The sequence below is a fragment of the Pedobacter sp. GR22-10 genome (assembly GCF_026239715.1).
Classification (GTDB): Bacteria; Bacteroidota; Bacteroidia; order Sphingobacteriales; family Sphingobacteriaceae; genus Pedobacter.
On sequence record NZ_JAPIVR010000002.1, the window covers coordinates 519045 to 576715 of the forward strand.

Annotated in this window: 52 protein-coding genes and 1 tRNA gene (2 of these 53 cut by a window edge); 20 read left to right on the top strand and 33 right to left on the bottom strand. The window is 40.3% G+C overall.

Translation table 11 applies throughout. The features are described 5' to 3' along the window. The 6 genes from OQX64_RS09610 to OQX64_RS09635 form a co-directional block, all read right to left on the bottom strand. Positions 1-1616, bottom strand: partial view of a hypothetical protein gene (locus tag OQX64_RS09610; protein ID WP_265818606.1) — the 5' end (the start) only. Its footprint begins 2023 nt before the window's first position; the window shows 1616 of its 3639 coding nt (coding positions 1-1616); the start codon lies at positions 1614-1616; its stop codon lies off the left edge, out of view. Between the two features lie 6 nt (positions 1617-1622). Then, the gene (locus OQX64_RS09615; protein ID WP_265818607.1) at positions 1623-3152 is read right to left on the bottom strand and encodes a tubulin-like doman-containing protein; all 1530 of its coding nucleotides are present in this window, start codon (positions 3150-3152) and stop codon (positions 1623-1625) included. 9 nt (positions 3153-3161) lie between these two features. Beyond that, positions 3162-3545 (bottom strand): hypothetical protein, encoded by a 384-nt coding sequence (locus OQX64_RS09620; protein ID WP_265818608.1) that lies wholly within the window; start codon positions 3543-3545, stop codon positions 3162-3164. Positions 3546-3550: 5 nt separating this feature from the next. Continuing rightward, entirely contained in the window at positions 3551-4900 is a 1350-nt protein-coding gene (locus OQX64_RS09625) for a hypothetical protein (protein WP_265818609.1), read from the bottom strand. Between the two features lie 199 nt (positions 4901-5099). Then, positions 5100-6164 carry a type I restriction endonuclease gene (locus tag OQX64_RS09630; RefSeq protein WP_088302117.1) on the bottom strand — a complete coding sequence of 355 codons (1065 nt, stop codon included), beginning with the start codon at positions 6162-6164 and terminating at the stop codon, positions 5100-5102. Positions 6165-6441: 277 nt separating this feature from the next. Further along, positions 6442-6717, bottom strand: coding sequence for a hypothetical protein (locus OQX64_RS09635; RefSeq protein ID WP_088302176.1), 276 nt, complete (start codon positions 6715-6717; stop codon positions 6442-6444). Positions 6718-6955: 238 nt separating this feature from the next. Between OQX64_RS09635 and OQX64_RS09640 the strand changes: the two genes are divergently transcribed. Further along, on the top strand, positions 6956-7312 hold the full coding sequence (locus OQX64_RS09640; protein WP_088302116.1) for a response regulator transcription factor: 357 nt from the start codon (positions 6956-6958) through the stop codon (positions 7310-7312). Between the two features lie 173 nt (positions 7313-7485). Continuing rightward, positions 7486-8595 (top strand): ATP-binding protein, encoded by a 1110-nt coding sequence (locus tag OQX64_RS09645; RefSeq protein WP_088302115.1) that lies wholly within the window; start codon positions 7486-7488, stop codon positions 8593-8595. 30 nt (positions 8596-8625) lie between these two features. Here the strand turns inward: OQX64_RS09645 and OQX64_RS09650 are convergent, their stop codons facing one another. Beyond that, complete coding sequence (locus OQX64_RS09650) at positions 8626-9810, bottom strand: GAF domain-containing sensor histidine kinase (RefSeq protein ID WP_265818610.1); 1185 nt, start codon at positions 9808-9810, stop codon at positions 8626-8628. 161 nt (positions 9811-9971) lie between these two features. On the opposite strand from OQX64_RS09650, the gene OQX64_RS09655 reads away from it, so the two are divergent. Beyond that, the gene (locus OQX64_RS09655; protein ID WP_265818611.1) at positions 9972-10559 is read left to right on the top strand and encodes a Crp/Fnr family transcriptional regulator; all 588 of its coding nucleotides are present in this window, start codon (positions 9972-9974) and stop codon (positions 10557-10559) included. Positions 10560-10613: 54 nt separating this feature from the next. After that, positions 10614-11072, top strand: coding sequence for a hypothetical protein (locus OQX64_RS09660; RefSeq protein ID WP_265818612.1), 459 nt, complete (start codon positions 10614-10616; stop codon positions 11070-11072). A gap of 142 nt (positions 11073-11214) precedes the next feature. Here the strand turns inward: OQX64_RS09660 and OQX64_RS09665 are convergent, their stop codons facing one another. The 6 genes from OQX64_RS09665 to OQX64_RS09690 all read right to left on the bottom strand — a co-directional run bounded on the left by OQX64_RS09665 (position 11215) and on the right by OQX64_RS09690 (position 19459). Then, entirely contained in the window at positions 11215-13683 is a 2469-nt protein-coding gene (locus OQX64_RS09665; RefSeq protein ID WP_265818613.1) for a PAS domain S-box protein, read from the bottom strand. Between the two features lie 131 nt (positions 13684-13814). Next, entirely contained in the window at positions 13815-15149 is a 1335-nt protein-coding gene (locus OQX64_RS09670; RefSeq protein WP_265818614.1) for a HAMP domain-containing sensor histidine kinase, read from the bottom strand. Further along, the gene (locus OQX64_RS09675) at positions 15146-15829 is read right to left on the bottom strand and encodes a response regulator transcription factor (protein ID WP_265818615.1); all 684 of its coding nucleotides are present in this window, start codon (positions 15827-15829) and stop codon (positions 15146-15148) included. The genes OQX64_RS09670 and OQX64_RS09675 overlap by 4 nt, the downstream gene beginning before the upstream one ends. Positions 15830-15888: 59 nt before the next feature. Beyond that, positions 15889-16638, bottom strand: a complete 750-nt coding sequence (locus tag OQX64_RS09680) for a hypothetical protein (RefSeq protein ID WP_265818616.1) — start codon at positions 16636-16638, stop codon at positions 15889-15891. Positions 16639-16881: 243 nt separating this feature from the next. Then, a complete protein-coding gene (locus tag OQX64_RS09685) occupies positions 16882-18126 on the bottom strand; it encodes an arsenic transporter (RefSeq protein WP_088302106.1) in 1245 nt (414 codons plus the stop codon). Between the two features lie 115 nt (positions 18127-18241). Continuing rightward, the gene (locus OQX64_RS09690) at positions 18242-19459 is read right to left on the bottom strand and encodes an MFS transporter (RefSeq protein ID WP_265818617.1); all 1218 of its coding nucleotides are present in this window, start codon (positions 19457-19459) and stop codon (positions 18242-18244) included. 345 nt (positions 19460-19804) lie between these two features. Here OQX64_RS09690 and OQX64_RS09695 point away from each other — a divergent pair, with 345 nt between their 5' ends. From OQX64_RS09695 to OQX64_RS09720, 6 genes are all read left to right on the top strand, one after another. Next, a complete protein-coding gene (locus OQX64_RS09695; protein WP_265818618.1) occupies positions 19805-20866 on the top strand; it encodes an efflux RND transporter periplasmic adaptor subunit in 1062 nt (353 codons plus the stop codon). A 4-nt stretch (positions 20867-20870) separates the two neighbouring features. Continuing rightward, positions 20871-23987 (top strand): efflux RND transporter permease subunit, encoded by a 3117-nt coding sequence (locus OQX64_RS09700; protein WP_265818619.1) that lies wholly within the window; start codon positions 20871-20873, stop codon positions 23985-23987. After that, positions 23980-25326, top strand: coding sequence for a TolC family protein (locus OQX64_RS09705; protein WP_265818620.1), 1347 nt, complete (start codon positions 23980-23982; stop codon positions 25324-25326). The genes OQX64_RS09700 and OQX64_RS09705 overlap by 8 nt, the downstream gene beginning before the upstream one ends. A 40-nt stretch (positions 25327-25366) precedes the next feature. Next, on the top strand, positions 25367-26407 hold the full coding sequence (locus tag OQX64_RS09710) for a sensor histidine kinase (RefSeq protein WP_265818621.1): 1041 nt from the start codon (positions 25367-25369) through the stop codon (positions 26405-26407). Between the two features lie 16 nt (positions 26408-26423). Next, complete coding sequence (locus OQX64_RS09715; RefSeq protein WP_088302102.1) at positions 26424-27197, top strand: LytR/AlgR family response regulator transcription factor; 774 nt, start codon at positions 26424-26426, stop codon at positions 27195-27197. Between the two features lie 425 nt (positions 27198-27622). Next, positions 27623-28261 (top strand): outer membrane beta-barrel protein, encoded by a 639-nt coding sequence (locus OQX64_RS09720; RefSeq protein WP_265818622.1) that lies wholly within the window; start codon positions 27623-27625, stop codon positions 28259-28261. A gap of 137 nt (positions 28262-28398) precedes the next feature. Here OQX64_RS09720 and OQX64_RS09725 read toward each other — a convergent pair whose 3' ends face one another. From OQX64_RS09725 to OQX64_RS09735, 3 genes are all read right to left on the bottom strand, one after another. After that, complete coding sequence (locus OQX64_RS09725) at positions 28399-30771, bottom strand: glycoside hydrolase family 3 N-terminal domain-containing protein (protein WP_265818623.1); 2373 nt, start codon at positions 30769-30771, stop codon at positions 28399-28401. 131 nt (positions 30772-30902) lie between these two features. Further along, positions 30903-31049 (bottom strand): hypothetical protein, encoded by a 147-nt coding sequence (locus tag OQX64_RS09730; RefSeq protein WP_265818624.1) that lies wholly within the window; start codon positions 31047-31049, stop codon positions 30903-30905. Positions 31050-31350: 301 nt separating this feature from the next. Continuing rightward, positions 31351-32700: a glycoside hydrolase family 43 protein gene (locus OQX64_RS09735; protein ID WP_265818625.1), complete on the bottom strand. Its 1350-nt coding sequence runs from the start codon at positions 32698-32700 to the stop codon at positions 31351-31353. 820 nt (positions 32701-33520) lie between these two features. Here OQX64_RS09735 and OQX64_RS09740 point away from each other — a divergent pair. After that, entirely contained in the window at positions 33521-34540 is a 1020-nt protein-coding gene (locus tag OQX64_RS09740) for a hypothetical protein (protein ID WP_265818626.1), read from the top strand. 274 nt (positions 34541-34814) lie between these two features. Here the strand turns inward: OQX64_RS09740 and OQX64_RS09745 are convergent, their stop codons facing one another. Further along, positions 34815-36113: an esterase-like activity of phytase family protein gene (locus tag OQX64_RS09745; RefSeq protein ID WP_265818627.1), complete on the bottom strand. Its 1299-nt coding sequence runs from the start codon at positions 36111-36113 to the stop codon at positions 34815-34817. A gap of 154 nt (positions 36114-36267) precedes the next feature. On the opposite strand from OQX64_RS09745, the gene OQX64_RS09750 reads away from it, so the two are divergent. From OQX64_RS09750 to OQX64_RS09765, 4 genes are all read left to right on the top strand, one after another. Further along, entirely contained in the window at positions 36268-36855 is a 588-nt protein-coding gene (locus tag OQX64_RS09750) for a GDSL-type esterase/lipase family protein (RefSeq protein WP_265818628.1), read from the top strand. Between the two features lie 60 nt (positions 36856-36915). Continuing rightward, a complete protein-coding gene (locus OQX64_RS09755) occupies positions 36916-37644 on the top strand; it encodes an esterase family protein (protein ID WP_265818629.1) in 729 nt (242 codons plus the stop codon). A gap of 132 nt (positions 37645-37776) precedes the next feature. Next, positions 37777-39195 carry an inorganic phosphate transporter gene (locus tag OQX64_RS09760; RefSeq protein ID WP_265818630.1) on the top strand — a complete coding sequence of 473 codons (1419 nt, stop codon included), beginning with the start codon at positions 37777-37779 and terminating at the stop codon, positions 39193-39195. Positions 39196-39219: 24 nt separating this feature from the next. After that, on the top strand, positions 39220-40041 hold the full coding sequence (locus OQX64_RS09765; protein ID WP_088302092.1) for a universal stress protein: 822 nt from the start codon (positions 39220-39222) through the stop codon (positions 40039-40041). Between the two features lie 72 nt (positions 40042-40113). On the opposite strand, the gene OQX64_RS09770 is transcribed toward OQX64_RS09765, so the two are convergent. Together OQX64_RS09770 and OQX64_RS09775 are read right to left on the bottom strand one after the other, a co-directional pair. Next, positions 40114-40851 (bottom strand): SDR family oxidoreductase, encoded by a 738-nt coding sequence (locus OQX64_RS09770; RefSeq protein ID WP_265818631.1) that lies wholly within the window; start codon positions 40849-40851, stop codon positions 40114-40116. Between the two features lie 77 nt (positions 40852-40928). Next, positions 40929-41498 (bottom strand): Crp/Fnr family transcriptional regulator, encoded by a 570-nt coding sequence (locus OQX64_RS09775; protein WP_088302090.1) that lies wholly within the window; start codon positions 41496-41498, stop codon positions 40929-40931. 169 nt (positions 41499-41667) lie between these two features. Here OQX64_RS09775 and OQX64_RS09780 point away from each other — a divergent pair, with 169 nt between their 5' ends. The 3 genes from OQX64_RS09780 (at position 41668) to OQX64_RS09790 (ending at position 44045) form a co-directional block, all read left to right on the top strand. After that, positions 41668-42270: a Crp/Fnr family transcriptional regulator gene (locus OQX64_RS09780; protein WP_088302089.1), complete on the top strand. Its 603-nt coding sequence runs from the start codon at positions 41668-41670 to the stop codon at positions 42268-42270. Positions 42271-42360: 90 nt separating this feature from the next. Continuing rightward, positions 42361-43167, top strand: coding sequence for a sterol desaturase family protein (locus tag OQX64_RS09785; RefSeq protein WP_265818632.1), 807 nt, complete (start codon positions 42361-42363; stop codon positions 43165-43167). Positions 43168-43454: 287 nt separating this feature from the next. Continuing rightward, a complete protein-coding gene (locus tag OQX64_RS09790) occupies positions 43455-44045 on the top strand; it encodes a phosphatase PAP2 family protein (RefSeq protein ID WP_265818633.1) in 591 nt (196 codons plus the stop codon). Positions 44046-44083: 38 nt separating this feature from the next. On the opposite strand, the gene OQX64_RS09795 is transcribed toward OQX64_RS09790, so the two are convergent. The 6 genes from OQX64_RS09795 to OQX64_RS09820 all read right to left on the bottom strand — a co-directional run bounded on the left by OQX64_RS09795 (position 44084) and on the right by OQX64_RS09820 (position 50687). Continuing rightward, positions 44084-44518: a VOC family protein gene (locus OQX64_RS09795; RefSeq protein ID WP_265818634.1), complete on the bottom strand. Its 435-nt coding sequence runs from the start codon at positions 44516-44518 to the stop codon at positions 44084-44086. Between the two features lie 242 nt (positions 44519-44760). Further along, a complete protein-coding gene (locus tag OQX64_RS09800) occupies positions 44761-47184 on the bottom strand; it encodes a TIM-barrel domain-containing protein (RefSeq protein ID WP_265818635.1) in 2424 nt (807 codons plus the stop codon). A 445-nt stretch (positions 47185-47629) separates the two neighbouring features. Further along, on the bottom strand, positions 47630-48091 hold the full coding sequence (locus OQX64_RS09805; RefSeq protein ID WP_265818636.1) for a hypothetical protein: 462 nt from the start codon (positions 48089-48091) through the stop codon (positions 47630-47632). Between the two features lie 717 nt (positions 48092-48808). Further along, a complete protein-coding gene (locus OQX64_RS09810) occupies positions 48809-49312 on the bottom strand; it encodes an endonuclease V (protein WP_265818637.1) in 504 nt (167 codons plus the stop codon). A 1-nt stretch (position 49313) separates the two neighbouring features. Next, on the bottom strand, positions 49314-49649 hold the full coding sequence (locus OQX64_RS09815) for a hypothetical protein (protein ID WP_265818638.1): 336 nt from the start codon (positions 49647-49649) through the stop codon (positions 49314-49316). 501 nt (positions 49650-50150) lie between these two features. After that, positions 50151-50687: a hypothetical protein gene (locus OQX64_RS09820; RefSeq protein WP_265818639.1), complete on the bottom strand. Its 537-nt coding sequence runs from the start codon at positions 50685-50687 to the stop codon at positions 50151-50153. Positions 50688-50923: 236 nt separating this feature from the next. Between OQX64_RS09820 and OQX64_RS09825 the strand changes: the two genes are divergently transcribed. Next, positions 50924-51331 (top strand): hypothetical protein, encoded by a 408-nt coding sequence (locus OQX64_RS09825; RefSeq protein WP_265818640.1) that lies wholly within the window; start codon positions 50924-50926, stop codon positions 51329-51331. 189 nt (positions 51332-51520) lie between these two features. Here OQX64_RS09825 and OQX64_RS09830 read toward each other — a convergent pair whose 3' ends face one another. The 4 genes from OQX64_RS09830 to OQX64_RS09845 form a co-directional block, all read right to left on the bottom strand. Continuing rightward, on the bottom strand, positions 51521-52069 hold the full coding sequence (locus OQX64_RS09830) for a 3'-5' exonuclease (RefSeq protein ID WP_265818641.1): 549 nt from the start codon (positions 52067-52069) through the stop codon (positions 51521-51523). 3 nt (positions 52070-52072) lie between these two features. Beyond that, complete coding sequence (locus OQX64_RS09835; RefSeq protein ID WP_265818642.1) at positions 52073-52756, bottom strand: hypothetical protein; 684 nt, start codon at positions 52754-52756, stop codon at positions 52073-52075. 254 nt (positions 52757-53010) lie between these two features. Continuing rightward, positions 53011-53337: a hypothetical protein gene (locus OQX64_RS09840; RefSeq protein WP_265818643.1), complete on the bottom strand. Its 327-nt coding sequence runs from the start codon at positions 53335-53337 to the stop codon at positions 53011-53013. A 363-nt stretch (positions 53338-53700) separates the two neighbouring features. After that, positions 53701-54147: a hypothetical protein gene (locus OQX64_RS09845; RefSeq protein ID WP_265818644.1), complete on the bottom strand. Its 447-nt coding sequence runs from the start codon at positions 54145-54147 to the stop codon at positions 53701-53703. Between the two features lie 557 nt (positions 54148-54704). Between OQX64_RS09845 and OQX64_RS09850 the strand changes: the two genes are divergently transcribed. Next, positions 54705-56036, top strand: coding sequence for a Gfo/Idh/MocA family protein (locus OQX64_RS09850; protein WP_265818645.1), 1332 nt, complete (start codon positions 54705-54707; stop codon positions 56034-56036). Positions 56037-56319: 283 nt separating this feature from the next. Here OQX64_RS09850 and OQX64_RS09855 read toward each other — a convergent pair. The 4 genes from OQX64_RS09855 to rseP form a co-directional block, all read right to left on the bottom strand. Beyond that, positions 56320-56399, bottom strand: a tRNA-Leu gene (locus OQX64_RS09855). Positions 56400-56479: 80 nt separating this feature from the next. Next, positions 56480-56854, bottom strand: coding sequence for a DUF3817 domain-containing protein (locus OQX64_RS09860; protein ID WP_265818646.1), 375 nt, complete (start codon positions 56852-56854; stop codon positions 56480-56482). Positions 56855-56910: 56 nt separating this feature from the next. Further along, on the bottom strand, positions 56911-57447 hold the full coding sequence (hscB, locus tag OQX64_RS09865) for a Fe-S protein assembly co-chaperone HscB (RefSeq protein ID WP_265818647.1): 537 nt from the start codon (positions 57445-57447) through the stop codon (positions 56911-56913). 75 nt (positions 57448-57522) lie between these two features. Next, positions 57523-57671: the 3' end of an RIP metalloprotease RseP gene (rseP, locus tag OQX64_RS09870; protein ID WP_088302081.1), read on the bottom strand. Its footprint extends 1240 nt past the window's final position; 149 of the gene's 1389 nt are visible here — the last part of the coding sequence; its start codon lies beyond the right edge, outside the window — the gene reads right to left on this strand; its stop codon occupies positions 57523-57525.

A 57671-nucleotide genomic window follows, 5' to 3' on the forward strand; every position in this document is an offset into this window, starting at 1 on the left:
GGCTGACTATTATCGGCATATACCAGATGATCATAGTTGTAGAAATTTAAGGATTCGAGTTGAAGTTCATCATTTTTTTCTGCCAGCAGTATGGTAAAGTCGTTCAGGTAGTGATAGGCCGGATCTTTTTCGCTGATCTTGTAAAAAGGAAAAATCCCGATATCAGCCTTGCACATTTTGATCTGATTTCCTGAATAGGTTTTGGTAAACGTAATTTCCCGTACACCTTTTTTATTTTTTATCGGCACTTTTAAGGTAACCACTACCTGGCCCGGGCTGGCATTGATCTCCAGGTTACGTTTCAAATCTTCAAAATCGAAGAAATTAAAATATTCCTTTTTAACCGGCAGCAGGAATTTAAAATCGCCCCCAACGCCAGTAAAAAACTTATTCCGGTTAATCTTAAAAGGCATTTCCATTAAATAATCCTCCAGAAAATCACCAGTGGTTAAGAATGGATAAGTCACCGTAAGTGAATCACCTTGTGGCAATCTGCGTTCAAATAGTGGGGTATGTTGCTGCAGGAAATAATTGATTCTGGTGGTTGCATCCCAGGCGGCACGCTCTTCCATGTAATCGCCAGGAAAGTTCATGCCTTCTACCAATACCAGTGGTGCTTCTACGCGGATCTGATTTCCATCTTTATCATGTTGCAGGGCATATTTCTGATTAGAAGCCTGGATCACGAAATCGCTTACATTTTTAATTTTTCTGCGTTTTACTTCCTCACTCTGGTGGTAGAAAAAAATCTCATTTACTTTGAGCAGTTTGGACCCGATTTCGGTTTTAAATGGAGAATATTCATCTCCCAGCTTTTTTGTTCCATTTGGTCCCCAATCTGCAAATTGATGTGTAAAATCAGGAAAATAACGTTCAACTGTTTTGTTAATGTATTGTCTGAGACCTGCACAATGAGCAAATCCTGCCGGATTGCTCAATAGTAATTGATAAAGGTATTCTACGAAAGAACGGTCGCGTTCAAAAAGTGCACGGTGTTTATCTCCAAAAAATGGAACGCCATCACTCCCCTTAGGAACATTGGCAATTTGTTTATCGGCGATGTAACGATCCCAGTTGGGTGAAGTAAAAAACAAGGTTAGCGGAGAAGTTCCACCCATTAGCCTGTTTTCGTAATAAATGAGGTAAATGCTTTCCATTCCTGAAAAGCCCGAAGAAGTAGCTTGCGCATCAAATATCAGTGAAAAGGCTTTACCCAATAGCTGGTGAGGATGATCTGCAGGTTTACTTTTTAGGCGGTTCAGGCTTTCCTGCACCCGCCATTCTTTAAACCATATTTTTTTGCCTGTGCCAATATCAGATGAATTGGTATTGAATAGCAATTGAATCATGTCCAAACAATCGGAAACCAATTGATGATACACAGAAGAGCCATCCAGCCCATTCCTTTGGCTATCTGATGAAACCATTTGAAAGGCCGTATCAAAAAGTTCCATCCTGGCCATGGGCGATGGAATTGAGGTTCCAATTTTGGATGCACAGCGTTTAGACTGTGTATCACTTATTTCGAAATTATCTACTCTGATCAATCCTGTTGGCGACCAGCATTTAATTTCGTTGGCATTATAGCCACTGTATTTTCTAAATGTATATGGCATATCCTTTTATTCAGTCATGGTTGGTAAGGCACCTAAAACGCTAAAGCATTCTGCTGCAATCTGGTTTAGTAATTGTAAAAATCTTCGTTCTTTTTCAGGGTCAGGGATGGTTTTTCTAAGCTCATCCTCCATTTTGCCCATTTTTTCGTTAATGAATGCCTGACTTAAGCCTGCATCACGCACAATACCCAAAATCTTTTTAATTGGAATGGGCTTCCCGGTTATAAATCCATTCAATGTTTCATCAAGTTGAACAGGTTGAAAACTGCGTTCGTTTAAGGCCATTTCTTTCAGCCATCCTTTAAAATGCGTACCAAAAAAGGAAGAAAGGGTTTGATAAAACAGGTTGGTATGAATATGATCTTTCAACAAATCTTTATAAAATACTTCACCTTGCAGTTGAGGAATACTATCCAGATAAATTTTCATGGCAAAAGCAAAATGCGCCAAAGGCTTCATGACCTGTTGGCCAGACCAATTGTAGAAATGCCTGAAATCAACAGTGGCACTATCCTGAATAATACCATAATCGAAATATTTGGTTACACCGTTCAGGGCAAGTGTTTCATCTGGTTTGTTAATAAAATCGATAATAGCCGTTGCCCCGATCATCTCTACCAAATGTGCCGGATCTAGCTGTTGATCTCCACCTGCGTGATATTCATATTGCTTGGTTGGCTTATCCCATACATGGTATAGTGCATTAAGTTGCCCGGCCATATGCTTGGCATAGTAACTTAAGGCAGCTTCTGTTTTGGCATCAAAGCTTTCTGAACTGATTTTTCCATCACCGCCTGCCTTTTTCTTCGCTTCTATTTTATAATAAGGCATTACGGTTAAGGCACCCAGTTTAATATTCCGAAGCCGGTCATCACCTTTAATGAGCTTGATCAGTTGAGGAAAACCAGAAGATCCAGTACCTCCAAAGATAGAGCTGACGATAAAAATACGATCCTGAGGATTGATGCTTTTCGCCACAAACTGATATTCTTTAAGTGAAGATAAACCATTGAAAACCACACATCCAATATTTGGATTTCCTTTAAAGCCTTCATCAAGGCGAAGGTTTAGTTCTGTATTTTCGTAACGTGGATGATCGGATGGGGTATCATCATAAAGTGCCCGCAGCATATCCATGGTCACATCACTCACCAGTTCTTCATGAGGATCAATGTATTTAATGAACGAAGTTTCCAGGTTATCAAATTTCAGCTGAAAGGAATCATCAATTTTTTCTGCCCCTTCGGTTTGTAATGAACTTAACGTGTTTAAATTGGTATTGAAAAAACCATTAGAAAGGTCTGATCCATCTGCACTGCGTTGTGGTGAATAAGCTGTTTTACGGATCAACTTATAAGCTTCCAGTGCTTTCAGCGTTCTGGTGGTATCTGCATTTTTAGCATCTACATCAATAATCACCGGGATGACCTTGTTCGTATTGTTGAGCTTGGAACCTGCTGCCAAAAGCATGGTGAGTGCCCGTACTACCCTTGCACCAGTACCACCTATTCCGAATATAAATGTGTTTCTTATCATATCTAAAAATTAAAAGGGTGTTCTTTTGGAAAAAACAGACATTGGCTTAATGACTATAGATAGCATGATGAATACAATTGCAGCAAGTACGGCGTTCATTAGGCAGAAGCGATACATGTAACTGTCTATTTCGCCTATAATATCTTTAGCAGAAATAAAGGCAATGGTAAATGCTGCACACATGGTTAGGATTAAGGTAAATATCCAGTGCCCGAGTTTGTGAAAAATAGGTTTCCATCTGCCTAAGCATAAATAAAAGATGAGCACCACGGCTGAAACGACTATCAAGGTAATCTGCCCAACGGTTTGGTACACCTCATCATCATATTCTGGAACTGCAGGATTGGCACCTGCAATGAGCTCATAAAGCCCTGAGAAAATAGTTAAAATCATCGCTATTATTGGTTAATTTGAAATTTTAGATCAACAAGGTTTTTACCTTCGTTATGATATGCCTCCATTACACCATTAACCAGGTGTTCGAAGGCAAATGTTTTTTTACCTAATTTTTTAACGCCCTTATCGTTCATGGTTGACCAGGCCTGGTACCAGGAATCATATGTTAAGGGTACACGGAGATTAAGCATTGCCTGATCCAGGCGAAGCTGTGTGATATTCACTTTTATCACATGAGTTGCCCTTTCATAGTAAGCAATTTGATTTTTGCTTTTTAAGGTAACAGAAGGCAAACGCTCTGAAAGATCAACATTGGTACTACAGCCACTGGCTTCAACAATTAAATGCTCACGGAGGTAACTTAACTTTTTAGCATATGGTGGCAGGGAACTTAGATCTACCACGGCAGAAAATTCGATGGATTGATTTTTTTCCACTTCTACGTTTTCTATTCCCGCGTCACTTACTTTTCCGGCCTTGATTAATTTATAATCACCCTTCATGCCCAGCTGCGTTAGGATATGATAGTTATAGATTTTTTGATCCAGCAATCCAAAATGAATTTCCTGCTCAGGTTTAAAATTTGGAATTTTGGCTAGTTTTGCATCAAACACTGGCAGAATGTTATTTTTAGCTATTACCCATACATAGAAAGGCCTTACTGTACCTTTGAGTGGAACTTTAACATTCTGATAGTCATAATATTTTCCAAAAAATGCGGAGCTAAAGGCATATAAACTAGCTGCTTGTTTTCTGCCTTTTAAATCAATGAATGTAGCATAAATATTATTTTTTAGTGTGCCAGACGCCGCTTGTCTATTGATTTCAGCATTCGCCTTTACCGCTGCATTTGGAAAGGACAAAATACAGTCAGAAACGAAGATGGAGATATCGCCATCTTTTGTCGCTTTTGCAACATCATTAAAAATATGGTGCAACTCTGAACTATTACTGAGTGCAATTTTAGTGGTTGCAATGTCGCTGCTAAATCTGGTGGCTTCATATGGATAATCCCTGATACTATCGGTGATGAAGTGGATCTTTACCGGAGAGATTTCCTTATCAATTTTTACTGCGAGATCAGAAACAATTTGCTTAAATTCTGCAGATCCGGCAAAATATCCACCCATACTGGCAGAGGTTTCGAGATAGAGGTTAACCTGGCCAATTTTAGCCGGCAACGGGCAACCTCCGGGCTTAGGGCCTTTTACCTCTTTACATTTGTCTTTTTGATCGGGCACGCCATCTCCATCCGAATCCTTATTGCTATTGCAGCCGGTAAAGAAAGTAAGGGATAACAAGGCTATGAGCAATGCTCCAATAGCCCAAAATTGAGAACCTTTTGTTTTCATTTTCTTAATAAATGTGTTCCATAGTTTAAAGAATATGTCGTTGTTAATTGATGATGCCTTTCACAGGTGATTTGATCATCTTATTGAAATAAATTTTATCGGATGCTATACGCCATTAGCGGTTTGGAAGTTGAAAACCATACGCAAAGCGAACAGATTCACCTTTATCCCCTGGATTCATTTTACCGGTTTTAAATCATTATTGATACTGATCCAGCGTTTGGTGCAGTTGCCCCCTGTACTGGTAAATTTCATCAGGAGAATCAATCAGAACTTTTTCTCCGGCATCTTTACCTTTGGCAAAGGTTTCCAGGTATTTGTTAGCTGTGTTAAAGTGAAACCTGCATATGGGCTTCCTGTTATTATCATCCAGCAATACGCCAAAGTAAGATTGGGTATCACGGGCGGCAATTCTTGAAGATGGAATGCGCTCACGAAGAATGGCTTTTACAATTTGAAATGCTTCTATCTCTTCTTCTGTGGTTATAATTTTGTTTTCAGATGGTTCATTAATTGGCACTACCTTGTTTTCTTCGGTTTTTTCTATTGTCTCATTAATGCTCAACGCAGATTTTAACCTGGAACTGATTGACTCATTGATGGAAAGTACAAGTGCTTTTTTGGCATACTCCTTAAAAGTGACCATTCTGTTGGCTGTGAGGGGCTTATCAAAGAATCTGTTGACCAATAATTTTACAAATTCATCAGAGGGATGTTCAATCTCGTTTTCAAATTCTTTACGAATGGATTTAATATATTTAAGACTTTCTGCTGAATCCAAAATACTTTCCAGGCTGTATTCCGTTTTGGTAAAACCTTCTAAAATTTTAATGGAACTGTCTTTCAGGTCTTCAATATCAATGGTAAAAAAAGGTTTCTCATCCATAATATTGGGTTTCTCCAGATCCATATAAAAATTATAGATGGTACCATTGGTTAACACGCCAAACCTGGCTTTAGAAACATGGTAGTAACGGTGGAGTTGTGAATTATGGGCATCGGCCTTTTCTTTCCAATGCTTGCATTCAAAAATGAGGATAGGCTCTCCGTTTTTCTTAATGACGTAATCAATTTTCTCACCTTTCTTGGTCCCGATATCACAGATGTGCTCTGGGATCACTTCAGTTGGATTGAAAATATCGTAACCCAAAATCTGAATAAAAGGCATGACAAACGCATTCTTGGTCGCTTCTTCAGTGTTGATCTGGTCTTTTAATCCATTCACACGCTGGTGTAATTGTTCGAGCTTTAATTTCAGTTCCATTCTATAGGATAAGTTTGTTTTAACTAATGGTGATTATCCAAAAGTAAACAGCTAACTCAGCCTTTTCTTACGGGAAACCGTAAAGCAACTGCAATGTTTAATTTACATTACAGGCCATGAAAACTATACAATCAATACGTCATTTCCTATAGAAATAAAAAAACCAAACCTTGTGGGTTTGGTCGATTTTAATAGCAACTAGATCTATATTTTACTGGTAGATTTAATAAGATGATGAGCTAAAATATTAGACAATTCATCTGCGGTTTACAAGCAGTTAATCGGATGGAGCATCATCATTAGCCGTGTTGGGCATATTACCTGCATGTCCCGGATTACCTTTTTCAGGATCTGCACGGGCTTCTTCTGATCCAAAATCACCCTCACCTACCTCACGACTTAAAAACTCCGCATCACTTTGTACTTCATTTACTTTACTATGCTCATTACTGCGGTGACGCGGCACCTGGTTATCAGGCATATTGGAACGATCTGCTGATTGATCTGACTTCGGGTCTTTTAAGTTTTCATTATTTCTTTCCTGGTTTTCCATATTCATAAGTATATAACCTTACAACATATTAATTTGCCGGAGGTTTTACTTAAATGCGTAGTCGTTAAGAAAGTAACCAGACACATGAAAAGAAAATTGAGGTTTTGGAAAGCCACGGCAGTTCAATTGGTTTACAGCGGCGCACCTATGCAGAAGCGTAATAAAATAATACTTGGAATAATTTATCATATTTCTAAACTAATCCTTATTATAGCTGTTATAATACTTTAATATACATATGGCTAAAATATTTGTCCTGGAAGATGACAGGGATATAAGGGAAGTAGTGGAGTGGATTTTAATGTCAGAGGACTATGAAGTCGTTTTATTTGAAAATGTGAATGATTTTATGGGGAGAGATCTGGAAGAATCACCTGATCTTTTTCTCCTTGATGTAATGTTGCCTGACGGATCAGGACTGGAAGTATGTAACCACCTGCGATCAGAAAGTTTACAGGGCAATGTCCCTATCATCATCATGAGTGCGCATGCCAGCCTGGAGCAGGTAAGTAGTGGCTGTAAGGCAGATGCATTTATACAAAAGCCTTTTGAACTTGATTTTTTCCTGAATAAAATCCGCTCATATATTCATTAACGGACCTATTCCAGCTGTATATTTTACTAACCGTCCTGCCATAAACCGTCAGTTTTAAATCTGCTGAACATTTTATCTTATGTAATAAATCAGATAGAATAGTATAGCCAAATGGATATAAAATACATTTTTTATTATCTTGTAGCTACCATATTTACTTTAATTCTCGCTCCATGCCCAGTAAAACCCAGCAAATTAATACACTCATTGAACTGAATGATGAATTGGAAAATTACTTTCGCAATACGATTATTCCACAGCTGTTTGTAGATGCCAATCTGATTTTACGAAAATTTACACCTCCTGCCATGAAACAATTTAAGCTTCATCAGGAGGATATCGGAGCATCTATTCATAACGTGAAGGATAATTTCCGTTTTCCAACCATCATCGAAAACATCGAACATGTCATCAGTACAGGATCACTCTTGGAAAAGGAGATTCAAACTACTGATATGCGCTGGTACCAGATGAATATATTGCCTTATCTGGTTCAGAAAGAAAATAAAAATAATGGTGTAATCATCACATTTGTAGATATCACTTTGAGGATCCGTGACCTTAAGGAACAGGAAAAACTGATCATGGAGCACGAACTTTTACTGGATACCATATCGCATGATATTAAAACACCATTAACCAGTTTAACCCTTACCATTGAAATGCTGAAAAAAGCCCCGGAAAAGAGCACGATTAAATTTCCGGTTTTGCTTGAAAAAATAGAAAACGGTCTTCTAAAAATAAAAGGTATTGTGATCGACCTGACAGATTCCAGAAGATCAGACCAGCAGTACAAAACTGCTGAGGAACTGCTGGATATAGAACAAATACTGGAAGATGTACGACTAACTTTGGCGCCGCAGATTTTAGAATCAAAAGCGACCATACATTGGGAAATAGCACAATCCGAAATTTTATTTGTCCGCCGGAAACTTAGAAGCATGCTCTACAACCTGATTAATAATTCAATCAATTACAGGGATAAGCAGCGTCTTCCCGAGATCTATATTAAAACCTTTTTAGAGGATAATTATTTTGTAATCTCAGTTGCGGATAATGGTGTGGGCATTAAAAAGGAGGATCAGGATAAAATATTTACAAAATATGAAAGACTTTCAAAAGATGTGGAAGGCACCGGGGTTGGCCTTCACCTGGTCAGGGAAATCGTAATGCTCTCCGGTGGAAAAACGGTAGTGGACAGTGAACCAGGAAAGGGAACTACTTTCAAAATTTACCTTAAGCAGCAACAGAACCATTCTGCTGATCAGTCACCAGCTTCATAAAATGCAACAAAAAACACTTATCCCCTTTTGTTAACTGGGTAGCGAAATGATAAAGGAAGTGGAATCTACATCAGATTCTACACGGATGCTGCCACCATGGGCCAATGCAATTTCCTTTGCAATATAAAGACCGAGGCCTAACCCCTCCTGTCCGGATTTTACCTTTCCCCTCGAAAATGGTTTAAAGAGATGAGGCAGGATATTCGCAGGGATTGGTGTACCTGAATTGGAAACAACCAATATTTTCTCGTGCTCAGATTCGCTCATCCTCACCCATATTGGTTTACCTGCTTCTCCGTGTGTAATGGCATTTCCCAATATATTTGAAAGTAATTGTGCAATTCGCTTATAGTCTGCCCTCGGTTCAGAAGATAAAGTAACATTTTTTATAATTTCTATTTCCGGCCATGCCATGCGCAGCTCTACAATTACCTGGTCAATGGTTTCATTCAGGCTTAACTGATTTTCATAATTGAGTTTAATGCCGCCACCCAGTCTGCCACTTGCAAAATCAAGAATATTATCGATCAGTCCTTTAGTTCGTGTGGTTGCATCATGAATAATGGCGGCCAAACGCTTATTGCGCTCGTCGAGTTCACTTCTCAGCTGCAACTGTACGGCATTGGAGATCGCATTTACCGGATTCCGGAGATCATGCCCAAGCATCGCAATAAACTGCTCACGGGTTTCCGCATTGCGCTTTTCAACTTTCAGTACACGCTTACTTTCCGCCAGTTCATCCTGCGAATCCAAATGAAACCCGATCAGTTCCGAGAAGAGACTGAAGGTCTTAATCACTTTAGAGTTATTTACCTCCTTTGGTGTACGGTCAATGGCGCAAAGGGTACCAAAAAAATCACCGTTTCTTAAAATAATAGGAACCGAGATATAACTTTGCAAGCCGTATACTTTAGGGGTATGGTGATCCTTATATGCCGGATCTTCATTAAAATCATCAACGGCAACCACCTGATGATGAGACATAATCTCATTACAAATGGTGGTTTCAAGGTCAAGGGATCCGCCTGCTTCCAAACCAAATCCAATCATATCCTTGGTGGCACAGGCCACCCAAAATTTTTCACTTACACGTGCAATAGCAGCAAAACCCATTCCGGTAATTTCACAGGCTACCTCCAATATGTTTGCTACAGAGGGGATGCGCGAAACCCGCTCTATATCTAATCCAATGCTTGATTTTTCTTTTTTACTCATTCACGATCTTTAAAAGGAGACTACTCTTTCTCCAAAAAAGTGTAGTAAAGTTAAAAAAATCCTATAAATTTTAAAGCATTTTACCAGATGCAGTTTACTGGCAGAAGAAGATTTACGTAAATTGCAATGCAAATCAGGACACTAAAAATTTAAATCATCCTGTGAAACATGAGCGCGAATTGATGGAACAAATCAGAAGATACTTTGAAAGAGATTTAAAAATGACTGATCAGGACTGGAAGGCCTTTTCTTCCAGACTAAAACGTGATGAATATTCCAAAAAGCATCTCCTGTTAAAAGCCGGGCAAATTGAAAAACACCTTTCTTTTGTAGAAAAAGGTATTATCCGTTTCTATGTTCCGAAAGCAGAAAATGACCTGACCTTTACTTTTGTTTTTGATGATGGTTTCGTGAGTGCCTATGATTCTTTTCTCACACAGCAGCCTTCCGGTTATAACATTCAAACCCTTGAGCCCACCATTCTTTGGCGAATCTCTTTTGATGACCTTCAAACCATTTACAGCGAAACAGAAGCAGGAAATATGATTGGCAGAAAAGCCAGTGAAGATTTATTTCTGAAAAAATCAAAACGGGAGCTTTCTTTGTTAAATGATACGCCTGAGCAGCGATACCTCAAATTATTTTCAGAACAGCCACAGCTTATTAAACAAATACCATTAAAATATATTGCCTCCTATATTGGCATTACCCCACAAGCACTTAGCAGAATCCGCAAACGGATTTCTTAACCTGGGTTCATTGTTTAAGGGGGTGAATACACCGACCTTTACATCAAAAAAACAATGAAACCTTTACTCGTTTTACTCAGTGTATTTCTGCTATCTGCAGGTATTAATAAGATCTTCCGTGGAAATGATGAACTTGCCTTTTCTGGCAAAATGGCCATGTCTGTAATGCTCTTGTTTACCGCATCGGCACACTTTGCCTTTAATGACGGGATGGCCATGATGCTGCCGGAATTTTTACCTTACAAACCCCAGGTGGTTTACCTTACCGGCATTATTGAAATTGTTGCAGCTATCGGCCTTTTTATTCCTGCTTTCAGTATTCTGACCGCCTGGCTGTTAATCGCCTTTTTTATCATCATTCTTCCTGCAAATGTATATGCTGCAATTAAGCACATTGACTATCAAAAAGCTACTTTTAACGGAAGCGGATTGAATTATTTATGGTTTAGGGTACCTTTACAAATGTTATTTATAGCCTGGGTCTATTTATCCGCAATCAAAAACTGGCATTGATCAATTTGCATCGATAGCAAGAAGCAGCATTTGCAAAGGCCTTTGCTGTTCGTTTAATAGCAAATGTTCTAACGGTTGGGAAGTTGGACTTCCTGACCGTTCTTTTTTATCATGACGATAGCTGATCGTGACTTACATTATATCAGTCCATCCAATCCGCAATCGGGGCATATGGAATACTGAAATAAAAGACTGAACCAATGCCGACCTCACTTTCCACCCATATTTTCCCGCCGTGCCTTTCTATGATTTCTGCTGAGAGGTATAAACCAATTCCGAAACCGGCAATGGTACTGGTTTTCTCATTTTGAACCCTGTAATACCTTTCAAACAGTTTGGGTATGTCTTGTGGCTGGATACCGTTACCGGTATCTTTCACACACAGTACCACCTGCTCATCAATCAACTTACAGCTAATATATATTTCAGAGTTAAAGGCAGAATATTTTACCGCATTACTAAGCAGATTATTAATGACATGGGCAATTTTATCTTCATCGGCAGCTACCCACATTCCACTTCCGGGGGTACAGATAAAACGATGTGTGGAAACGAAGGCGGCATATTCTTCTTCCAGGTTACTCACCAGAACAGAAAGGTCAAACCTTGATCGGTTCAGCTGAATCTTTCCCGATTCCAGTCGGGATATATTGAGGAAACCATTGATCATGGTGGTCATTTTTTTGAGTTGTGTCTGAATTTTATCAACAAACAGGTTAATATCAAACGCATCTCTATTACGGGCTTTTAACTGAAGCAGCTGCACATAACCATTCACCGAAGTCAGTGGTGTTTTAAGTTCATGGCTCACCATCGCAATAAAATCATTTTTGCGCTGCTCATCTTCTTTTTGTGCGGTAACATCCATCACAATGGCATAAATCCGCTCATTGGATCCATCAGCTCCCTGGTAAACTTTCCCAACTACGCGCATCCATTTTCGCACGCCAGTCACCAAATGACGGATCGCATAGGTGCTGTCTACCGGACTTCCGTATTTTGCGGCATTCTCGAGTACGGTTTTCACCTCGTCTAAAAATTCTGGTTCAACGGCCTCCAGCACCATTTCCCATGAAATTTCGCCCTTTAGCGGAAGTCCGAAATGATGCCGATACTGTTCAGACATTTCAGCTACATTGTTCCTGAGGTTCAGACTGCAGCTTCCTAGCTCACCCGCATTAAAAGCTGTGAGTAAATTTTCCTCACTTTCCAGCAGCCTGATATTGGTATCACGAAGTTGCTGATTAGACCGGATAAGGGCTTTATTGACGCTTTCGATTTCCTGCAATCTTTGTTTTTCACGGGTAATGTCAGATCCTGAACAAATGTACCCCACAAATAACTGATCGCTATTTAACCTTGGCATACCCTTAATTTTTAGCCAACGGTATTCGCCTTGCTTATTCAGCAGACGAAATTCATTGGAGAAAGGTTCATGGGCTTTCAAGCTGTTTTTTATATTTTCTTCTACCAATGCCAGGTCTGAAGGATGAATATATCCCTCCCAGTTAAAGTCATGGAGATTTTCCTGTTGCCAGCCTGTCAGGTTTACCCAGGCTGTATTCAAGTATTCCAGTTTTCCTTTCTCATTCATTAGTGAAATCAGTATTTCACTTCCTTCTGCCATCGTTCGGAAACGGGCTTCACTTTCTTTAATAGATTGCTGTGCTAAAATCTGTGGGGTTACTTCTATAGCAATGCCAAGTACGCCGGTAATTTTTCCATCATTATGCAATGCCCGGTAAAGGACATCATAATAACCAACTTCTTTTAATCCGTTGCGTTCTAAAATTACTTTTTCCGCATAAATTTCCAATGATTCTCCCGTACGGTATACCTTATAAAGGGCTTCTACAATGGGTTGACCAACAATTTCAGGTACACCTACAAATAAGGGTTTGCCGATAATGTCTGCCGTTTTACCTAGGAAACGCAGCATGGATGCATTGACAATTTCGAAAGTCATGTCTTCTCCCCTGAAAACTTGCATAGCTATCGGGCTGTATTCAATCAAATTGCGGTATTTACTTTCACTTTGCTGAAGTTCCCTGGTACGGTTCAGCACTTCATTTTCAAGCGAAATATTCAGGTTTCGCAAGTTATCATAAGCGGTAAACAAATCCTGGTGCAGCGCATCTACCTGCTTCAGGCTTTCGCGTCTTTCCTCCTGACTTTTTAAGGCCTCTTCTTTGCTTAAAAATTCACTGGTTACGTTTCTAACTGATTGTATGATGTAAGAAATTGATCCGTTCTGATCCAGAATGGGTGAATGTAAAGGCTCCCAATATCTGATAATGAATTTTCCGGGAGCTGATTTATCCGGAACATCATAACGCTGTACCGGCATGATATGCGCCTGCTTATTTTTGATCACAAACTGAAGCGAGGCCATAATGTTGTTCACGCCATCAGGATCAGGCAGGTTGGGATTATCCGGAAAGGCATCAAAAATGTACTTCCCTTTAATATCTTCCCGTAGAGATTCTGTTGCCTGCAGAAAAAGGTCGCTGGCGGTAAGAATATACAATTCGGGAGATAGTACCAGAAACATAGCTGGTGCAGTCTCAAGGGCACGGAGGGTATCAGCAGAGCATGAGTTTTGTAATAGCATCAAAAATTGGAATAATTTAATCCATTTTGGATAAAGATAAAGAGTTAATTCATATAAAATAATGTCTTCACAACCACAGATTGTAAGCTGACTATCCTTTTATTATTGACATCGTTTTTATCATATCTTTCCTACACTTCCAGATCTAATTTCAGCCATACTGTAGCCTTAAAAATATAATCACCACTTTCCAGTTTAAGTATTCCACCATGGGCTTCCACAATTTCTTTACAAAGCCAAAGCCCCAAACCTGAACCTGAGGTGATGGTTCTGCCCTTGGTAAATGGCGTACCTAATGCCGATACATTTACCTTTTCCTGAACCGTCTTGTTTTGAAAACTCACCATTAAATTTTGATTGTCCTGCGCTATTGAACACAACAGTGCACCCGGTGACATATATTTCAGGGCATTTTGCAACAGGTTTTGCCACACCATTTCTATTTTTTCAGCATCTGCACTGATCTCGAAAGATTTGATGTCCTCGCTGAACCGTATATCATATTGTATATTGCGCATCCGGGCCTGATGGTTGTTCCGGGCAAAAACCCTGAAGAGCTGATCGGAGATGTCGGTTTTACTTTTTCTCAGCAACAAGCCGTTCTGGCTGAACTCGCTGATCAGCAGGAACTGCTCCACTATTGACTGCAAACGGCTGATCTCTGAAAGCTGACTACCCAACAGGTCCAAATCGGTTTTTAACTTTCTGGTTCCCAGTTCAAGTTCGGTTTGTGCACGAAGGTTGGCCAGCGGTGTACGCAGTTCATGTGAGGCGGCAGCAAAGAAGTTATTCCGGGTTTGTTGTTCATGCTCTATCCGCCCGATCATTTCATTAATGGTTTTGGCCAGTTGTTCCAGTTCATCGTGGGTTTCTGTAATGCGGATGCGCTGCCCCAAACGTTCGGTATTGATTTCTGATGCCTGCATGGCAATGGACCGGATGGGCCTGATTAACCATCCTGAAGCAAAATAGGCAGAAACCGCACTGGCCAGTAAACTGATTCCGGTGAGTGCAATCATTAATAAAGTAAACTGATTGATTTTATGCTTTAAAGAATAATCTGAAACGGTGAGCAAAAGTTCAACGGGCCGCCCATCGTAATTTTCCTTTTTCAGGTAAACCCCATATTGACCAAGACTATCAATCAAAACAGCCTGACCAGGTACCCGCAAGCGGGAAATGATTCCGGGAGACTGGAATACGAGAACTGGCTGATGCGCATTATTGTGGTAAAAAATCCGGATAGATTCGCCTGAATCAGGCAGCGCAATGACATCAGGGTTAATTTCAGTTTTGTCCAGTATGGTCTGTGCACGGGTATAAAGGTATTTATTGTAATTTTCTACATAACCATTTTTAAAATACTGAAAAATAAACCTGCTGAATACCAGATTGATCACAATAAAAACAATGCTGAACAGCAGGGTCATCCTGAAGCGGAGTCCACGGTAAAAATAGCGCTTCATTCTGCTGATTTTGAAGTTTTTAGGATATATCCCCTGTTAATTACCGTTTGAATATGCTGATGTTCAAAGCCCTCATTAATTTTTTTTCTTACCTGATACAGGTGAACTTCAATCACGTTACTGCCGGGATCAAAGCTCATATTCCAGACCTTATCCAAGATCTGTGCTTTGGTTATAATTTTGTCCGGATTGACCATCAGCATTTCGAGCAATAGAAATTCACGGTTGCTTAAAGCAATCGTTTTTTCACCGCGTTTAACCACTCTGCTCAGCAAATCAATTTCCAGATCTTCTACTTTTAATTTTGATAAACTCTTTGGCGTATGTTGACGCTGCAATACACGTACCCTGGCCAGTAATTCTTCCATTTCAAAAGGCTTTTTAAGGTAATCATTTGCACCGGCATCAAGCCCTTTAATCACCTGCTCGGTAGTACCCAGGGCACTGATGATGATCACGGGAACATAATTATCAAAACTGCGCAGGTTAGACAGGATATCAAAGCCATTCTGTGAAGGAAGCATGAGGTCCAGCAGGATCAGGTCATATTGATTCACCATGGCAGTTTGAAGGCCGATTGTGCCATCCGGTTCATGATCAACTACATAACCGGCCTGCTCAAGTGCCATTTTGATATAGCCTGCAAGCTTAATTTCATCTTCTATCAGCAATATCTTCATTGTAAATCTTTATTTAAAAACAGATGCCACAAATAATTATTAAATGTGGCATCATCTCATTATCTCACCAGGAAGGTTTGTCCATTAATATTTAATGTCCTGGCCCTCACCAGCGTTGTTTTTTGGCTGTACAATACGCCCGGGCGCTTAGGTTCTACAAAACCGGTTACCACGACTTTCTCACCTGATTTTAACTGACCGGAAAGCTGCTGTGCAATATGTGGCGCAATACTTACCCTTTCTCCTGAAGTTAGGGTAAATCCATTCACGTTTTTTTCCAATCCATAGTTTAGCTGCTTAATACTGGCATTAAAACTTCTTTCATCCTGACTTTCGTTGAGCAATGGTGCAACCGGAGGTGTATCACTAATCAGTTTGCCATTCACTTCTATGCTATTTAAACGAAATATCTTAAGCCCTTCCGGATTAGTATCTTCATTACCGGTTATGGTTACACTGGCACCTTTTTTTGCAGCTGAGATTATTTTTTCTCCCAAATGTGGGGGAAACATTACATTAACATTTCCATTGCTGGTTTTGACCACAAGGCCATTGTATTCAAATTCCTCATTGGCTACCCGATTAACAACAGTACCTTTAATGGTGGTAAGTGTAATAAGCGGCATGTCTTCCAATGGTCTTGGGGGTTCAGCCGGTGCACCTATTGGCGGACGAGGCAGGCCATTGGCCATTGGATTGGGCGAGCCCACCGGAGGTTGAGGTGGTTTTGGAAGTTCCTGTGCCTGTAGGGCAAATGTTCCGGCTAACAACACGGCTGTTAACCAGATTCTGCTATTGTTTTTTTTCATGTCTTTAATAATTTATACTCCAAAAGTATAATTGACAAATATGCCTGGAATGAACATGAAATTAATTTTTCTTCATCTTTGAGCATGCTGATAACAGTTAAATGCCTGTTTGGTTTTTGCTGCCTACCGCAATAAAACTGCTTTAGATCTTTTTCTTTGCTTTTTCGCTCTATACCACTGAGCATCAAAATTTTGAGGCATCAAGTAAATAAGGTTATTTTTTAGAAAGACATCCTGCAGCTCTTAAATCCATAAGGAAGCTAACGTTGCGATCAATGCCAAAGTCATGACCAGGGCACCAAGCTTTAAAAATTTCCAGGCGCTTACTTCCAGCCCTTCCCGGCGCAGTGCCACCAGCCATAAAATAGTGGCTAACGATCCGGTAATGGATAAATTAGGTCCCAGATCAATCCCAATCAGCACGGCACTTTTAACCATTTCAGGAGCATGTCCGTGGTTCATTACATCACCTGCAATCAATCCCGCAGGGAGGTTATTCATCAGGTTACAGGCAAATGCCGTAAATATTCCACTCAACCACACTGCTCCTGCTGCCGATTCAGCGATACTGCTGTTAAGGAGTTCCGTGAGACTATGGATGATTCCTGTTTTATTCAAGGCCTCTACAATGACAAATAAGCCGGCCACCAGTGGAAGTACCGACCATGAAACACCTTTTATAACAGCTAACGGACTTTTTTTAATATTGATCATCACCACTAATGTGGTCATGATTCCGGTTACCGCCGTGGGTAAACCCAGGTCCATGTTCAATCCTGAAGCTAACAATAATACAATGGCGGTGATGCCAATTCCAAAAAGTGCGGTACGGCCACCTCTGGATAATTCAGGCAATTGGATATCGGTTCTGATTTGATGACTGAAAGCACGGCGCTGGGTAAAATACAACACCAGGTAAGTAACCGTAATCGCACAAACAGATGGAATGAGATAAGTAGAGAGCCATTGATACAGCGGGGGCATATGGCTACCATAAATCACCAGGTTAGCCGGATTGGAGATGGGCAACACAAAAGAGGCGGCATTGGCAATAAATGCACAGATAAATAGATATGGAAGTGGTTTTTCTACCCTGGCCGCACTTACCGCGGCGGCTACTGCAGGTGTTAATACTACAGCTGTGGCATCGTTAGACAGGAAAGTGGTAACAGCAATGCCCACCAGGTAAATCAGCAAAAACAACCGTGACGGAGAACCCTTAGCCATCAGTGTGGCATGTGCGGCAAGCCACTCAAACAGTTTTTCTGCACGTGCGGTTTCTGCCAGGAGCATCATTCCCGTTAGAAACAGGTAAACGTCTATCCCTTTAGCCATACCGGCTACTGCCTCATGGTAATTGATCTGACGAAGAAGCAATAATAAAATTGCACCGGTTACAGCATATACAGCTTCGGTAACTTTAAAAGGCCGGATAATTACACCTGCAATGGCCAGAAATGAAATGATCCAGGTTGAAAGATAAATCATGTGATACTGCTATAGTTAACCGGGTTTGGCATACGGACTAAACACCAGCGTGTTCAAAAATAATGTTTTTGTATGAGGTAAATATGAAGTTGTAATATTACTGGTGAATTCACTCTTAATTAACCGATTTAATTGTCCTGGCAAAAATTAACCATAGCAGGATCGAACCCGCAGCGAAGCTACCCAGAATTATAAATGCCGGATTATACCCCATTCCCTCTGCTATCCAACCCCCAATGGCCGGACTTAAAGAAGCACCCAGCCCCTGAACAGTCATCACTGCGCCCTGACCAATATTCACGCGCCCTGTGCCATTTAGTATATGTGCCACCAAACCTGGAACAGCTACACTTTGTAAACCCGCACCAATTCCATCCAATACCTGTACCGGGTAAATACCGATGTGGCTATGGAGATAAGCCGCAATAAAACCACGTATAGGCAGAGAAATAAAGGAAATTAACAACACCAGCCAAAAACCACTTTTTTCAGCCATTCGCATGGCGATTAATGAGGTTCCAATCATGACAAGTTGCGCAATGATAATGGTCATCGCCACAAACATAGAAGCATTTTCCTGATCTTTTGAAGCGGCGGCAAGCCCATAGAGCGGTAACATGGCACCATTGCCCAAATGAAATAAAGCCAGGGCAGCGGCAAGAATTAATAAAGGCTTGCATTTAAAGAGCACCTTAAATCCACTAGCCTGCTCATCTGAATTCCCCTCTTTCATCCCCCTCGCGGCATTGTCGTCAATGGCCTTTGCCGGAATCATTAGCACTGCTATTACTGATAGTATACCAAAAAGTGCTGCCAGTAAAAAAATGGCAGGCATACCGAATTTATAACCCAGATAGCCGGAAAGTGCAGAACCCACTACATTACCCGCATGGTTAAAAGCCTGGTTATGTCCATTCTGCCTGTTAAATCCTTTTTGCTTCGCAATCCCCAGGGTAATGGCAATAATAGCCGGAGCAATAACAGAACCTGCAATAGCCGTAGCCACCTGTGAGATACTCACCAACCAGAATTCTTGCGTAAATAATACGATGCAGGAAGCCAGGATGGTGAAAACTGCAGAGAGCACAACGTAAAACCGTTTTCTTTTAGTGGCATCAATTAAGGCACCTGCAGGTATCGTCATAATCATGCCCGCCACCCCGCCAATAGTCATCACAGAACCAATGAGTCCGCTTTTCCAGCCATGCGCCAGGAGAAAGATACCCAGGAACGGCCCTACACCTGCTTGTAGGTCTGCCATAAAAAAATTGAGGGATTGTAGCGGCCAGATAATCTTTTTATCTACCGGGGCAGTGGTTTGTAGTTCGCTCATACGGCATGATGAACAGATTACCAGGTTAAATTGTTCATCAATGTTTTTTACCAAACACAACAAACAACTGAAATTCAGTTACTTAATATTATTTATCAAGCATTAATTTTTCTTCATATGGAATTGAATTGCATTTATACAACCTGAAGTGCTAAAAGGCATTTCAGAAATGTAAAAAACCATTGTTAAAATGGCAGGCAGATTTCATCAATGCCTGGCTAAGCAAAGCGATATAAACAGGTAAGGCACAGATCGTGCAACTTCAGTTATCATTTTTGTCAGTTCAGTCAGTATAGCGCCTAAATCAAATGGCTGTCTATCATCTTTGTGATAAATACAGGCAAAATGAAACTTATTAGCAACATAAAAAAGGCTGGAAGAAATGTGCTGACCATTTCTATGATCTCCCTTCTTCTGGTGGCATGTGGTAATCAGGAGGAAAAATCTAAGCACTTATCCGAACAAGCGACCAGGGTTAAAACCGAAAAACTGGTAAACACTAAAACAGAGCAGAATCTTGTACTTAGCGGAAATATTGAAGGAAACGCTACCGTTAAACTCGGATTCATGGTACCAGGTAAAATCAATCAGATCAACTTTTTACCCGGGCAAGCCGTTTCAAAGGGAAGTTTGATCGCCAGCCTCGAATCAACCAACTATATACTGAACAAGCAAATGGCTGATGTGGAATTAAGTGAAGCTCAGGATCAGTTTAACCGTTTAAAAATCATGCATGCTAAATCCAGCACCAGTGAACTTGACTTTACCAAAGGACACTTTGCTTTGCAAAAAGCCGGCACACAGCAAAAAATAGCGGTTAAGAACCTTCAGGATACCCGGCTTTATGCATCGATTTCCGGCATTTTACTGCGCAAGGATGCAGAAGCAGGGGAAATTATCACTGCCGGTACACCATTGTTTGTATTGGCAGACATTAAAAAAGTAAAGGTATCTGCCTCAGTGCCTGAAGGAGAATTGAAAGGCTTGAAAAAAGGCCAGTCGGCAGATGTAGAGATTGAAGCATTGAGCAGGCACTTTAAAGGAACAATAGTAGAAGTTGGTGCACTGGCTGATGCGACTACAAGGGCTTTTACTTTGAAAATTGAAATCAATAATCAAGATCTCGCCATCAGGCCTGGCATGATTGCCCAAACCAGAATCTCTTCCGGACATTTTAAAAACGGCATTAACATCGTTCCGGAATGTATTGTAAATGAACCAAGCAATCAAAGCTATGTGTATGTGGCAGACCTCAAAAGCCACCGGGCCTTTAAACGAAAAATAAGCCTCGGAAAAATGTCTGCAAATCGCGTAGAAATCCTTTCCGGTTTATCAGCAGGTGAAACCATAGTGATTTCAGGGCAAACTGCTTTAAATGATGGTTCCCCTATTAAAACAGATCAGTAATCATATGAATTTTATAGAAGCTGCACTTAAATATAAGCACCTCACGCTGGCGGTTTTGCTTGCGCTATTTGCTGTAGGCATCAACTCGTTGGTTAATATGCCCCGCCGGGAAGATCCAAAAATTACCATCCGGCAGGGACTTGTTCTGGCCGGATTTCCCGGAGCTTCATCTGCACAGGTGGAGGAGCAACTAACCAAGAAACTGGAACAGCAACTTTTCCAATATGATGAAGTAGATAAAACAAAAACATATTCCACCTCTAAAGATGGCATGGTCGTGATTAATGTTGAACTTACGGAATCAGTAAAACAGCCTGACATTTTTTGGAGCAAACTCCGCCACCAGTTGCTGGTGATCAAAGCTTCAGAACTGCCGCAAGGTATTCAGGGCCCGATCGTTGATTCTGATTTTGGCGATACGGAAGCAGTGGTGATTGCTTTGGAAAGCAACCAGGCAACTTATAAAGAATTAAGTGGATATGCCCAAAAGGTAGAAGACCTGATTCGTACACTAAAGCAAACTTCAAAAGTGAAGCGCATTGGAGATCAGAAAGAGGAAATAGTGGTTTCTTCCACCTCCGGTAAACTGGCGCAGTATGGTCTCAACTTCAGGCAGGTAGAACAGGTATTACGATCACAGAATACCATTGCGGCCACCGGAGAAATAAAAACTTTAGCCAGCAAGACTCCGCTTTATACCAATGGCTATTTCCATACGGAAACAGACCTGGCCAACCAGGTTTTAGGGCTTTCTCCTGCCGGTATCCCGGTAAAACTGGGCGACATTGCAAGTTTGAAAAGAACAGATGCCGAGCCTGAAAGTATCATCAGTGTAAATGGAAATAAAGCCATACTGTTATCCATTCAAATGCATGAGGGTAACAATATCGTCGCCTTCGGAAAATTAGCAGACAGTATGATTGCCTTGGCGAAGCAACGTATACCAAGCAATATAAAGGTGACCACATTAATCTCTCAACCTGCTTTGGTAGACGATCATATCTCCCATTTTATAAAAGAGTTTTTTCTGGCCATACTTTCGGTAATTGTGGTGGTTATTCTGCTGTTACCTTTCCGGATTGCATCCGTTGCTGCTTTGGCTATTCCAATGACGGTGGCGCTGACATTCGCCATTCTGAATGCATTGGGAATTGAACTGCACCAGGTATCACTTGCCGGATTGATACTGGTTCTGGGCATGGTGGTAGATGATGCAATTGTGATCGCAGACAATTATGTTGAACTTTTAGATGAAGGTATTGACCGCTGGACAGCAGCCTGGCGCAGCGCACACGATTTGCTGATCCCGGTTCTGGCAGCCACTATCACCATCATCGCTTCCTTTTTACCCATGGTGCTGATTAAGGGTTCTACCGGAGAATTTATTTTTACCCTCCCCATTACAGTGGCTGTGGCACTAATTGCCTCCTATTTTGTAGCACTGTTCCTCACTCCTTTGCTGTGTTATACCTTTATTAAGAAAGGATTAAACCATTCTTCTGTGCCTGATGAACAGCAAGACGACCAGAAAATAAAGGTTTCGGTGCTCATGAGGATGCAAAATACCTATAATAAAGCGCTTGATTGGTGTATCAAACATCCCAAACTGACCATATTAACCAGTATTATTTTTGTACTGCTCACCGGAATCGTAATGAAGCTTGGTGTGCGTGAGTTATTCTTTCCGCCTGCAGAACGCAACCAGTTTATAGTAGAACTCTGGATGCCTACGGGTACTAAACTTGAGAAAACACATGCGGCAATAAATCAGGCAGCAAACCTGATTAAAAAAGATAAACGCGTTATTTCCTATGCGGCATTTTCCGGAACATCGGCACCCAGGTTTTATTACAACTTTGCTCCTGAAGTTCCGACAAGCAATTACGGGTTAATATTGATTACCACAACCAATAATGAAACCACGGAACAAATGGCTGAAGAACTTACCACAAAAGTGAAAGCCCTTATACCTGACGGAACTTTTTACGTGAAACAGATGCAGCAGGGTAACGACCTAAAAGCACCTGTAGAAGTAAGGATTATTGGAGACGACATCAATACCTTAAAGGAATACGGTACACAGGTGGCAAATATCATCAAAAAGGCCAAGGGCAGCAGGCTGGTGCGTAATGATTTTGCATCAGACTATTATGGCATACAGATTACACCTCATGAGGATGCCGGACAACTCGGCTTTACCACAGGTGATATCGCCAGTGCAGTTTTTACAGGTTTTAGCGGTGCCCCCATCTCTACCATTTATGAAGGAAACAACCCGGTGGATATCCGGTTGCGGTTAGATCAGCGGGTGCGAAGAAATACAGATGACCTGGAAAACACCTACCTCTCTTCCCCTCTAAATAATGCACAAATACCACTCAGGCAAATTGCAACCTTAACACCACAGTGGCAAAGCGGAAACATCATGCACCGAAATGGCATCCGTACGCTTACGGTTCAAAGCGAAACGGAGGCACATATACTGCCAGCCGAACTGCTTGAACAGATCAAACCGGCAATAAACACACTAAAGCTTCCGGCAGGATACCATATTGAATACGGCGGTGAAGAAGGTGGAAAGGAAGAAGTGGAAGCAGATATGTACACTGCGCTTGGAACCAGTCTGGTACTCATTTTTTTCATCCTGATGTTCCAGTTTAAAAATTTTAAAGAGGTGCTGATCATTATGGCAACCATCCCGTTAAGTCTTTTCGGTGCCATACTGGGGCTGGCCATTACGGGAAATAATTTCAGTTTTACCGCATTTATCGGCTTAATTGCCCTTTCAGGGATTGTGGTTCGCAATGCCATCATTCTGGTTGATTATACCAATATCCTGATTCAGCATGGTATGGATATCCGAACCGCGGCGATTGAGTCTGCCAAAAGGAGACTACGCCCGATTTTCCTCACGGCCATGGCGGCAGCGGTCGGTGTACTGCCGATGATCATATCAGGTTCGCCCATGTGGGCACCCCTTGCGAGTGTACTTGCTTTCGGCGTCATCTGGAGCATGATGATGGCCTTACTTACCGTACCAGTGATGTACATCGGCTGGATAAACCTTGGCGACAAACAAGAAATCCGTAGTCAACATCAAAATACAATTCAACATGATTAATAAAATCAAAAACAGTTGGCGGGTGATACTATTGTGCTTCATCTGTTACTATAGCAAGGCACAAACGGCATATTCAGTTGATCAGCTGATCCATGCGGCAAAAAAAAACAGCCATCAGCTTAACATCAGGCAATACCAGATTTTAGAAAAAACCAGCAAACTGCATGAAGATGGAATTAAAAGATATCCTTCCCTTACAATAGATGGAAGCTATCAATATAATTTCAAGTTGCCAGACATTTCTATTCCGGCCGGCACGATAGGTATGATTAATACCGGAAACGGTGCGGCACAACTTTTACCTGCACAGGATACAAGGTTTAAAATCGGCGAAAAAGGCAATTATAATGTGGGCTTTAACCTTTATCAACCCATCACGCAACAAGCCAAACTGGCTACCGCAATGGCCATTGATCAGACTGACATTCAGATTGGCAGGCAGGAAAGTGTACAAACGGCGCTGCAACTGACACTACAGGTAGAACAACTTTTTTATAGTGCCTTAATTTTGCGTAAAACATCCGAATCAGGAAAGCTCCGCATTGAACTGGCAAAAGCAAAACTTACTGACGGCGAAACATCCCGCATGGCAGGTACCGTTACCGCTGCCAGCCTGGCCGGGCTTCGGGCTGATATCGCCAATGAGGAACAGGCTTTGGTGAAAACCGACCTGCAGCTTCAGGACTATCTTGCTGAGATGAGTAGTCTGACAGGCATTGATCTGAAAAAACTAAACCTACAGGAACCAGTATGGAATGAAAAAGATATAGTAATCAGTGATTACCGCAGCAATGCCATGCTTAATCCCGATTTGGAAATAGCCAGATTGAATAAGGAAAAGGCCATATTAGGGATAAAAGCAATTAAACAGGGCAACCTGCCTGATTTCGGCATTGTGGCTGGATATTACAGGCAACAAGGAAGCCCAATACTACCGGTAAGCAGTCCATATGTTGGCATCAGCCTGAAATGGAATCTTCAGGATCTTTTTGCAAACCATGAATTAAAAAATCAGCGGCAGGCACAGTTAAAACAAGCGGAAGAAAATGTGGCCTACACCCAGCAGCAAATCGGTTTAACGGTTAACCGGTTATCCAGGAAAGTGGTGCAATGCAATGCCTTAATTACCGCAGCAGGCAAAGCGGTATCCTTTCGTCAGGATGAATTAAAAGAACAGCAGGACCGTTTAACTGCCGGATTTGAAATCAAGACTGCGCTATTGGAAACAAAAGTGAAGCTTGCACAAGCAGAGGCTGACCTGTACACGGCAAAACTGCAACAGGCCATAGCCATTGCTGAGCTGGAAAACATATCCGGAAAGAACAAATTTGAGAATTGACTCATTTTCTGATAAAAGAGATTTAACTTTACTGTAAAAGATGTACAAACAGAATTATAACATATTCCGGCGCTATGGTTACCCAGGATTCGGGATGCTGTTGTATCTGGTCATTTTTTTAATTAATCCATATGAACCAGATCACTCCGGTCTGCAATATTTCTTCAGTATGGATTTTGTACTGGAGCTTGTACTGGCCATAGCTTATGCTGCTGCATTATTTGAAACCGGGATTCAGCTTACCAGTTTTATCAATCGATTTTATAGCTGGGAAGGGCATATTGCCATGAGGTTTCTGATCCAGTTCCTGCTGCACATCGGTGTGATCTACCTCATTTTGAATTTGTTTTTTATCATCAGGCTACCGGTTCGCTTTATTTATGATGAACTGATGTTCAGGCAGGCACTCATCGTAGGTACCATTTTTTCTCTGCTTACCACTGTTGTATTTGCCGCAGCCTATTTTTTTCATCGATGGAATGATGCCAGTTTAAAATCACTTGAGCTACAGCAACATACCACACAGGCACAGCTAGAAGCACTAAAGCTTCAGCTTGATCCTCATTTTCTTTTTAATAACCTGAGTATTGTTACTGCACTTATTGAGGATGAACCACAAACCGCAACAGCTTATCTGGCCAATCTTTCTTCCATCTACCGGTATATGCTGGCAAACAGGTTAAAAGACCTTATTTCCTTAAGAGAAGAACTGGAATTTATAGCGGCCTACCTGTATCTTTATCAAATCCGTTATGGTGATGGGATCATTGTTGAAATCGCCGGACACGAAGATATTGATACACTTGGTTTACCCCCTCTTACACTCCAGTTGCTGATAGAAAATGCCATTAAACACAACGTTTTTAGTACCAGGTTACCCTTAAAAATAAACATCTATTTCACTGCAGATCGCCATATCATCGTCGAAAACAATAAAATGCTCAAAAATAAGAATACCTACAGCAGCGAGATCGGTTTAAAGAATATTAATGAGCGATACCGCCTGATGGAACAAGAACAACTATTGGTGACCGAAACCCAGGAAACCTTCACCGTTTCTATACCATTGATTACGTTATAACCCTAATCACCATTGTATGCCAAGTGTTTTGATCATTGAAGATGAGTTGCCAAATGTGTTGAGGCTCGAAAAAATGCTCCGTCAGCTGGATAGCAGCATGATGGTGGTAGATCGCTTACAAACTGTTCAGGACAGTATCATTTGGTTTCAGGGCCACGCACAACCAGACCTTATTTTTATGGATATCAGGCTTACAGATGGGTTAAGCTTTGAAATATTTAATCATGTTGAAATTACCGCACCAGTGGTTTTCATTACCGCTTATGATGAATATGCCTTAAAAGCATTCGAGGTAAATGGAATTGATTACCTGTTAAAACCTCTTGATGCAGATAAACTTGCTAAAAGTTTAAAAAAGGCGGCACCAAAAGACCGGCATACCAATGATTTATTGTTGCAAACCTTAAGGGAGCTGCAAACCAGAGAAATATCTTACCGCAACAGGTTTCTGGTTTTTTATCGGGATACCTATGTACTGGTGATGACCAGTGAAATTGCCTATTTTTCATCTGAAAATAAAACTACTTTTCTGCATACTTTCGACAATAAGCGCTATGTGATCGAGCAAACGTTAGAAAACCTGGAAAAGGAGCTTGATCCCGATGTATTTTTCAGGGCAAGCAGACAATATATCGTCTCATTAAAATCGATACACAAAATACACCTTTTCTTTAACAGTCAGCTCAAGATTGAGTTATCGCCAGCTGAGGGCGAAGCAATTACCCTTAGCAGGGAAAAATCTTCCCAGTTAAAAAAATGGCTGAACCAGTTCCCCTCAAATAAGCTTTAGCCTTACATATATCGTTGCGAGGCACGAAGCAATCTACCTTGTGAAATCTATAAAGGAGATTGCTTCAGCAAATGAAGAATTTGCTTCGCAATGACGGATTTTCAAGGGAACTTCTCCACCCAAAAGTCATGCTGACCTGTAGCGCAGCGGAAAGCTACGAAGTAAATTTAGCTCAGCACCTTTCTTGATAACCTCCTGAATCAAGTTCAGGAGGACGGTCCCTTAAGCAGTATCGTCATAGGAGGAGGTACAAAAGCCTGTCCCGAACTTTTGGGAAAGCAATCTATTATGTAGAATTTTCAACAGTGTGCTCAGACTATTCGTTCTGTAAGGTGGGTGCCGGATTTTGTCACTTCAGTAACTATCATCAAAACACATCACCTATTGTGTCACATCTTTGACATACAGCAGTAATATAAAACACGATGAATTTCAGCATTTTTAAAAAAGTAACACTTATCGCTCTGGTTTTTTCGGGCATTTATTATACGGTAAAAGCGCAGGTTTCAGATCCGGCAAAAGAACGCAAATGGCGGATAGATTTTGGCGGGGCAATTGGTTTGTTTGCCCCATTTGATCAGGTTGCCGGTGAACCCATGCTCCTGGGTACTACTTCTCAAACCACCGTCCAGTTCAATTACAAGAAACAATTTTTCGGGCGGGTACAATTGGGTGAAACCAGTGTGGGCTACAAAAGTAACACGGCATCAAATGGAATAAATTCTATGATAGATGCCAATTCCAATAGCATCAACCTGGGTCTGGGCTTTGGTTATCACAGGGGCCTGGGTAATTGGGTACCTTTTATTGTAGCAGGCTTAGGTCCGTCTTTGGTTCGCCACCCACAAGCTGATATTGATGCGACAAGCAACACCGTTAATTATTCTAATGATTCCAAATTATACCTGTATGGTAATGTCGGATTGGGCGTAAACTACAATTTATCAAAATCCATTATGCTTTTACTTGAATGCCAAGCCACTAAAATAGCCAACCTCCCCAAAACACCGAGCACCCATCTGAGTGGAATCAGCGCATTGATTAATGTGAAGTTTGCTTTATAAAATTGCATTTTTTCTACAAGTTGGTGCCTCACCGATCAGCCATGAAATGAAGAAGTAAATAGTAACGATTGATTAACCGTCCCGTCTTGCAGCCCCCCGGTGGAGGGGAATGGCAAAACGCCAAAAACTTCGAAAAACTACTTTTCTATTTTAAACTTTCCTTCCAACCTCACCTGATCTGAAGAGGAGGAAACCATTACCGAGTATTCTCCAGCATCAACCGCCCATTTCATTTGGGCATTATAAATTTCCAGGTTATCCTTATTCAATACAAAAGTTAAATGCTTTTGTTCGCCAGCTTTTAAGGCAATTCTTTTAAACTGCTTTAACTGTTTAGCTGGTAACACGACAGAAGCCGTTTTCATTTTCAAATACAGTTGAACCACCTCTTCCCCATCTACACTTCCGGTATTTTTTAAATCAAAATTGACTGTAGCCGATCCGTGCTCATATTTAACTTTAAGGTTTTGATAATCGAAAGTGGTATAACTTAAGCCATAACCGAAACTGTACAAGGGTTTTGCATCCATTTCAATATAATCGTGTTTCTCCGGGTAGCGGGCATTGTAGTAAACAGGTAACTGTCCGACAGATTTAGGAACAGAAATTGGCAAACGTCCGGCAGGATTATAATCACCAAAAAGCACATCAGCAATGGCATTCCCCCCTTCCTGACCAGGATACCAGGCATCCAGAATAGCAGGAACGTGCTCGGCAGCCCAGTTTAAATTTAAAGGCCGGCCTTTAATCAGCACCAGCACCACTGGTTTGCCCGTGTTAACGACAGCTTTTAATAGCTTAAGCTGGTCGCCGAGTAAATCTAAAGTAGCCCTGTCGTAACCTTCTCCACTTTCCATGTCGCTAAGCTGATTGCCGCCTGCCTGGATTTTTGCGGCTCCGGTTTCAATGTATTCCGTTTTAAAGTCCCTGGCACTGGATCCACCCAAAACAATGATCACCGCATCAGCTTTTTTTGCAGCACTTACCGCTTCTTCAATATTGCTGGAAGAAGTATCACGGATGGCGCAACCTTTCACAGCAGTAATTTTAGTATTGTTGCCCAGTTTATTTTTGATTCCCTGCAAAACCGTCACTACATTGCCTTCGCTTTGTGGCGCAGAATAATCACCAATCTGGTTATAAAGCTGATCAGCATTCGGGCCAATTACAGCAATGCTTTGAAGTGATTTACTTAGTGGAAGCAGCTTATCCTGATTTTTTAACAGAATGATGGATTCACGCGCAACCTGCCTGGCCAAAGCTACCTTTTCTGTACTTCTTACCTGCTGTTTTGCCCGCTCAGGTTTAACATAAGGGTTTTCAAAAAGTCCCATATTAAATTTGATACGCAATACCCGGCTTACGGCAGTATCTAAAACCTCGGAAGTAACTTTTCCGGATTTAATAGCGGCCAGCAAAGCTTTACCATAGCCAAAGCCACTCAAATCGGCATCCAGGCCAGCATTAATAGACATTTCAGCGGCTTCAGCCGCATTTTCAGCAATGTGGTGATTGGCTTTTAATCCGGAAATGCTGTTTAAATCAGAAACCACAAATCCTTTAAAGCCCCAGTCTTTTCTTAATATATCCTTCAGCAGCATTTCATTGGAAGAACACGGAATGCCGTCAATAGAATTGTAGGCCGTCATTACAGACAACGCACCTGCTTTTACAGCTGCTTTAAAAGGTGGCAAATAAAACTGATGTAAACTGCGCAAGCCCACATTAATGCTGCTCCCGTTATGGCCACCTTCGGGTGCACCATAAGCAGCAAAATGTTTTAAAGTAGCGACAACATTTACACCACTGCTGATATTGTTTCCCTGGAAACCTTTCACCATGGCCTCACCCATCCGGCTATTAAGTACCTGATCTTCGCCATAAGTTTCTTCCACTCTTGACCACCGCGGTTCACGGGCTAAATCCAATACCGGACCATATCCCACATGGCCACCCTGTAAGCGGGTTTCTTCGGCAATTGCAGCAGCCATTTTCTGAATCAGTTCCGGATCAAAGGTACTGCCCTGCCCGATTGATGTTGGAAAAACCGTTGTACCAATCGCCATATGGCCATGCGGTGCTTCTTCGGAAAGCAAAACCGGAATACCTAACCGGGTATTTTCTATTGCATATTTTTGAATGGCATTGGTGGCTTTGGCAGCCAGCTCAGGATTTAAACCATTGACTAATGTCTTTTTTGTCCAGGGATCAGCGCGAAGGGTTGCCCAAAGCATACCTGTATATTCTTCTTTCAATGATTTTTTGAAGGCTTCACTTACTTCCACCTCATTGCCTTTTTTGATGTACATGGGCCAGCCCAGTGGCATGGAAATCTGCCCGACTTTTTCTTCAACAGTCATCCTGGAAAGTAAATCATTAATCCTGCGTTCTACAGGTACTTTTGCATTTTTATACAAGGGAAGCTTTGCTGCGTTTTGCGCAAAAGCAGTACTATTCATCATGACAAAACCCAGGATAAGGCTCCGGGTCCATCGTGTATCTATCTTCATATCCATTAAATTATGCCCATACTTTCTTCAGGAAATGCAACCAGTTGCCATGCATCAGGTTCCGGGCATCAGTATCATTAATCATCTCTTTTATTCAGGAACTTTTTATAATCGGCAATGATTTCCAGATTCTACGGAAATTGCTTTCTTCCAAAATCACGATCCAGATCAGAACCAATACATACCACATCTTTGATTTGATCCATTCTCAGAAAAGTTGATCGCCATAGCTGTTCCACGATTTTAAATTGTACTATAAATGCGACGAAAAGCTTCATGGCTCCCACTTTAAAGGGATTCCATTCGATATAACAGGATTTATCAAGAAGGCTTTTCTAGCACGCATAGCAATATTTCGTTCTACTAACATAATAAAAATATGCTAGTAAAACGTATTACCAAATCATTTTAATCAATCAGCCCCCTAAAAAATTAAACAGGTAAATGTTAACACATTATAATAGTAGGAAAAGACATTGAGGATCATGTTATTGAAATCTATTCAGCAGATTTACCCAGGCAACATGCTGGTAAATCAGAAATACATTAATAAAACGCAACATTTAGAAGATATATTTTTTAATTTGCTTTCATCTTCCACCAATCCAGGTTGAAGCGACCTCCTTTAAAAACCAGATAAAGATCGTGCTTGCCTTTGATGGTTTTGATACTGCTGGAAACAGTTTCCCATTTTGGAGATTTAACATTCAGCGTACCCAATAAAGTGCCTGCCTTGTCGTCAATTCTAATTTCAAGACTTCCGGCAGTTATAGCGGCCACACAGGCTTCAATTTTTCTAGCGCCTTTTCCAAAATCAACACCCCGTACCTTGATATATGCTCCGGTATTTTTATTACACACAAAAAATTGGCCGGTTTTAATATCTTTTGCCGTAGTCATACCTTCTGCCCAATTGATCGTTTCAGCTGCTGTACGTTTAAAAGGATTAAGATTTCCGATCTGCTCAACCCCGGTTTCAGACCACCAGGACAGCTCCGGAATGGTACCATCCGGGTTATATTTAAATTCTTCCACACAAACCGAACGCCGTTCATGGTGTTGCTCCGTAAGCATAAAATTCAACCTGTAATTAAAACCAAATACATACGACTTCCCCTTATAATCAATAATTCCGGGATGGTTACCGGATGATTTTGCGTTTGGCTTCATAATATAGCCCTTATATTCCCAGGGCCCGGTGGCACTATTGCTCATGGCATACCCAATCCCCTCCGGACAACAGGTAGAGGCATAAGCCATATAATAATAACCATTGCGCTTGTATGCCCAGGGTCCTTCCTGATAGTGATAGGTATCTTCCGTAGTCTGTCCCTTCTCTTTACCTACATTTGGTATTTTCGTGACCTCGCCAGCATGTGAAATCATATCTTCATTCAGCTTAACATACCAAAGGCTTGGATTGCCCCAATACAAATAAGCTTGTCCGTTATCATCAATAAATACTGAAGGATCTATATCATTCCATTTGTGGTCAGTATCCACCAGGCTTTTACCAATAGGATCTTTAAATGGCCCGTAAGGACTGTCTGCTACCAGTACACCAATTCCGCTTCCCTGTACAGCACAATAGAGGTAAAACTTTCCGTTTCGTTCAATGCACTGGTGTGCCCATGCACCGTTATCCTGCCTTCCCCATATAAAATCTTTTAATGATGCCACCACACCATGATCTGTCCAGTTCACCATGTCAGTTGAGGTATAAAGCAACCATTCTTTCATCAGGAATTTCCCCATGCCCGGACCTGCAGTATTCTCATCGTGAGTGGTGTATAAATATACGGTATCTTTATAAACCAGCGGCGCCGGATCAGCGGTGAACCGGGTTTGAATAACTGGATTTTGAGCAATGGATCTCAAAGCGATCACGCCCACAAAAAAGAGAATAAGTACGCTAAATTTCTTTATCATTTTTATCAATATGTTAACCTTATGATATCTTTTTGCATCTACTCAATCAGGAGATAATTTTACAACATGTGCCTGCAGCCTGGTAAAAGTACATTCAGGTGTTTTACATTATTTGGTTTGGGCAATTCAAAAAAACAGGTATTAAAACCGGGTCGCAATGTATTAAAAAACAAGTTTCTATCCTGCTGATTAAACATATGTGCCAGCATTACATCAAAAATTATAAATCCTGATGATGCTTTGTATCTCAGCCTGCCAATTAAATTGCAAACCATCTCCTGCTTCTCCAAAATTATTTGGCTTTTCCCTCGTAGCTATATAATTTGATCATGTTATCATTAAAAGAAAACATCATTTTTATTTCAGCTGCTCAATAAAAATTTACCATACGCCAGGGATTTTTGCGCTAAAAAATGGTCTGGATTTCAATATACCTGAGATCTAAAACCTGCTAAAACTTCCGTTTACAACCCTAAGAACATCAACAATAATAAATATATACACTTACATACCAACAGCTTACACCATAAAACCCATCTTTTAAAGCTTTATGCATACGTTAATTTTCAGAAACTGGTTTTTTAAAAAGACAAAACCAAAGGTTGTAACATTTACGATACAAAAAACAAACATTTTATTGACGTTCCCGTTCTCTATCGAAACAAAAATAATCAGTATGAAAATAAAAATTACAAAATCAAACAGGGATGAATGCATGGATTCATCATTCAAAAGCATCAGTTTTGAAACATTGTTTTTGTAGGTAATAAAAATAGTACGGCTTATTAAAAATCAATTTTATCAACCTAAAAAAACAAAAATGTCACAAACAATTCACACAGTAAGGGATAAATCTGCTATTGGATTTATCAGCCGCTTATCATGGAGCGCAATTATTTCAGGTGTTTTTATCGCCATCGCCATTCAACTTTTACTCAGTTTACTGGGATTAAGCATTGGTATGGGCAGCATAGATCCCCTTGAAGAAGCAAAACCCTTTAGTGGTCTTGGAACCGGAGCATTAATCTGGTGGATAGTAACCATGCTGATATCTTTATTTACAGGTGGCTGGGTAGCAGGCTGGTTTTCCAATCATGTTCAAAAAACAGATTTGGTACTACATGGCTTATTGACATGGTGTTTATTAACCTTTTTAAACCTATACCTGATCACTTCATCAGTGGGTAAAGTGGTAGGCGGCGTTGGTTCTGTTATTACAAAAGGCTTTTCTATGGCTGGAGAAGGCATTAAGGCTGCCGCTCCTGAAGCCGGAAATATGATTAAAGATCAGCTAGGCGTAGATGAAAACACTTTTGGTAAAATGAAACAGGAGGCTGAGCTGTTGTTAAAACAATCTGGTAAAAAAGAATTACAACCAGGCGCCTTAAAAGAAAAAGCCAATGAGGCTACCGGAGCAGGTGAATCAACAGGAAAAGATATTTTGGAAAATCCCCAGGATGCACAGCAAAAACTGGATGCACTTTTTTCTAAATTGTTTTCAGCGAGCGACTCTACCTTTAATGCGGTAGATCAGGAAGCCCTGGTTAATATTGTTCAGAAAAGAACCGGCAAAAGCCGTGTAGAATCTCAACAGATTGTAGAGAACTGGGTAAGCACCTTAAATACGGCTAAAGTAAAATTAAAAGAAGTGAAGGCAGAAGCAGAACAGAAAGCCAGAAAAGTTGGTGATGAAATGGCCTCGGCAATTTCTAAATTCGCTATTTTCTCCTTCATCGGAATGATTTTAGGTGCCTTTAGTGCCAGTATGGGAGCCATTTTTGCCTCACGCAAAAGGGTCACCGTTGTAGCCCATGCTGCAGTTGTGGAAGATACTTTGTAAAAGTTAACATTCATTTCAGGCAAGATTAAAATGCCAATACAATAAAGCGGGGAAATTTTAAAATCTTGGTTAATTAATTATTTGCTGTTTTACACCCTGCCCTTCTACCACCCTCCGATACATCGGAGGGTGCCCAAAGGGCGAGATGGTTAAAAATAAAATACGCTATATTTAACCAAACTCAAGTTTAAAATATTTCCTCGCTTTAATATTTACATCCTGTGCAAAATACTTACATCAGCCTGATACGATAACATACAGGTAGTAGCACGGATTAAAGTTTAACCTTTACAAAGTATAAACGGTTCCGATCTACGGTTTTAGTTAAGGGTAAAATCTTTTGGGCAAAGCCGCTGGCTCCATTATCTACCACACCAAAATCGTCATCATTAGAAATCACAAGGATGTTTCCGGGCAAAAGCGCAAGTCCTTCTGCCTTATCATGCGGGTAAATCGATGGCAAATCTTTTAACAGATCCAAGACCAGCGTTTTTGATACTGGCGTAATCCCCGCAGCAGTAAGCCCTGCCTGATTATTTAGTTCTTCTATTGTTTTTCCACCGTAAAGTTTTCCTGTTGAGCCATCAGCTGGATCAGAAATATCTGTAGCATTGCTGATATCAATCTTAAATACCTTCTTAAAGGCGGCAGGATTAGTGGTATCACCACCAAAAAGGCCATCTCTTTCTATGGTTAAAAAGGTAGTCGCATTTACAGCTACAATATCGCTCACACCGGTAAGCGTGGTATTACCCATTAAATAAGCGTATTGTTTGGTTGCGCCAGTTGCAATATCAAAGGTTAATATCCGCAGTACTGTTGAATTGGCTACCGCATTTTTTGAAGGGTTGTACATTGGTGACTGCATCATACCCACCAGCGTTTTGCCATCAGGTGTAATGGCTAATCCTTCCATCCCACGGTTTGCCCTTCTTTTGGTAAAAACCGCCGGAATTTTTCGGCCTCCGGTTCCGGTACCAAATGGATTAATGCGTTCAATGGTTTTTCCATTGGCATCAAAATGAGCCAGGTGTGGCCCGTATTCATCGCTGATCCAAAAAGTTCCATCTGCTGCCCTCACCAATCCCTCTGAATCAATACCATCGGCACTCGGCGCAATCACCTGCCCGTTTAAATCATATGCTGTCTCTCCTGAAGCGCCCATACCTGCTGGATTTGGAATCCCGTTTAACTTTCCACCCGCTGCATTTTTCAGCTCAATGGTTTGCTCCAATATCAGTTTTCCATCCTTCAACCTAAACTTTCCAATTTGTGGGTCGAAATCAGGTTTTCCAATAATAATGGAATTGGCCAGCTGCCCGGCCACATTTGCACCTCTATCCGTTAACATATAAAATACGGCTGCATCATTTGGATCTGCTGCAACGGCCGAACCAAAACCACCATTGTAAACCTTAACACCACTTGCCGTGGTAAATAAGATGGCCGGATCAGCAACTTCTGCCATATCAGGATAGGTAATAACATGTGGTTCATCGTTGCCTGGAGTCTTTTTACAAGATACCATCCCCAAAAATACCATCAGCCCTAATAAAATTAATTCTTTCTTCATTTCTTAATTTGAATAGTTATCCCGCAAATCAACTACCCGCATATGAATTTCATGTTAATCCAGTAACAAGTAATTTCCCTGATTTTTATTGATGGATTAAAATTTAACATTCTGATCATACAAAATCGCTGATATATCTTTTATATTCACAGGCATGTATTGGTATGAAGATGAAGTGAAGCGCTTAGAACAGGTTTCTCCGGAGAAAAGAAAAAATTATTCCACCATATTTTATGGAAGTTCATCCATTCGTCTCTGGCAGCGTCTCGAAGATGATTTTCCTGCAAAAAGAGTTATCAATCTTGGGTTTGGAGGTTCAACACTAGCGGCATGTGCCTGGTTCTTTGATCGGATTATGACTGGCTATCAGCCAGATGAGCTTATCTTTTATGCGGGCGACAATGATCTGGGTGATGGCCGAAACCCCGAAGAGATATTCTTATTTTTTCTTCAGCTGATGGCAAAGGCCGATGAAAACTTTGGTGCTATCCCTTGTTATTTCATCTCGCTAAAACCAAGCCTTTCCAGGTGGCATATGGCCGATCAGTTTAAGTATACCAATAACCTGATTGAGCGTGAGCTAATTAAAAGGAATGGAAACTGGCAATTCATAGATGTTTTTAAACGAATGCTGGATAAGGATGGAAATCCAAATCCGGGTTATTATGATCATGACGGACTTCATTTAAGCAAAGAAGGATATGATTTGTGGAAAATGATTATTCATGAAAAATTAGGATAATATGATCATTTGTTAATGTTGAAATAATACCGCTGATGTAATTTCCACAAACAATCAGACATGCATAGGGAATATCATAAATGGTACAGTAAACACCTGGAACGCAACATGGAACTTTTGGTTTTTGGGCATGCGGGAAGGGCAGTATTAATGTTCCCAACCAGAATGGCCAGATTTTACGATTACGAAAACTGGGGAATTGTACACGCCTTATCCGGCAAGATTGAAAAAGGTGAATTACAGCTTTTTTGTGTGGATAGTGTAGATGCAGAAAGTTTTTATAATCAGTCGGTTTTCCCATCGGTACGTATGGCGAGGCACCTGCAATATGAAAGATACCTGCTGGATGAAGTAATTCCATTAATGTACCAAAAGGGCACCCCTAACGGAATTGAAACTGTTGGCTTTAGCATGGGGGCCTATCATGCCATCAACCTTTCCTTAAAATATCCGCAGCTTTTTAAAAAGACCGTTGGCATTAGTGGCAGGTATGATCTTACCCAGGCACTCAATCCTTTTATCGATCTGATGGGTGGCTTTCGTGATGAACTTGTTTACTTTAATATGCCAGAGCAATACCTGTCAAACCTTCAGGATAGCAATCTCATCGCCAGTTTAAAATCTATGGAAATCATCCTGGCCGTTGGAGAAACCGATCCCTTTTATGAGAGCAATAACAGGCTAAGCCAGCTGCTTTGGGAAAGGGACATTACCCATCAGTTATATACCTGGGACAATGATGCGCACCGCCCGCATTACTGGCGGCGGATGGCACCACTTTATATCTAATTACTTACATGGTAGCCGCTTAACGCTAAACATAGCGCAATACGACAATTATTTAACATAGAAGATATATACACATCACTTCTATTGTGGTACTTTGATGGCGTTGCCTACCCTTAATCTTTACTTTATTCTATGTCTTCTTTAAGCGTTATACTTCCCTTTGTGGGCGATACCCATTTAAGCACTCCCCTTTTATTGATATTCCTGTTATGCCTGCTGGCGGTTGTGGCCTTTGAATTTGTTAACGGATTTCACGATACCGCCAATGCAGTGGCTACCGTAATTTATACCAAAGCATTAAAACCGGTTGTTGCCATCCCATGGTCTGGATTCTGGAATTTTATGGGCGTTTTTACCGGAGGGATTGCGGTTGCCATGGGGATTCTCAAACTCGTTCCGCTTGATGCACTCATGAACTTGCCCATTGGTGTGGGTGCCTGTATGGTGCTGTCTGTACTCCTGGCCTCTATTGCCTGGAATTTAGGTACCTGGTATCTGGGCATTCCCTGTTCCAGTTCGCATACTATGATTGGTGCCATGATTGGTGCCGGATTAGGTTTTACCTGGTATTATGGCGGAGCAGGCGTAAACTGGGGAAAAGCAGAGGAGATTGGTTTATCACTGATCTTATCACCCGTTATCGGTTTTGGTCTGGCCATATTGCTCATGTATTTTCTTAAACATGTGATTAAGTACCATGCACTCTTTCATATCCCTCAGGGTGAAAATGACAGACCGCCGCTGTTAATAAGGGGTTTGCTGATTATGACCTGCACCCTAGTGAGTTTCTTTCACGGCAGCAATGATGGCCAAAAAGGAGTTGGCCTTTTAATGCTGATCCTCATTGCCTTTTTACCTGCTAAATTTGCAGTGAACCATCATATTGCCAAAGAAAAAGTACTTACCGAACTCAACGGCAGTGAAGTATTGCTGAAAAAGATCGCTGTATTAAACCACAACGAAGGAATCAATATGGCGGAATTTATCATGCGAACCCGTCAAACCAAAATTCACCTGGCTAAAAAAAATGAAACTGATAAGGAAAACACCTATCAGTTCAGGAAGCAGATTGAAGGCATCATTGCAATGATGGGTAAGGTGGAAGCCGATCAGCATTTACAGATAAGCGTTTCAGACAAGCAACAACTCTCAGAATTAAAGCACGAACTTTCCAAACTGGTTGACTTTGCGCCGCTTTGGGTAATTTTAACCATCTCCATTTCCTTAGGACTCGGAACCATGATTGGCTGGAAACGGATTGTAGTGACTATAGGTGAGAAAATTGGCAATGAACACCTTAACTATGCACAAGGTGCTACATCTGAAATTGTTGCCGCCTCCACTATTGGTTTAAGCACTGCATTTGGCCTTCCGGTAAGCACCACTCATGTATTATCCAGCGGCATTGCCGGTGCCATGGTGGCTTCAGGCGGTAAGGATAACTTAAATAATAATACATTAAAGAGCATTGGTTTGGCCTGGGTACTGACCTTGCCGGTGTCGATCATTCTGGCGATATTGCTTTTTATGCTGTTCCACTTATTCGTATAGCCTCAAACTTTAAATTACCTCAACATGAAACAGATACTGGTTGCCACAGATTTTTCAAAAAGTGCTGCAAATGCATTTGCTTATGCATTGGCAATGGCAAAGGTTTTGCAAATGGAAGTAGCCGCAATTCACGCCATTCACCCTACAGAAGGGATTAACAACAGCACCTATAATGCCATTTTCATTGAATCTTATTATCAGAATAAAAAAACGGCACTTGAGCAATGGGCAAATCACATTCGTGAAGAGCAAAAGTTGGAAAACATCAAGATTTCCACAGTCTGTGATGTTGGTTTCTTAAGGACAGTCATTAACAAATATACCAAGACCCATCCAATTGAACTGTTGATTATGGGCATTACCGGGGCAACCGGAATAAGCGGCATTGTGGGTAGCAATGCGAGCATGGTGGTTACCAAGATGCGGATTCCAACTTTAATTGTTCCGCTGGAGAGTAATTTTCCTGCAAGTCCGATTATTACGCTGGCTACAGATTATGAAACCAAACTTTCTCAAAAAGATGTATTGGCATTGGTAGAGATGCTGAAGGCTTCTGGCTCACAAAAAATGCAGGTATTATATGTGGCAGAAAACTCAGACCAACAGCATATTGAAACTGGTGAAAAAAGCATCAGGGAACTTTTACCCGGTACACAAATCGAATTTAATTATATTAAACACAATAGCGCACCGAACGGGATCATGGATTTTATTGAACAAAACCATACCGATATTCTGTGCCTGGTTAAACATCACCATAACATTATTTACCGCCTGTTTACCAGCAGTACCGTGAATCAGGTGATTAATAAAACAGTAAAGGCTATTTTGGTGCTCCATGAATAAATTGGTAGCCGGATAAATATAGTCTTAAAACAATATTCATCCGGCACCTAGAAATTTATTGCTCACAGATCATTACCACGGACTAATGCCTGTTTCATCTTCGATATCATGACTATAGAACTGTCCTGAAGGCGCATCGTCATCAGTTAAGGTATGTTTAATGATAAACGAGGCTGCACTTTCTACCGTACCCGGGCCACTGTGCTGGTTAAAGTCAGTTGCGGTATAACCCGGATCAATCACATTCACTTTAAAAGGAAGATCTTTCAATTCATAGGCCAGTACAATGGTATATGCGTTTAGCGCAGCTTTTGATGTTCCATACGCAGCCGTTTTAACCTGGTAATATTTCCATGATGGATCACTGTGAAGTGTTAAGGATCCAAGTCCGGATGTGATGTTGCTGATTCTGGGACGATCAGATCTTTTAAGCAAATCAAGAAAGGCCTGTGTTACACTGATCACCCCGAAAAAATTGGTATCAAACACTTCCTGAATCTGAGGTACAGGCGTATCAACAGCCATTTGCGGACTATCACCAAGAATACCGGCATTATTAATCAGGATATCAAGTTTCCCTTGCTCCCTTTCGATGCGATCTTTAGCTGCAGATATCGATTCGGGATGCGTTACATCAATTTCAATCGCTATAATATGCTCAAACCCCTGTTTCAAAAGCTCAGCCACAACGGCTTCTCCTTTTTCCAGGTTACGGCTTCCTAAATATACGAACAATCCTTTTTCAGACAGCTGTTTTGCAACTTCCAGGCCAATGCTTCTGTTGGCTCCTGTTATGAGTACTGATTTCATTTTCTTTTGGTTTTAATTGATGTTGTAAAGTTGCATCAACAGATCGGTGAATCATTTGCCATTTGGCAAAAAGCATTTTACCTGATATTTTTTCTGATCCTGCTTAATGAAGATTGTGTAACACCCAAATAGGAAGCAATATAAGACAGTGGAATCCGGTTGACCACCGTAGGGTAAATTTCCAGAAATTTCAGGTATCGGGTAGTAGCATCTTCTGTTACCAGCGGACTTCTTCGCGCTACTTTTTGCATCAGTGCCCTTGAAATGATTTTATGCACCATGGTTTCAAAGCCAACAATAGTTTGTAACAGCTCCTGCCAGTCTTTTTTAGAGAATACAATTAAGGTACAATCGGTAACGGCTTGCACATAGGCACTTGAGCAGATTTCCAGATCGAAGCTTTCCAGGTCGACCACCAGATTATTTTCTTCAATAAAATATTTGGTAATTTCTTCGCCTTTATTGCTGTAATAGCATACCCGCACGATTCCTTCTACCACGAAACCCACCTGCCGGGCAATTTTTCCGGCTTCTGAAAAGTATGCCAGGTGAGGAAGCTGCATTTTAACAGCTTTGCCGGATATGAAATCCATCTGCTGCTGATTGAGGTTCCCAAACCTCAGCATAAATTCGAATAATTCTTTCATAAGTGCAAGTTAGGCAAAGTAAGCCTGAGCACATTTGCCATTTGGCAAAAATTATCGTCCCAAAAAGCATATACTTACTGCATTAATATTTATGGCAGACCATAATTTTGCAGGCTTGCCAGGATATTCCTAATTTAGCAATTGCTCATGGGCAGTTTTTCTTTTTAATATGGCAACTTCAATAGATACCTTACAGGAATTATTGTTTGATTTAGCGGGCGTACTGCCTGCCGATACCACACCATTATTTGCCATGACGACCCCGGTATTGCTGGAAACCAATGAAACCTACATCCGTGAAGGAGAAAACAGCCGTCGACTGGCTTTTATTGAACAAGGCGTTATCCGGGCATATACCATTAAGGAAAATGGAGATGAAGCGACATTGCTCCTCCGCTGGGAGGGCCAATTTATTGCCTCACACGATACCATTATTAACCGCCAACCTTCCCGGTTTATTTACCGTGCGCTTGAACCGGTAAAGTTGCTGCAGATCGATTATGATGTGCTGGAGGAGATCCTGAAGACCCACCCGGAGTATGAACCACTCCGTAACTTTTTCCTGATGAAAATGCTGGCGGAATCTTTAAAAATGCTGGAATCTTTTGTCACGCAATCACCTGAAGAGCGTTATCGCGAACTCCTGTCCGAACGTTTCGACCTGGTAAACCGTGTGCCTGACAAATACATTGCTTCCATGCTTGGTATAACCCCCGTATCCCTGAGCAGAATCCGCAAAAGGATGCATACAAAAGGAAAAACAGCAACATAAATTATCCTTTGTTAAGCTGCTAAATTATCTTTTGTTAACGAGGCAAAATCTATCTGCTTTATACTTTTGGTATATAAAAATGAGATAGATATGGAAAAGATAATAGAAGCCACCATTCGTATTTTTAGTGTTTCGGCTATCCGGTATTTTTTACTTGCCGGAATTCCTTTTACACTGTTTTATCTGCTGATACCTGCTAAGCTGGGTAAATTCAAGATTCAGCAAAAACTAGCCACCAGAAAAGACTTCATCCGTGAAGTATGGCATTCCATGCAGAGTACACTGGTCTTTTCAATCATCGCAGTTGGATTGGTTTTCACGCCTCTGCGTCAATACGCCCGAATTTATGAAAACGTTCATGATTTCCCGATATGGTATATGGGTGTTGCGCTGGTACTCAGCCTGATTATACATGATACCTATTTTTATTGGATGCACCGGTTATTACACCATAAAAAATTGTTCAAACTTACCCACCTGGTTCACCATAAAAGTACCAATCCCTCGCCCTGGACATCCTATAGTTTTCATATACTGGAAGCCATCACCGAAGGACTTGTTTTAGTGCCCATTGTACTGCTGCTGCCGATGCATCCCTTAACGATATTACTCTTTACCGTAACGGGCTTCATCATCAATGTGTACGGACACCTGGGCTATGAAATTATGCCTAAATGGTTCCGCTTTACCTGGGCATTTGAAATCCTGAATACTTCGGTACACCATAACCTGCACCATAGCAAATTCAAGGGAAATTACGGCTTGTATTTCAGAATCTGGGACCGGGTAATGGGCACGGAACATCCGGATTATGTAAAGGAATATGACCGCTTGCAAGATCAGCGTTTTAATCAAATCGCTCCGGAAGAAAAAAATCAAGAGGTACAGGCCGTATAAAAATACGATCATTACCCCTTCTTGAAAAAAGAAGGGGGCCTGCTCTGCTGGGCAGTGGTGGTTAATACCAGTTCACAATTATTTATTAATCAAAAAACATAAAAACAGTCACAGGTCTGTTACAGAAAGCATGACCTAAGCTTAACGTTCAGGTTATTTCAGGTTGATAATTTCGGCAAGAAATTTCCAGACACATGATCAAACGACTACAAAAATTACCCTGTTATTTTCTTACCCTTTTCATTCTGCTAATCGCAACAGTAATTTTTGTTAGCCTGTTTCCGAAAATGCAAGGATTTTTATGGCTAAATCAATATCATACCAACTGGCTTGATTTTACTTTTAAAATCATGACCAATCTAGGCGATGGTTTTTTCATCATTTTTGTAGCCATATTACTATTATCCATTAAAAAAAAGAAGAAGGCTATAGCCGTTTTACTGGCCTATGCTTATTCCGGCGTGTTCGTACAACTATCTAAAAGATTGTACAATCAACCCAGGCCAAAATTACTGATGCAGCAACTCCACATTCCTTACACACATTTTGTTGAAGGCTTAAATGTGCACAACCATTCTTCCTTCCCATCAGGTCATACGGCATCGGCTTTTGCACTATCAACAATTATGGTACTGGTTTTTAAAAAGAAAAAAATATCATGGCCATGTATCATATTTGCTGTAGCTGTAGGTTATTCGAGAATTTACCTCGCACAACATTTCCCTATTGATGTTCTTTTTGGCGCTTTGGCCGGTGTGCTATGTGGCTGTTTAAGTTACCACCAAACTTATACCCTTAAATTATTCAGACCAGTAAAAGTGGCAAAACGACTGAAACGTTTGAGAATGGCTAACGCTCAACTAATTACTAATGGCTGATTGGAGGTATAACATACCAATGATTTACCTCCCTAACGCTACAAATTCGGATCAAATTCTACCGTCCATTGAACGCCAAACTGATCCACAAGCATCCCGAAGTAAGAACCCCATGGACTATCTGCAATAGGCATTTCTATTTTTCCACCAGCTGAAAGTCCTTTAAATAAATACGCTGCTTCTTCTTTATTTTCAGCACTAATGGCAATATGAAAATTATCTCCGAAAGTAAATTTCCGCCCTTCCATTTCCAGCATCGCATCAGAACCCATCAGCATATTATTTTTCCCGAGAGGCAAAGCGATGTACATGATTTTATCCAGGTAGGTTTCAGGTATTGCATATTCAGCAGTGGGTGTCAAATCTTTATAACGAACCAACTTCGTAAATTCTCCACCAAGCACGGATTGATAAAAGTTAAATGCTTCTTCGGTATTACCGGTGAAATGTAAATAAGGATTAAATAGTGCCATAATTTTAATTTTAGCATATTAGGGATTTAGCGCAGCCTGATTTTCGTATCGATTATGGTTAGTTGGAGACTGGCAAAACGACTGTATCTCAAATATAAGCACAAATTTATAACTTTCAGCTGTTGTTCCATCTCGCGCCTGATGTGATGTGATCCAACCAAACCGCAAATAAAAATAGCAGCAGATCTCAAATCAGATTTCTGCTGCTATCAAGCATAAAGTCAATAAATCAACCTATTGAATTAAAATTTCACTTCCAGTTTTTTACCTGTATAAGTCACGTTTTTATTTGCTCCTGAAGGCAATACAATGGTAAACTTTCTATTTTGAAGCATCCCTTTATAACTCCCTTTCCGATTGGCAATAGTTAGTTTTCTGGCGGCATCGTTCCAGTTAAATTCGATTTCAGTATAGGCACCTTTTTCATAATTGTAGTTATCCAGCTCATCTTCATACAGTACAAAAGAGCCATTTGCTCCAGGATATACTTTTACTTCAAGATTATCCCATTTTTGTTGCGTGGCATATTGCACTTTTGGCCCCATTGGTAAAATTGAACCAGCCTTAATATAAAGGGGAATCATATCAATAGTTGTTTTTTTGATCAGCTCCTGTCCGCCTTTCAACTGCTCATTGGTCCAGAAATCGTACCATAACGTACCAGCCGGAAGATATACGGGTGATGATTTTTCAGCAGTAAAATCAATTGCAGCTTTCTGATCATTCTCTTTGCCCTCTTTTTTATTCCAGCCACTGTTTTCATTCACCTTCACAATCGTTTCAGGTGTGTATTGCGCTTTAACAACGGGTGCCACCAGGATCGATTGCCCAAACATGTATTCATTGTTAATGTCCCAAACTTTTTTATCGTCTACAAAATCCATGAAAAGGGCACGCATAAAGCTGGATTGCTTTGCGGTAACTGCCCATGAGGTAGAATAGATATAAGGTAAAAGGGTGTAACGGAGGTTGATAAATTTATCTATGGCATCATAGATGGGTTCGCCTTTTTTTCCAAACTGATAGATTTCTCTGGGCACATCCGTTCCATGCGAACGCATCATGGGATTAAACGTACCAAACTGGAGCCACCTCACGTACAGTTCCTGGTATAATGGGTTTTTACTTCCCGAGCCACCGTTCGAAGATTTGTTATATGCACCAGCGAAAAAACCACCGATATCTGAATTCCAGTGGGGGATGCCGGTAAGCGAAAAATTTAATCCGGCAGGGATCTGCTTGCGGAAAGTATCCCAGCTGGAACCCGTATCTCCAGACCAGGTATTGGCACCGTAACGTTGCTGCCCGGCAAAGGCCGACCTTGTTAAAATAAAGACTCTTTTATCTGACGTGGTTTTACGCTGATGATCATATACTCCTCCTACAGCCATTAGCGGATAGGCATTGCGCACTTTACGGAATGACCCTAAATATGTTTTGGTATCATAATCAGCTGGTTTAATCTGCAGGTGGTCAGGTTCAGTAGAATCCATCCACCAGCCATCAATCCCTTTAGCTAACAAGCCATTACTGGCATATTTCCAGTAAATATCGCGGGCTTCAGGATTGTAGGCATCATACACCCTTACACCAGAGGGATAATCCAGATTAGGAGGCCATTTCTCTGAACCCGATTCCGGCCAGGTTGTAATGTTGTAGAGCATCCCTTTTTTATCCAATTCCTGGTATGGCTTGGTTTGCGGACCAAAAGAAGACCAGATGGAAATAATCAGGTGCGCATGTTGGGCATGTACATCATCAGCCATTTTTTTCCCGTCAGGAAAATCTACATTCAGGAAATCCATGGCATTCCACAGGTAGTTATTCCCCCAATATTGCCAATCCTGAATAATGCCATCAAGGGGTACATTCAGTTCGCGGTATGTTTTTACCACATTCAATAATTCCTGCTGGCTTTTATAACGCTCCTTACTTTGCCAGAAGCCGTATGTCCATAAAGGGAACATGGGCACCTTACCTGTAAGCGTGCGCATGTTGGCGATAACGCCATCGGCATTGCCCCCATACATAAAATAATAATCTACACCATCACCTACCTGCGATTTAAAAGAGGTTTCATCTGCATCATCCTGAAATTCGGTTGGAGAATAATTATCCCAAAACAGGCCATAACCTTTTACAGATTGGAAGAAAGGGACAGCATCTTCTACATTGCCCTGCTCAAGATGATATTGCTGATTTCTTTGATTAAGCTCTCCACGCTGATGTTGGCCAAGTCCGTAAATAGGTTCTTCCTTCTCTAAGGCAAAAGCCTGATAAACATGATAACTATCTGCACCTGTATCATTGAACGATGTAAACCTGGTACCTTTATTTTTTTCTTTCAATAATGCTTTCCCGGAGGCTGAAGAAAATTCAACATTGCCGGTGGTCAGATCTAACCTGGCATTTATTTTTTCTGATTTTAACCATACAACCTTGCCGGTTTGCTGTGCCTGGAAAATGGTTTTTCCAGGTGATAAGGTTACCGAAAGACTTTGTTTAACAAATGATTTGCCTGCAGGTATTTTAATTACCCGTACAATGGATGGTGTGTAAAACTGTATTGCTACCTGATTACCGTTGGCTATGGCTTTTATCCCCAGATTAGTTTTTTCAAAAGATTGTGCAAATGCATTTAAAACAGATAAGAAGAGCACTAGCATTAAACAGGTTCGTTTCATCATTGGTTTATACTGGTTATAATTAAAAAATTAGTAGCAATTTTAAATAAACTGCTCTTTTCAGTGCGCTAAAAATAATTAAAATTTCCGGAGATAGTGCTGATGCATTACTAGACATTAATTAACTCACGGCGCATAGTGCCACGCGTGCCGCATGTGCACTTTATATCATCTTTGCCATATTCATCTAAATCTATCACTCATTTGTCTCCGCTGTAATTTATTTCGCTATCGTGTTGTTAAAACCAAACTTTATTTCAAAGCTTACAACAATAAAATTATGACTCAAACAACATGAAAAAAGCATTGGTCTTTTAACTAAAAAGGTTGTAACTAAAGGCTACGACCTAATATTTTACATGGCTGGCTTTATTTTGCACACGCGACACGCGTGCGCCAGCGGGGGGAAAAACGTTATAAGTTTATGCTAATACTGATAATTAATATCCATGTTATAATTTGTATACTCCCAAGTTCCTTGCAACATTTTTATAAGTGCATCAATAATCCTTATTAATTCCGATGTTGGAAATGGCTTTCTACTAAATAGCCTTTTTAAATCTTTATCTTTTGTTGGAATAGATTGTAACTCTGCAACGGAAATATAAACACCTTTATTTTGTATTGATGCTTTTACCTCCTGCAAAATTTGAATCATTGTTTGTTCTTCTGAAGAGTTTATTAAAATTTTATTCCAAGGTAAAGTAAGATAACTACTTGCCACACCATCTATAATTCCCTCATGGCCCATTTCAAAAATATTTTTATTAACAAAAATATACTGTGGCTTCTTTAACTCTTCGTGAATATAGTATATCGTAAGTTGCATAAAGTCTTCTGCAATATTAAAACCTTTATCATCTTTATATTCAATAAATGTTGTCGGCATATTTATCAGTAACTTAATTTTATCAATTTATTAATCTGAATAACTCTGATTTTGAATGATATATTAGTCGATTTGATTTTTCAAATAATTTTTGGATCTTTTTTCTGTATATCAACTCCTCCAATTCTATTAGTTCTTTACTAGCACTATAATTTATGGTACCAGATAATTCCCCTTGCTAGCGCACGCGTGCCGCGTGTGCACTTTATATCATCTTTGCAATATCCATCTAAATCTATCACTCATTTGTCTCCGCTGTAATTTATTGCGCTATCGTGTTGTTAAAACCAAACTTTATTCCAAAGCTTACGACAATAAAATTATGACTCAAACAACATGAAAAAAGCATTGGTCTTTTAACTAAAAAAGGTTGTAACTAAAGGCTACAACCTAATATTAAATGGCTGGCTTTATATTTCACACGCGGCACGCGTGCGCCAGCGAGGGCACTTTATATCATCTTTGCAATATCCATCTAAATCTATCACTCATTTGTCTCCGCTGTAATTTATTGCGCTATCGTGTTGTTAAAACCAAACTTTATTCCAAAGCTTACAACAATAAAATTATGACTCAAACAACATGAAAAAAGCATTGGTCTTTTAAATAAAAAAGGTTGTAACTAAAGGCTACAACCTAATATTAAATGGCTGGCTTTATATTTCACACGCGGCACGCGTGCGCCAGCGAGGAGCTGTTGGTTACTTGGATAAGGAATTATTTTTCCTTTGTTATAGTATCTAGTTGTTTTAATAAATCAGGTATCCTAAATTCGCCTGGCATGTGTATAATAAAGTGTGATGCTATATCTAATTCAAGCCCAATTGATGAAATGTATAAAGATTTTTTACTTTTACCCCGATATATTTGTTTAACTGTTTCGGTATTACCATAATAAAAGCTCTTCGCTACTCCTATTATCGGAATCTGTTTATTTAACGCTTGCCATAGATGTCCGCCTAAACCAAATCTTTTATCATTATCAATGTATACGTATCCATCAATCACAATAGCTTCCAGATCATTTATATTTACCTTCTCGATAATTTTTAATAAACATGGAAGTTCTCTTCTGTAAAACTCACCAGGAATATATTCTTCTGTTTCTCTAACATATTCTATCAAAATCTCTTTTGGCTGAACATCATTCCAATTAAATAAAATCCCAACTGATTTAGCTGAAGCATCATCTTTGTAATGCACATCAAGGGTAAGAACCATTCTAAAGAATTGTTCTTACCCAATTTCCAAACTGGTCGTTTTCTTGATGGCTTATTAAAACCCCTTGCTCATTCCATCTTTTAAAAGAGCCAACATGGTAATCGTATTTCTGAAAATATTCTTCTTTTAAATTTCCATTTGGCCAATAAGTGGCTTGCCGACCATCAAAAATCCCATCTTTATATTCATACTCCGCTGATAATTGATTCGTATCTGGATAATAATAAATTTCAACGCCTGTGAAAGGACGACCTTTATATAAATAGACCCCTCCCCCCCAGTTGGTAGGTCTGTCATCCAAATCTAAATCAGGATCATTATATTCTATTCGCAGCATAATTATTAAAGAGGTCTTATAAAAGTTATCAAATCTAAAATATAAAAACAATCAACACAAGTATGCTGAATCACTTTCTCCTGATCCAGACCGTATCGAATGTTTCTGTTATATCCCTTGCTAGCGCACGCGTGCCGCGTGTGCACTTTATATCATCTTTGCAATATTCATCTAAATCTATCACTCATTTGTCTCCGCTGTAATTTATTGCGCTATCGTGTTGTTAAAACCAAACTTTATTCCAAAGCTTACAACAATAAAATTATGACTCAAACAACATGAAAAAAGCATTGGTCTTTTAACTAAAAAAGGTCGTAACTAAAAGCTACGACCTAATATTAAATGGCTGGCTTTATATTTCACACGCGGCACGCGTGCGCCAGCGAGGAATGACGACCTTTCAAAATATTATTCTGCCAAAAATCTCCAAAATCATTTCTGATACAACCTCGTTTTCCCTCATAGCTGTATAAGTTAAATGGCCAATTAAAATTTGAACGTTTATGCCGTAGCTGCTAAACCGATAGTTTCATTACATTCATCACACTCAATAGCATTATACCAGACATCGCAGTCTGACAGCCAATCATAAATCATTTTATATGCGGCAGTAATTTCGGCAGAAAATTTTAAGGTTGCGCCTTCAAAATCATCTTCCTGAAAAATGTAGGCATTTAATCCAACATATAATAGTTCTGAAAGATGCGCTACATCAAATTGGCCAACAGCCCGTAGGTTATAATCCAGGTTTATGGCATAACGCCGAAAGGTTTCTTCATTGGCCAAAAGTTTTGTTTTGGTAAGCAGGCTGATGATATTGTTTACATCATAAAGGGCATTGGCAATGGTAATGGGTTTGTGTTTGCCAGAGCGCGGATCGGGCCCGATAGCTGCGCTAAGCATTTCAGTAAGGAACTGATTCACATCCGATAAACTAATCATATCGAAATACGCTTCCATCAGTTTCCGGAATTCTGTTACAGCTGCTACCTGATTTGGGAACTGTGTGTTTGGGTTTTTACAATTGTCGGTTTGCATAACATTGTTAAAAAAGTATACTTAGGGGCTGCAAACCGACAATCAACTCCATACAGAGATCAATTGAAAATGCGTTTCTAAAACGCTCCCCTAAGTAATATTGTTAAAAAAATGATTTGCTTATACCGTCTCTGTTATATTAGAACTTTGTTGATTATCGATTTGCATAAGCAAGATAAATAGAATAAATCAATCTACAAAATGTTTTTGCTTAGATAACGCCTAAATGAAGTTGGTTGCATATTGCAGTCGATAGTTCAGAAATTCCAGTAGTTATTTCAGACGTTGCGGCCGGTAGTTCAGACGTTGCAATTGATAGTTCAGACGTTGCGGTCGGTAATTCAGACGTTGCGGTCGATAGTTCAGACGTTGCAGTCGATAGTTCAGACGTTACAATCGACAGTTCAGACGTTGCGGTCCATAGTTCAGACGTTGCGGTCGACAGTTCAGACGTTGCGATCGACAGTTCAGACGTTGCGTTCGGCAGTTCAGACGTTGCGGTCGATAGTTCAGACGTTGCAGTCGACAGTTCAATCGTTGCGGTCGATAGTTCAGACGTTGCAATTAATAGTTTAGAGGTTATAGTTGATAGTTTAGAGGTTGGCTTAAACGTATTGTTGATTATTTTCGGATTGATAAAGTAGAGACAATTGAAGATTGCACAAGAATCTCTTAATTCTCCTAATATCCATTGATTTAAGTATTGTTCTTACCTGCGCTTTGGCAGTATATTTAAGATCAATAATGAAAGCACAAGTCATCCAGCCCCGTTAACCTAGGCACTAAGACTTGCGCTAGTAGTGGCCGAAGTTGAACCTAATGAAAATGAAAAATTAATTATTCAAAATTCGATGGAGGATTTTTGCAATATTATATGCATCATCCACTCCACGGTGGTGGGTACCTTTTAATGGGATATCTAACATTTTAAGTGCACCTGCCATTCCTTCCTCATGACCCAATTTATTTTTTAAGGCAAATAAAGTTTTAACATTAATATGCGATGGACCAAAAGGAAAACCAACGCCCGTAGCAGCACATTGACGTTGGAATTGTTTTAAATCGTAAGCACCAAAACTTGCCCACACTCTTTTTTGAGAAACATATTCTTTTCTTAATATGGAACAGGCCTCTTTAAATGATATTCCATCCTGAGCGACCATTTCTGGGGTAATGGTGGTGAGTTCAGTACAGAAAGGACTGATGATAGACCGTTCCGGGTTGACCAAAATCCCCCTATTGTCTGTTATTTCTCCAGTTTGTATATCCAGTAAACAGATACCAATTTCGATGATATCGCTTTCCATACCGGCAGGGGGTGCTCCTTCCCAGCAGGTGGCTTCTACATCAATGATGATTATTTTATCTAATAGGTTTGGCATGGTTTAAACAATTGTAATATTCGGTATTAATGGTGATGCGCTATGATAATAAGGATGATCTTCCCAAGTAAATACTGAAGCTAATTCTGGGCTTTCAAAAAAAATATTCTCTTCAGCTCCTATGTTGAAACCTCCGCCACCAACATCCATATATAACATTAAATTAATGACCACAAATATTTCTCCTGGCTCCAAATCTGGGTCATCATAACTAAAATCGAATCTACCATTATCTGGAATTGGGGGAGCTTCTGAGAAAAAAGAACCAAGCCCATCCAAATAAAAATATTTTTTGGTGTTGATGATCTCGTTTGTATGGATATCTATTTTCTGGTATGCAATGGTTCTTCCTGTAGCATCACAAATTTTTTTCGCTTTGTCAACCTTTGTCATATTTTCATATGATTCAATATCCCAAGATGTATAACCATTTATTATTTGTTTATTAAAATAAAAGCCTCCCCCACCATATTGATTTGATGAGTAAATAATAGCATTGTTAAAATCTTCATCATTTTTCAAATAATGGATCACATGGAAGATTTCTCCCTGATCATAACTTATCCTTTTTCTTAGATCTAAATTTCCATCATACTCTTCCTTAAAATAATAATCTTTAATATTCTGCGCCTGCTGGCTCGTTATCTGCTCGCCAGATAGATTTTTATATTTTATAATTATACTCATAAAAATTTAATTATTTAATCTACTATAAGTTAAACTTTCCAATGATAGGTCTTTGTAAACCGTACATGTAAAAACATCAATCCAGCCCACAACTGCAAAAGAAACAAAGTATATTACTGTTGAATCATGAAACTTATATTTTATGCTCATGATTAAAGATAAATGGATTATAACAGATAATAAAGCATTATTTAAAAGCATAAGTCATACAGCGCAATGTCTTGCCCGCTAAGACTTGAGCTAGTGAGGAAAAATCAATTTCCTTCTAAAAATTCTTTCCAAGAGCTTAATAATTCTCTCAGATCATAGAGTGGTAACATCTCATCATCATCAAAGTATAACCCATCAGGATACAATTTAGCATAAATAAAATCTGTACTTTTAGTTGTATCCTCTACTAAGTCAAATTGGCCAGATAGACACAGATCAACATCATCGATATACTCTTGAATAAGTTCAGGCGCACTATATTCTGATATATAACTTGCTATATAACTTGTGGATGTATTTGATATTAGCTTTGTTCCATCGGTCTTTTTAATGAAATTAAATCCGTATTCGTTCAAAACTTGTGTATTCATTTTTTTATTTTAGAAGTTAGCTGGATAAATTGATTTTAATGTTCCTGATCTTATATTCCCATCATAATATTGAAAATAGATTACATGTCCATCACTTGCTTTACCAGAATATAAATTAGATATTATACCCTTGCTAGCGCACGCGTGCCGCGTGTGCACTTTATATCATCTTTGCAATATTCATCTAAATCTATCACTCATTTGTCTCCGCTGTAATTTATTGCGCTATCGTATTGTTAAAACCAAACTTTATTCAAAGCTTACAACAATAAAATTATGACTCAAACAACATGAAAAAAGCATTGGTCTTTTAACTAAAAAGGTCGTAATTAAAGGCTACGACCTAATAATAAATGGCTGGCTTTATATTTCACACGCGGCACGCGTGCGCCAGCGAGGTAATTTCGCCAAATATCCAATCCTAATAATCTCAGAGATATCAACATCGGTATGAAGGATTGAACCATTAAGTGTAGATTTACTAAAAGCTAATTTATTTTCTCTTTTCCATAATTCGTCTAAAATATTTCGAATCCTTTTATTGGCCGCCGACAAAAGTTCAACACTTACTCCTGAAATTTTAGTAAGAATACTTCGAGCTTCAGCTCCCCTCAGAGCTAATATAAACTCATCAGGCCATTGTGGCAAACTATTAAATTCATTTACTAGATTTTTACATGAAATTTTCAACATTTTATCAGCTAAAACACTTCCACCTCCTGAAAGCAACTCTATCCAAGTTACTGTAGTAACTAATGTTTCATACCAAGGCTCATCTTTAAATTCCCTTCGCTGGCGCACGCGTGCCACGTGTGCATTTTCATTTCATCTTTACAGTTTATCTAAATCTATCAATCCTTTGTCTTCGCAATAATTCATTACGCTATAGCGTTGCAAAAACTAATCTTTATTTATAAAGCCTGCAACATAAAATTATGATTCAACAACATACAAAAGCACTACTCTATTAATTAAAAAAGGTTGTAACTAATGGCTACGACCTAATATTTCAATTGCATGGCTGGCTTTATGTTGCACACGCGGCATGCGTGCATTAGCGGGGCTAACCATTTACCACAGGCAAACCACTTACCAAAGCTAATCAGGCATTCCATACAGGTAATCTTAATCGTAGGCCTGTATATATGTAAAAAAGTGCGTACCAAAGCCAGTAAAAAATGGGGTTTGGCACTTCACTGGATGCAGATTTTTTTTTTGATACCTCCATTTTCTAAACGCCACCCGCCCTTCCAATCTGCTATAAAAAACCCGGATATGGGTAACATTCTTATTAATTTTAACGATATATCTTGGATGCGCCACTTATTTTGTAATTTACTTTCAGTATGAACCGTAAACCAAATTAAATGTTAAACCGTAGAAAATTCCTCAACTACGCTGCAACCGCAGTGGGAACCACTGCCATGCTTTCTGCCTTAGACAATCCAGCCTATGCCCTTTTCAATAAGACTATCGGCGCAAACGACCAGATCAATATTGGTGTAATAGGAATCAAAGGCATGGGATGGTCTGACCTCAAAGCGGCCCTCAAAGTACCGGGGATAAACCTGATCGCCCTGTGCGACAGTGATGCCAATGTGCTTGATGAAAGGATGGCCGAATTAAAGTCGATGAATGTTGATGCCGCAAAAGTAAAGAGATATAAAGATTATCGTGCGCTGCTTGATAACAAAGATGTCGATGCTGTAATTATCGGGACACCCGATCACTGGCATGCACTGATGATGATTCATGCCGTACAGGCAGGTAAGGATGTATATGTTGAAAAGCCGGTGGGCAACTCTATTGTCGAATGTAATACAATGGTCAAGGCGCAGGAAAGATACAATAAGGTTGTACAGGCAGGTCAATGGCAGCGCAGTCAGCAACATTTTAAAGATGCTGTTGATTTTGTAAAGAGCGGCCAGCTGGGAAATATCAGAACGGTAAAAGTATGGTGTTACCAGGGCTGGATGAAACCTGCACCCGTAGTACCGGATACCTTACCCCCTGCAGGCGTTGATTATGCCATGTGGCTTGGGCCGGCGAATAAAAGAGCATTCAATGCCAGCAGATATCACTTCAATTTCCGCTGGTTCTGGGATTATGCCGGTGGGTTAATGACCGACTGGGGCGTGCATTTACTGGATTATGGCTTGCTGGGTATGAATTCACCTGTACCAAAAACCATATCTGCATTAGGAGGCCGTTTTGCCTATCCCGACCTGTATGAAGAAACTCCTGATACGCTGACTACCTTATACGAGTTTGACAAGTTCAACATGGTATGGGATTCTGCCATGGGCATCGATAATGGCTCTTATAACCGCAACCATGGGATTGCCTATATCGGGAACAACGGTACGCTGATCCTCAACAGAGAAGGCTGGGAAGTCATTGAAGAAAAGGCAAGCGGCAATAAAGTGAGTAAGCCCTTTGTTAAATCCTCAGATAACGGACTGAATAATCATATGGTCAATTTCTTTAGTGTGGTCAGATCCAGAAAAAAAGAAGAACTGAATTGTTCTATACAGGATGCTGCGCATGTAGCTACCGTTGCCCAAATGGGAAACATTGCCTTCAGAAGCGGACAAAAATTATCATGGGACAATGCCAAACACCAGTTTACAAACCAACAGATCAATAATAAATACCTGCTGGCCCCGTATCACAACGGCTACAGCTTACCCAAAGTTTAACGCTACAGTTTAAGAAGATCAGGATGTATTCACCTCCTGATGATATACCGCCGCTGCCTGAATCTGAATCAGGCAGCCGCGTTTTTTTTAAGTATCGCAAGTCATTCTATCTGACATATATGATAGAAACAGTCCCATTCCACCATATATCAGTTGAGTAATAAGTCTGAGATATACCTCATTCATTACTTATCGACCACCGCCCTACCTGATCACTTACTCAATAAAAAAGGACTGCTTTTGAGTAGCAGTCCTTCGTCAATTCGGGCTTAAGCCCACTTTGTACCCGGAGCCGGAGTCGAACCGGCACGGTTTCCCACAGGTGTTTGAGACCAGCGCGTCTACCAATTCCGCCATCCGGGCATGTGTTGGACGGGGATGCAAATGTAGATATCCGAAACTTAAATTACAACATTATTTGAAAATAATTCGTAACCCATTTATTAAATGCCACTTGCAGATTCAGCACGCTCATCTTTTAACTTTCTATCAACGATAAATGGTGCAAATGGCAATAGTGAAGCAAAGAAAATAAGCACTGCTTTGCCGAATGTCCATTTTTGTTCTTGCCAGGCCATAATTAAGGTGGCTGCATACATTACAAATAGCAATCCATGTGCCCATCCCGTATATTTCACATATAAAGGCAGGTGAGCCCAGTATTTCAGGGGCATGGCGACAAATAATAGAAGCAAATAGGAAATCCCCTCGGCTACAGCAACTTTTCTAAAAACGGATAGTGAACTCATGGAATCTGATTTTTGTCCGAAAGTAATATAAACACCCTGACGATCAAAAACTAAAAAATGATTTGACATTAAGGTGTTTAGCAGGCCTACCAATATCTCATAAACTGCCTGTTTATTTACGATTTCTACGCTTTCAGCTTTTCCCTTAACCTGGAAATGTATTTCTGGCGGTAAAAAATATCTTTTATAGTCGCCAGCAGTTGCGCTGAATCTTCAGGGTCTTCATCATACTTTAAGGTTAACTGGTCAAGTTCTCCTGCCAGCTGTTCTTCCAGCTGATCAACCTCACGACTTACCTGGGCCAGTTTTTCAGCATCAGGCTCAAACTCCAGATCCATCAGGGCTTCGTTTATGTCCATCATTTCCATCAGAAAAGCTGGCGGCAACTGGTAGCCCTCGTCTGTTTCTACAATCCCCTTAAGCTCAAGCACATATTTTAACCGCCTTTTAGCATGAGTAAGCGTTTGGTAGGCTTTATTGTTTAAGGTTGATAGGTCCAGTACCTCCTGTTGTTTTTCATCTTCTTCGTTGGCATAAAAATCCGGATGATACTGCTTGCTTAAAGCATAGAACTTCGCTTTCACAGCCTGCTGATCTGGATTAAATTGAACCGGTAATTCGTAAAATTCAAAATAGTTGGGTTGCTGTATGGTCTTGCTCATGATAGGGGTATAAATAAAAAGCCGCAGCTGTTCAGATTAAATCTATCCAGCTGCGGCAATAATATCAATTTGGTTTTACTTCCCGAAGGATTTTAAAATATCATTACCAAAAGCAAACACCATCAGGCAAATTAAAATCACGAAACCCACAATTTGCGCTTTCTCCAGCACTTTTTCACTTACGGGTTTGCGTTGTACCATCTCAATCAGTAAGAACACCACAT

What these genes read in the sequence shown, in the direction of transcription:
- OQX64_RS09730 (WP_265818624.1), bottom strand. Translation starts at nt 31,049, where the DNA reads ATGAAGCTTTTCGTCGCATTTATAGTACAATTTAAAATCGTGGAACAG.
- OQX64_RS09815 (WP_265818638.1), bottom strand. Translation starts at nt 49,649, where the DNA reads ATGCTGCGAATAGAATATAATGATCCTGATTTAGATTTGGATGACAGA.
- OQX64_RS09800 (WP_265818635.1), bottom strand. Translation starts at nt 47,184, where the DNA reads ATGCTAGTGCTCTTCTTATCTGTTTTAAATGCATTTGCACAATCTTTT.
- OQX64_RS09615 (WP_265818607.1), bottom strand. Translation starts at nt 3,152, where the DNA reads ATGATAAGAAACACATTTATATTCGGAATAGGTGGTACTGGTGCAAGG.
- OQX64_RS09805 (WP_265818636.1), bottom strand. Translation starts at nt 48,091, where the DNA reads ATGCCGACAACATTTATTGAATATAAAGATGATAAAGGTTTTAATATT.
- OQX64_RS09680 (WP_265818616.1), bottom strand. Translation starts at nt 16,638, where the DNA reads ATGAAAAAAAACAATAGCAGAATCTGGTTAACAGCCGTGTTGTTAGCC.
- OQX64_RS09665 (WP_265818613.1), bottom strand. Translation starts at nt 13,683, where the DNA reads ATGCTATTACAAAACTCATGCTCTGCTGATACCCTCCGTGCCCTTGAG.
- OQX64_RS09695 (WP_265818618.1), top strand. Translation starts at nt 19,805, where the DNA reads ATGAAACTTATTAGCAACATAAAAAAGGCTGGAAGAAATGTGCTGACC.
- OQX64_RS09640 (WP_088302116.1), top strand. Translation starts at nt 6,956, where the DNA reads ATGGCTAAAATATTTGTCCTGGAAGATGACAGGGATATAAGGGAAGTA.
- OQX64_RS09745 (WP_265818627.1), bottom strand. Translation starts at nt 36,113, where the DNA reads ATGAAGAAAGAATTAATTTTATTAGGGCTGATGGTATTTTTGGGGATG.
- hscB (WP_265818647.1), bottom strand. Translation starts at nt 57,447, where the DNA reads ATGAGCAAGACCATACAGCAACCCAACTATTTTGAATTTTACGAATTA.
- OQX64_RS09775 (WP_088302090.1), bottom strand. Translation starts at nt 41,498, where the DNA reads ATGAAAGAATTATTCGAATTTATGCTGAGGTTTGGGAACCTCAATCAG.
- OQX64_RS09790 (WP_265818633.1), top strand. Translation starts at nt 43,455, where the DNA reads ATGCAAGGATTTTTATGGCTAAATCAATATCATACCAACTGGCTTGAT.
- OQX64_RS09700 (WP_265818619.1), top strand. Translation starts at nt 20,871, where the DNA reads ATGAATTTTATAGAAGCTGCACTTAAATATAAGCACCTCACGCTGGCG.
- OQX64_RS09705 (WP_265818620.1), top strand. Translation starts at nt 23,980, where the DNA reads ATGATTAATAAAATCAAAAACAGTTGGCGGGTGATACTATTGTGCTTC.
- OQX64_RS09735 (WP_265818625.1), bottom strand. Translation starts at nt 32,700, where the DNA reads ATGATAAAGAAATTTAGCGTACTTATTCTCTTTTTTGTGGGCGTGATC.
- OQX64_RS09685 (WP_088302106.1), bottom strand. Translation starts at nt 18,126, where the DNA reads ATGATTTATCTTTCAACCTGGATCATTTCATTTCTGGCCATTGCAGGT.
- OQX64_RS09690 (WP_265818617.1), bottom strand. Translation starts at nt 19,459, where the DNA reads ATGAGCGAACTACAAACCACTGCCCCGGTAGATAAAAAGATTATCTGG.
- OQX64_RS09670 (WP_265818614.1), bottom strand. Translation starts at nt 15,149, where the DNA reads ATGAAGCGCTATTTTTACCGTGGACTCCGCTTCAGGATGACCCTGCTG.
- OQX64_RS09860 (WP_265818646.1), bottom strand. Translation starts at nt 56,854, where the DNA reads ATGTCAAATCATTTTTTAGTTTTTGATCGTCAGGGTGTTTATATTACT.
- OQX64_RS09650 (WP_265818610.1), bottom strand. Translation starts at nt 9,810, where the DNA reads ATGAGTAAAAAAGAAAAATCAAGCATTGGATTAGATATAGAGCGGGTT.
- OQX64_RS09785 (WP_265818632.1), top strand. Translation starts at nt 42,361, where the DNA reads ATGGAAAAGATAATAGAAGCCACCATTCGTATTTTTAGTGTTTCGGCT.
- OQX64_RS09840 (WP_265818643.1), bottom strand. Translation starts at nt 53,337, where the DNA reads ATGAATACACAAGTTTTGAACGAATACGGATTTAATTTCATTAAAAAG.
- OQX64_RS09725 (WP_265818623.1), bottom strand. Translation starts at nt 30,771, where the DNA reads ATGAAGATAGATACACGATGGACCCGGAGCCTTATCCTGGGTTTTGTC.
- OQX64_RS09830 (WP_265818641.1), bottom strand. Translation starts at nt 52,069, where the DNA reads ATGCCAAACCTATTAGATAAAATAATCATCATTGATGTAGAAGCCACC.
- OQX64_RS09770 (WP_265818631.1), bottom strand. Translation starts at nt 40,851, where the DNA reads ATGAAATCAGTACTCATAACAGGAGCCAACAGAAGCATTGGCCTGGAA.
- OQX64_RS09635 (WP_088302176.1), bottom strand. Translation starts at nt 6,717, where the DNA reads ATGGAAAACCAGGAAAGAAATAATGAAAACTTAAAAGACCCGAAGTCA.
- OQX64_RS09780 (WP_088302089.1), top strand. Translation starts at nt 41,668, where the DNA reads ATGGCAACTTCAATAGATACCTTACAGGAATTATTGTTTGATTTAGCG.
- OQX64_RS09795 (WP_265818634.1), bottom strand. Translation starts at nt 44,518, where the DNA reads ATGGCACTATTTAATCCTTATTTACATTTCACCGGTAATACCGAAGAA.
- OQX64_RS09715 (WP_088302102.1), top strand. Translation starts at nt 26,424, where the DNA reads ATGCCAAGTGTTTTGATCATTGAAGATGAGTTGCCAAATGTGTTGAGG.
- OQX64_RS09850 (WP_265818645.1), top strand. Translation starts at nt 54,705, where the DNA reads ATGTTAAACCGTAGAAAATTCCTCAACTACGCTGCAACCGCAGTGGGA.
- OQX64_RS09810 (WP_265818637.1), bottom strand. Translation starts at nt 49,312, where the DNA reads ATGGTTCTTACCCTTGATGTGCATTACAAAGATGATGCTTCAGCTAAA.
- OQX64_RS09760 (WP_265818630.1), top strand. Translation starts at nt 37,777, where the DNA reads ATGTCTTCTTTAAGCGTTATACTTCCCTTTGTGGGCGATACCCATTTA.
- OQX64_RS09750 (WP_265818628.1), top strand. Translation starts at nt 36,268, where the DNA reads ATGTATTGGTATGAAGATGAAGTGAAGCGCTTAGAACAGGTTTCTCCG.
- OQX64_RS09625 (WP_265818609.1), bottom strand. Translation starts at nt 4,900, where the DNA reads ATGAAAACAAAAGGTTCTCAATTTTGGGCTATTGGAGCATTGCTCATA.
- OQX64_RS09620 (WP_265818608.1), bottom strand. Translation starts at nt 3,545, where the DNA reads ATGATTTTAACTATTTTCTCAGGGCTTTATGAGCTCATTGCAGGTGCC.
- OQX64_RS09740 (WP_265818626.1), top strand. Translation starts at nt 33,521, where the DNA reads ATGTCACAAACAATTCACACAGTAAGGGATAAATCTGCTATTGGATTT.
- OQX64_RS09675 (WP_265818615.1), bottom strand. Translation starts at nt 15,829, where the DNA reads ATGAAGATATTGCTGATAGAAGATGAAATTAAGCTTGCAGGCTATATC.
- OQX64_RS09820 (WP_265818639.1), bottom strand. Translation starts at nt 50,687, where the DNA reads ATGCAAACCGACAATTGTAAAAACCCAAACACACAGTTCCCAAATCAG.
- OQX64_RS09645 (WP_088302115.1), top strand. Translation starts at nt 7,486, where the DNA reads ATGCCCAGTAAAACCCAGCAAATTAATACACTCATTGAACTGAATGAT.
- OQX64_RS09710 (WP_265818621.1), top strand. Translation starts at nt 25,367, where the DNA reads ATGTACAAACAGAATTATAACATATTCCGGCGCTATGGTTACCCAGGA.
- OQX64_RS09630 (WP_088302117.1), bottom strand. Translation starts at nt 6,164, where the DNA reads ATGGAACTGAAATTAAAGCTCGAACAATTACACCAGCGTGTGAATGGA.
- OQX64_RS09765 (WP_088302092.1), top strand. Translation starts at nt 39,220, where the DNA reads ATGAAACAGATACTGGTTGCCACAGATTTTTCAAAAAGTGCTGCAAAT.
- OQX64_RS09755 (WP_265818629.1), top strand. Translation starts at nt 36,916, where the DNA reads ATGCATAGGGAATATCATAAATGGTACAGTAAACACCTGGAACGCAAC.
- OQX64_RS09835 (WP_265818642.1), bottom strand. Translation starts at nt 52,756, where the DNA reads ATGAGTATAATTATAAAATATAAAAATCTATCTGGCGAGCAGATAACG.
- OQX64_RS09660 (WP_265818612.1), top strand. Translation starts at nt 10,614, where the DNA reads ATGAAACCTTTACTCGTTTTACTCAGTGTATTTCTGCTATCTGCAGGT.
- OQX64_RS09720 (WP_265818622.1), top strand. Translation starts at nt 27,623, where the DNA reads ATGAATTTCAGCATTTTTAAAAAAGTAACACTTATCGCTCTGGTTTTT.